Source organism: Mesorhizobium temperatum (assembly GCF_002284575.1).
Classification (GTDB): domain Bacteria; phylum Pseudomonadota; class Alphaproteobacteria; order Rhizobiales; family Rhizobiaceae; genus Mesorhizobium; species Mesorhizobium temperatum.
Genome location: NZ_NPKJ01000029.1, coordinates 1 through 56566, shown reverse-complemented (window position 1 = coordinate 56566; position 56566 = coordinate 1). Strand labels below are relative to the sequence as shown.

Below are 56566 nucleotides of genomic sequence, written 5' to 3'. Positions count from 1 at the left end.
TGGGCGCTCAAATAACAGTACCCTCTAATTTAGGCCTTTATTGGCCCGTCTCGTTCTCTCCGCCAGATGGCATGGTCCTCGGCAACCTGCCTGGGTTCGGGAACGCGATCGGGGCAGCGTTCGGCTGCTACGTCGCGGCATCGTCGAGCAGCAGATTTTTCGGCGGGTCGTCCTTGCTCGTTCCAACTGACGGGTCGAACGGCAGCATTGCACCCTTAGCAGACATTCGAACTGGGCAGCGGCGTAGCTCGCCGCAGCACCCCGCTCGTCGTCCCAACATTTTCAATGGCAGACGGCACAGGCAGGCGGCGGTGCAAAGCCACAAGCGTCGCACTTGCGACATATCACCTCTCGAAAAGCCACGGCTGCGTGCTAAGAGACTCAAAACACCAAACGGACTGAATTGAGGAAGAGGCCCCGTATGGAAGGCGAAAGCAAAAAAGCAGCCCGGTCGGACCTCGACGAAGCCGCACTCTACTTCCACAAGCACCCAAGGCCTGGAAAGCTTGAAATCCAGGCGACAAAACCGCTCGGCAACCAGCGCGACCTGGCGCTCGCCTATTCGCCCGGCGTCGCGGCGCCCTGTCTGGAAATCCGCGACAATCCGGCAACCGCCGCCGACTACACGGCGCGCGCCAATCTGGTCGGCGTCGTCTCCAATGGTTCGGCGGTGCTCGGCCTCGGCAATATCGGACCGCTGGCGTCCAAGCCGGTGATGGAAGGCAAGGCGGTGCTGTTCAAGAAATTCGCCGGCATCGACGTGTTCGACATTGAGATCGACGCGCCTGACATCGAGCGTATGGTCGAGACGATCTCGGCACTGGAGCCGACCTTCGGCGGCATTAACCTCGAGGACATCAAAGCGCCCGAATGCTTCGAGGTCGAGGAACGGCTGAAGGCCCGCATGGCCATACCGGTCTTCCATGACGACCAGCACGGCACCGCGATCATCGTCGCCGCCGCCGTGCTCAACGGGCTGGAATTTGCCGGCAAGACCATCTCCGACATCAAGATCGTCACCTCCGGCGCCGGAGCTGCGGCCCTTGCCTGCCTCAACTTGCTGGTTTTGCTTGGCGCGCGCGTCGAAAACATCTGGGTCACAGATCGTTTCGGCGTCGCCTACAAGGGCCGCGTCGACGAGATGGACCGCTGGAAGGACCCCTATGTGAAGGACACCGAGGCGCGCACGCTGGCCGATGTGCTGCCGGGCGCCGACGTGTTCCTGGGTCTTTCGGCCGCCGGCGTGCTGAAACCGGAATTGCTCCAGCATATGGCGCCAAAACCGCTGATCCTGGCGCTGGCCAACCCCAACCCCGAGATCATGCCGGAAGCGGCACGGGCGGCGCGACCCGATGCGATGATCTGCACCGGCCGCTCCGATTTTCCCAATCAAGTCAACAATGTACTTTGTTTTCCTTACATTTTTCGTGGCGCATTGGACTGCGGCGCCAGCGCCATCAACGAAGAGATGAAGATGGCCGCGGTGCGGGCGATCGCGGCCCTTGCCCGTGAGGAACCGTCGGATGTCGCCGCCCGCGCCTATTCCGGCGAAACGCCGATCTTCGGGCCCGATTTCCTGATCCCCTCGCCCTTTGATCCCAGGCTGATCCTGCGCATCGCTCCGGCGGTGGCCAAGGCCGCCTGCGACACCGGTGTCGCGACACGGCCGATCACCGACATGACGGTCTATATCGACACGCTGAACCGCTTCGTCTTCCGCTCCGGCCTGGTCATGAAGCCGGTGTTCACGATGGCCAAGACGTCGAGCGCCAAGCGCGTCATCTATGCCGACGGCGAGGACGAGCGCGTGCTGCGTGCCGCCCAGGTGGTGCTGGAGGAAGGCATCGCCGAGCCGATCCTGATCGGGCGCCCGCATGTCATCGAAGTCAGGCTGAAACGCTACGGACTGCGCATCAAGCCGGGCGTCGATTTCGGCCTGATCAATCCCGAGGACGACCCCCGTTATCGCCACTATGTCGACCTTTTGATCGAACTCGCCGGCCGGCGTGGCGTCACGACGGAGGCCGCGCGCACCATGGTGCGCACCGACAACACCGTGATCGCAGCACTTGCCCTTAAGCGTGGCGACGCCGACGCCATGGTCTGCGGACTGGAAGGGCGTTTCGAGCGGCATTTGCGCAATGTCACCCTGATCATCGGCCCGCGCGCCGGTATCAAGGATCACGACCTGTCGACGCTCTCCATGCTGATCTCGCAGCGCGGCATCATTTTCCTCACCGACACGCATGTCACCGTCGATCCGACAGCCGAGGAGATCGCCGAGATGACGGTGCTGGCTGCCGAAGAGATCCAGCGCTTCGGCATCGAGCCCAAGGCCGCCCTGCTGTCGCATTCGGATTTCGGCTCACGCGATTCGCCAAGCGCGCTCAAGATGCGGCAGGCGGCAGCGATCCTGGCGCGCATTGCGCCAGACCTGCAATGCGACGGCGAGATGCATGCCGACTCGGCTCTGTCGGAGCAACTGCGCCAGCGCGTCTATCCTCATTCGCGGCTGAAGGGCGAAGCCAATCTGCTGGTGTTCCCCAATCTCGATTCGGCGAACATCACGCTCACCGCGCTGCGCGCGATGATGGACGCGCTGCATGTCGGGCCGATCCTGCTCGGCACCGACAGGCCGGCGCATATATTGACCCCGTCGGTGACGTCGCGCGGCGTCGTCAACATGACGGCGCTCGCGGTGGTCGAAGCGGCCCATAAGGCGCAGGCGGTCGTAAATCTGGGCTAAAACGGCCTTTCGCGGTAAGCTAACAAATAACCGCAAAGCGGTAGCTTTCGCGACGGGCGGTTAAACGGAGTTCACGGCGAATGACGGGAGGGTGGAAGCTGACGCGTGCCGCGGCGCTGCTCGGTGCCCTGGCGTTATCAGGCTTTGCCGTCACTCAGCCGCAGGCCGCCTCCGGTGTTTGCCGCCAGCTGGAAGCCGATCTCGCCGCCGCTTGGCGCGGTGGCGGCGGCAAGCCGGCCCTGCTCCGGAAATACGACGACGCGATCGTGCGGCAGCGCGAGCAGATTTCAAAGGCAAGCCGCCAGTCCGACAGCGCCGGCTGCGGCTTTTTGCTGCTCGGCCGCAATCGCAACGCTTGCGCCGCACTCGAGGCCACGCTCGACCGCATGATCGCCAATCTCGATGCCCTGCAGATCAAGCGCGCGCAGCTCGCCGACGGCGGCTCGCGCCGCGATCGCGCGCGCATATTGGCTTCGCTCGACGCCAATGGCTGTCGCGACAGCATCGTGCCTTCGAAACGTGCGCCTGTCCTGGAAGCGAACCGTGAGAACGGCAATGGAAATCTGCTCGATCGGCTTTTGGGCGACGCCAGAAATCAGCCCGATGCGCTGGACGAGCCGAGCGACCCCGACGAAGAACGCGGTATCCGCGCCATGATCAATCAGCCCGACGGCATGGACCTACCGCGCCTTGGCGGCGAATTCCGCACGATGTGCGTGCGCACCTGCGACGGCTATTTCTTCCCGATGTCGAATGCCGCCTCGCTGGGCGATTTCGAGCGCGATCAGAAGAACTGTGATTCGAGTTGCCCCGGCACCGAGATGCAGGTGTTTTATACGCGCGGCATAGGCGACGATTCGGCTGACATGACGTCTTCGGTAACCGGCATGCCCTACAGCGAACTGCCGACCGCCTATCTCTACAAGCAGCCCGAAACGTCTCGCCCGCTGGCCTGCGGTTGCAACGCTGCACAGAATTTCGAGATCATTGCCGGCAATCCGCCAAGCCCCGAACAGACCGAGGCCGACGTAGAGAGCACGCCTCTCAATCCGGTGCCTGTCGCCAAACCCGATCCAGGCGCCGACCCCGGGACTTTGGCTAATGTCGAAGGCGGGCTCGACCGCGAAGCCATCAAGCGCCTCGCCGTCAAGCCCTCGCCGACGACCTTGCCGCCTCCGGAACAGCGCAAGGTCAGGGTCGTCGGGCCAACGTTCCTTCCCGACCCAGCAGCGGCAACAGATCTGCAAGCTCCGGCCCCGAAGGCTGCCCCGTAAGCGCCAGCCTGAGCGGCATGAACAGCGCCTTGCCCTTGCGACCGGTCGCTTCCCTGATCCTGCCCGTCCACTCCTTCCACACCGACCCGTTCCAGGGGTCTTCCGGCAAAAGGTCGAACGCCTGGCGAAGGAAATCGCGGTCGACGTCGGAAAAGTCCGGCTGCTCCTGCGGGCCGTCGCGAAGTGTGCGCCACCAGATTGCGGCGTCGGCCAGCCTGTCGAGATTGCCGCGCACCGCCAGCCAGAAGGGCTCGGCCTGTTCGCCGGAGATGCCGAGCACGATCAGCCGGTCGCGCGCCTCGGAAAACGGCATATGGTGCAGCAGCGTGCGGTTGAGCACGAAGAGCTCGTCCGGGTCGAACTTGGCGGCGGATTTCGACGTCGCGGCCGGATCGAAGCGCCGGGCAAGCTCGGCCATGTCGGGCACCGCCACGACGTTTTCCGAGGTGCCGACAAGCACGGCCAGCGAGGCGACGGCCATCGGTTCGATGCCGGTCTCGCGCAAGCTCTCGATGGAGAGCGCGCCGCTCCGCTTCGAAAGGCCCTCGCCCGATGCGGTGGTCAACAGATTGTGGTGGCCGAACACCGGCGGCTCGGCACCCAATGCCTGGAACAGGGCGATCTGCACACCGGTATTGGTGACGTGGTCGTCGCCACGGATGACGTGGCTGACGCCCATCTCGATGTCGTCGATCACCGAAGGCAGAGTGTAGAGATAGGTCCCGTCCTCGCGTATTAGAACCGGGTCGGAAAGCGAGGCAAGGTCGACGGTTTCCTCGCCGCGCACCAGATCGTTCCAGTGGATTTCCGTGCGCTCCGGCTGCAACGGGTCGCTGGTGAAATTGGGCAGCAGAAAGCGCCAGTGCGGCCGGCGGCCATCGGACTGGTATTCGGCGACCTGCTCAGGCGTCAGCGTTAACGCTTCGCGGCCGTAGACCGGCGGCAGGCCGCGCGTGCGGCGCACCTTGCGCCGGAGATCGAGCTCTTCGGGTGTTTCGTAACAAGCATAGAGAAGGCGCGCCGCCTTCAATTTCTCCATCGCCGCATCGTAGATCTCGAAGCGCCGTGACTGGTACTCCGTGGCGTCGGGAAAGATGCCCAGCCAATGCAGGTCGTAGAGGATGGCGTCGGAGAATTCCTGCGTCGAGCGCGCGACGTCGGTGTCGTCGAAACGCTGGATGAAGCGGCCCTTGTTGTTCATGGCGAACAGCCAGTTGAACAGCGCAGTGCGCGCATTGCCGATATGAATGCGGCCGGTGGGTGAAGGGGCGAAACGGACGGTAACTGTCATGAACGGGGCGTACCGGATGGTTTTGCTGTTGACAAGACACGCCCCCGCGCTTGGCCGCAGACATAGAACATGACGAAGGCGATGAAAAGGCGGCAGCGCCGCGCGTCCTAGCGCATCGGCCCGAAAATCGGAACCGATTTTCAGAAAGCACGATGCGCAGATTCAAAGTGTTAGAGCGTACGTTGTGCGTCCAAGTGGCCACACGTCGCTCTAATTGACGCGCGGCGCTGTAAGTCGTCAGATCGCCAGCCCCTTGGTCAATTCGAGCGCCTGGCGCTCGAACAGCCGGCGGTAGATACCGCCTTGCAGCCGGATCAGTTGGTCATGCGAACCCTCCTCGACGATGCGGCCGCGATCGAACACCAGAAGCCTGTCCAGCGCCCGTACCGTCGAAAGCCGGTGCGCGATGACCAGCGTCGTGCGGCCGACCATCAACCGCTCCATCGCCTGCTGGATCAGCACCTCCGATTCTGAATCGAGGCTCGACGTCGCCTCGTCCAGAATGAGGATCCGCGCATCGGCGAGGAAGGCCCGCGCGATCGCCGCCCGCTGGCGCTCGCCGCCTGATAATTTCACGCCGCGCTCGCCGACCAGCGTGCCATAGCCTTTCGGCAGATCGACGATGAAGTCGTGCGCGCTTGCCAGCCGTGCCGCGTGCTCGATTTCGGCCTGCGTGGCGCTCGGCCGGGCGTAGGCGATGTTTTCGGCCAGCGACCGGTGGAACAGGATCGGCTCCTGCTGGACGATGGCGATCTGCCCGCGCAGCGACGCCTGCGCCACCCCGGAAATATCCTGACCGTCGACCAGGATCGTTCCCGCGTTCACGTCGTAAAGGCGTTGGATCAGCTTGACGAAGGTCGTCTTGCCCGAGCCCGAATGGCCGACCAGCCCGACGCGTTCGCCTGGAGCGATGTCCACCGAAAAGTCGCGATAGAGCGGCAGGCGGTGGCTGCCATAATGGAAGGTGACGTCGTCGAAGCTGATGCGGCCGTTGGTGATGCGGATCGGCCTGGCGCCGGGCACATCCTCGATGCCGAGCGGCTCGGACTGCAAGTCGACTAATTCCTCCATGTCGTTGATCGAGCGCTGCAAATTGCGGATATGCGTGCCGATGTCGCGCAAATAGCCCTGCAGCACGAAGAACGAGGTCAGCACGAAGGTGACATCGCCGGCGCTCGCCTGCCCCCAGGACCACAAAAGCAGGGAAAATCCGATCACCGCTGTTCTCAGAAGCAGCAGCATCGACCCTTGCGTGGTGCCGTTGATGGTGCCGCGCACCCAGGTGCGGCGCGTGCGGGCGCGCCATCTGGCGACGACCTTGGCAAGGCGCGTTTCCTCGCGTTCCTCGGCGCCAAAACCCTTGACCACGGCGTTGCAGCTCACCGCATCGGCCAGCGAGCCGCCCAGGCGCGTGTCCCATGCGTTGGCAAGCCTTGCGGCAGGCGCGACATAGCCAAGCGACAGCAGCGCCGTCACCGCGATGAACAGCACCGAACCTGCGGCGACGACAGCACCCATCAGCGGCCAGAACCAGCCGAGCAGCAGCGTCGAACCGACGAGCATGACGACGGACGGCAGCAGCGCTATCAGGATCGTGTCGTTGAGCAGGTCGAGCGCCCACATGCCGCGGGTTATCTTGCGCACGGTCGATCCGGCGAAGCTGTTGGCGTGCCAGTCGGTGGAGAAGCGCTGGACGCGATGGAACGCGTCGGCGGCAATATCCGCCATCATCTTCAGGGTCAGTTCGACGATAGCCATGAAGGCGAGGTTGCGCAGCACGACGCCGGTGAGCGCCAGCGCCACCAGCATCGAAAACGCCGCCATCGCCGCATTCCATGCGACATCGTCGGCTGCAGCACTGCTGGCAACGGCGTCGACCAGCCGGCCGGAATAGAGAGGCGTCAGCACGTCGGCCAAGGTCGACAGCAGGAACGTGCCCATGATGAGCGAAAGCCGCCACGGCTGGCGCCGCCAATGGCTGAGCGTGAAGCCAAGGACGCTGCGAAAGGCGCCGGCGCGCAAATCTATCTGAAAACGAGCCATGATGTCATTCGGGCGCAAGCGAGCCCGGTCCCGGTAAGGTCGAAAATTGAAAAAACCGCGTTGGGCGAATTAGCGCCCGGGAATGCGGAGGTTCGGCATATTTGGCGGCTCGCCCGAATACGGGCAGCGACCGGCATCGACGAACGCCTGTTGTCAGATGGGCTTGGCCGTGAAGGTGAAACCTTCCGGCGCGCCCTCTGAGACCTAGGCTTCGCGGCCTCGCATAACGATGTCAAATCCTGCCATTCGGTCCTCCCATTAGAGCGATGTGCGTCCATTTGGACGCACAAGTACGCTCTAACACCTTGAATCTGCGCATCGTGCTTTCCGAAAATCGTTGCCGATTTTCGGGCCGATGCGTAGGGATCACGGAGATGCTCTTATAGAGGCGCCTCAACGCCTCGCCAAGCCAGCAGGCTACCGAAAGCGCATCTGGTCCAACCAGTGAGACGTTTTTGCAACAATCGGGGGTTGTACGATTCCTCGTTCAGGCTGCCGGAACCCGGTCGAGCCGCATGTAGCGACCATCGCTAGACGGCCTGAAGCCGAGTTTCTCGTAAACCGCGTGGGCATCGTTGGTCGACAGGCTCCAGTGGGTGACTGTCTTGCAATCCGGATGATCGATAAGCGCCTGGACAAGCCGCGTGCCGATGCCTCGCCCGCGGTGCCCAGGCCAGATGATGACGTCGGCCAGATAGGCAAACACCGTGCGGTCGGTGATCGCCCGGCCGAAGCCGATCTGCTTGCCGTCGAGATAGGCGCCGACGCAAAGCGAGTTGGCAAAGGCGCGGCGGTGGAGTTCGTCGCTGCGCCCGCTGCCCCAGTAGCTTGCCATCAACAGGTCGGAGGTCGCCCGGAAGTCGATCCGTGACACGTCGAAGCTGATTTCACAGTCAGGCATGGCTATCCCACTGATCGTCCGGCCGCAGCCATTTCACAGGAGCGAGAAACGGCGCCTATCCGCCATCCCTGAACCGGTTGGTGATGGGATAACGGCGGTCGCGGCCGAAATTCTTTTTGGTGATCTTCACGCCGGGCGCTGCCTGCCGGCGCTTGTATTCGGCGATGTAGAGCAGGTGCTCGACGCGCGTCACCGTCGCCCGATCATGGCCGCGGGCAACGATGTCGTCGACACCCATCTCGTTCTCGACCAGACACTCCAAAATGTCGTCCAGCACCGGATAGGGCGGCAGCGAATCCTGATCCGTCTGGTTCTCGCGCAGTTCCGCCGACGGCGCCTTGTCGATGATGTTGTTCGGGATCACTTCGCCGGAGGGGCCCAGTGCGCCCGGCGGCACGTGCGTATTGCGCCAGCGCGACAGCGCATAGACCTGCATCTTATAGAGGTCCTTGATCGGGTTGAAGCCGCCATTCATGTCGCCGTAGAGCGTGGCGTAGCCAACCGACATCTCGCTCTTGTTGCCGGTGGTGACCACCATCGAGCCGAACTTGTTGGAGATCGCCATCAAAATGGTGCCGCGCGCGCGGCTCTGCAGATTTTCTTCGGTGATGCCTTCCTTGGTGCCCTCGAAAAGCTGCGTCAGGGTATGCAGGAATCCCTCGACCGGCTCGAAGATCGGCACGATGTCGTAACGGCAGCCGAGCGCACGGGCGCAATCCTCGGCGTCTTTGAGCGAGTCCTTCGAGGTGTAGCGATAAGGCATCATCACGGCGCGCAGCCGTTCCTCGCCGAGCGCATCGACGGCAAGTGCTGCACAGATCGCCGAATCGATGCCGCCGGAAAGGCCGAGCACAACGTTCTTGAAGCCGTTCTTGTTGACGTAGTCGCGCAGGCCCAGCATGCAGGCGCGGTAATCGGCCTCCTCCTTTTCCGGTATTGTCGACATCGGCCCTTCGGAGCAGACCCAGCCGTCGGAATTATTTCCATTTTGCGCGCCTGCGGCGGCGCGGTTTCGCTTCCAGGTGGTGACGTTGACCGTCTCCTCGAACTGGCTCATCTGGAAGGCCAGCGTCTTGTCAGAACCTATGGCAAACGACGCGCCGTCGAAGATCAGCTCGTCCTGGCCGCCAAGCTGGTTGGCATAGATGATCGGCAATCCGCATTCGATGACCTGGCGAATGACGATCTGGTGGCGAACGTCGACCTTGCCGCGATAATAGGGCGAGCCGTTCGGCACCAGCAGGATTTCGGCGCCGCTTTCGGCCAGCGTCTCGCATATGCCGACATCGCCCCAAATGTCTTCGCAGATCGGAATCCCCAGGCGCACGCCGCGGAAATTGACCGGTCCCTGCATTTCAGGGCCGGCCTGGAAGACGCGCTTCTCGTCGAATTCGCCATAGTTCGGCAAATCGAGCTTGTAGCGCTCGGCAACGATCTTGCCGCCATCGGCAAAGATGATCGAATTGTGCGTTCCGCTCTTGCGCTTCAGCGGCGTGCCGATGATGACGCCAGGCCCGCCATCGGCGGTATCCCCGGCGAAATCCTGCGCCGCCTGCTCGCAGGCCTTCAGAAACGCCGGCTTCAGCACCAGGTCTTCGGGCGGATAACCAGCAAGGAAAAGCTCCGTGAACAGCACGAGGTCGGCGCCCTGGCGGGCGGCATCCGCCCTCGCCTCGCGGGCCTTGGCAAGATTGCCGGCGACGTCGCCAACCGTCGGATTGAGCTGGGCGACGGCGATGCGCAATATGTCGGAAGCGGTGTTGTCGGTCATGCCTGCTGACTTAGCGCGCCGGAATCCGCCGGGCAATGGCGTTCATTTGGACCACCCCAGACCGAATGACATGTCATTCGTGTCAGACCGATCGGACCGATCGACATGTCGATTGTGCCTTATTCGCCCATATATTCGCGCAATGCTTCCGGCGAGTGGTTCTCGCCGATCGACATCGCCAAAATGCGCGAAATATGCCGGCGCGGCAGGCCGGTTTGTGCCGCCCAGGCATTGATCTGGTTCTGGATCTTGTCGAGATCCCTCTTTGAGGTCGGGCTTTCGGCGATGTCGAGGCCGGCGTCGCGCAGCGCCGCCGCCATGTCGGCCGAGACGATGAAGGCGTCCCACTCCAGCCACCGCAGGAAATACTGGCCGGTGTTGCCACCGAGCCGGCTGCCATGCTTGCCGAGATAGGCCATCAGTCCGACCTGGTCGTCTTCAGGCCAATCGGCGAGGAACTTGCCGAAGCCGCCATGCTCCTTCGACACCCTCTCGACAAACACGGCGTTGTCGCGGACGGATTTGATCTTCTGCGGATTGCGCACGATGCGCTTGTCGGCCGTCAGCTCGTGCCAAAAATCGTCTGGCTGGAACAGCAGCCGCTTCGGCTCGAAGCCGAGGAACGCTTCTTCGAAACCAGGCCATTTCTGCTCGATGACCCGCCAGACGAAACCAGCGGCGAAAACACGCTCGGCCATGGTCGAGAGGATGCGGTCGTCGGTAATGTCAGCCACCGCGGCATTGTCGGGCATGGGCCCCAGCAGCGACGCCAGCACCGCTTCCCCGCCCTTGCGTTTGGCCGCGCGGGCGCGGATTTTCTGAAAATCCATCATTGTTTCCTCACCTGTCGCGTCAATCTACCACTTCCCGTGCGAACCGGCAGCCTTTAGGTCTATCACTGACGACGGAGGCGGCATGAACAAGACTATCGAAGAGTTGGCAAAGCGCTGGCTGAAGCGAAGGCCAGATGGGCTAGGGCAGGTTGAGAGCCAGGTGCTGCAAAGCACGCTCGAACGCACCACGATCTCGAAGGACACCAACAAGGCCGTCGCTTTTCATCAGACGTTTGGCGACCGCCTCGCCGACACCATCGCCCGGATCGGCGGTTCCTGGTCCTTCATCCTGGCCTTCATCGCCTTCCTGATCCTGTGGACGTCAGGCAATGTCTGGCTTCTTTCGCGCGACGCCTTCGATCCCTATCCCTTCATCTTCCTCAACCTCATCCTGTCCATGATCGCTGCTCTGCAGGCGCCGGTGATCATGATGGCGCAGAACCGCCAAGCCGAGCGCGACCGCATCGACGCCGCCCACGACTACGAGGTCAATCTCAAGGCCGAGATCGAGATCATGGCACTACATGAGAAGCTGGACGAATTGCGCCACAGCCAGATCGTTGGCATGCGCGGCGAGATTGCGCAGCTGGCCGAACAGGTGAAGCGGATCGACGAGATTCTGTCAAAGCAGCGGACGCCTTCATGACGGATGCCATCCACCATCTCATCGAACAATATGGGCTGATTGCCGTCTTTCTGGGCTGTGTCGCCGAGGGCGAAAGTGCGGCCCTCCTCGGCGGGTTTTTCGCGCATCAGCATGTCTTCATCCTGTGGCAGGCCTTTCTCGCAGCGGCCATCGGCGCCTTTGTCGGCGATACCTTTTTCTTTATCCTCGGACGAAGCTTCGAAGACCATCCGTTCGTGGTCAAACTGAAGGGCCGGCCGGGTTTCAGCCACGCCTATCGTCTTGTCTCCACCCATCCCGACATTTTCGTGCTGTCAAACCGCTTCATTTATGGCCTGCGCCTTGTCGGCGGCATCGCGGCCGGACTGTCAGGCATTGCCGTGACGCGCTTTGTCATTCTCAACGTCATTTCATCCATGGTCTGGGCCGGATTGTTCACCACCATCGGCTATGTGTTCGGGCTGGGCGCGGAGCGCATCGTCGGCCAGGCGTTGGTCCGTCACGAGCGATTGCTGATCGCCCTGGCGATTGGGTTGGCAGCGGCGGTCCTCGCCTGGTTCATCGCTCACACCATTGCCAAAAAGGAGCGTAGCAAGGAAACGTAGGTCGACCAAACCTGACCTCACCTTGCTCCGGGATGTGTTGAGATTCACGTCAGGCCGAGTCGGAGTCGAAGACGGGCGCGAAGCGACCAAACAGGTGGGTTCCGAGAACCGGAGCGCAGCGTACTTTTGGGTACGTGAGCACCGGCCTACGCCGGCCGTAGCCTTAACTGCCGCGACCGCTCATGAGTGCTTCGGCCGGCGAAGGCCGGAAGCACAGGAAGCCGCCATTTGCAGGCCGGCATCACCTGAATATCAACACATCCTAATCGATGCCGAGCGCCCGATCGCCGCGATCAAGGATCAGCGGGATGATGAGGTCTTCCTCATCGGCAAGGTGCCGGGCCAGCATGGCGATCAGCCGGCTGTTCTCGTCGGCATAGGCATCGGCGGCAAAGCGCTGCTTGTCCTCGCTCTCCTGAAGCGTCCGGATGAAGGCATTCGCCGTCTCGGCATTGCGCTCCAGCCCCTCATGGATCGTGTGATGATCGGCATCGAGAATCTCGAAGCCGCGCTTCAGCCGGGTCTCGGCCTTGGCGAAGACCGGAAAATAATGATTGTCCTCGACATTGTGGTGGCCGTCGAGATGACCGAGAAAATGGTTGAGGCGCGGTGCGAACCAGCGCGCGAACTCCGGCGCCGTCAGCCTGCCCTCGCGATAGTCGCCGATGCCGTTGGTCAGCACGCCGCCGAGTTCGCGGAACATGTCGTGCCGCTGCAGCCACATGTTGGCGATGCCATGGATGTTGGTGTGGCCCTGCCAGACCTCGCGCGGGTATTTTTCGGCCAGCCAGCGTAAATCGTCCGGCAGGCCTGCGCGTTCGAGCAGCAGGGAATCGGCGGTCATGTCGGTCTCCTCAGACCATGATCCCGGAAAGTGGATACCGGTTATCGGAACAGATCATGGTCGGGATCAGGTTGTGGTAACCGGGCATGTAGGGATTTGATGGCTAGATCGGTAGCCCCAAGATTCGCTCGATGATGGCGATGCCCCAGACGCCGGCAACGATCACCACCGAAATCAGCACCGCCAGCGAACCGCAGTCCTTGGCGAGCTGGATATCGACGTTGAACTCCCGGCTGAACGCATCGCATGCGGCCTCGATGCCGGTGTTCAGCACTTCGACCATGATCAGCAGCAGAACCGCGCCGATCAGCAGGGCATAGCCGCGCCACGACACCGAAACAAACCAGCCGAGCGGCAAGGCAAGCACGAGCAGCATCAACTCCTGCTGGAAGGCTTTCTCGCTGGAAGCCAATTTGCGAAATGCCCGCACTGAATTGAAGAAAGCATCGATCAGCCGCTGCATGCCAAACCTTTCCGAACCACCGGCAGGGGATAGCGCAATGGCCGGATCAAGGGAATAAGGCGACCTCTGCAAAATCATTCGTCGGCGACCTTGATCGACGGCGTCGACTTCTCGAACTGCGGCAGCCCATCGTCGATCGTGTAGTAGTCGCCCTTGTCGCCGACGAAGATGTGGCATTGGCCCTGAAGTCCGGTGGGCTTGTCGAACAGTCCGGCCAAAACCGAGACATATTCATCATCCTGCGGCTTCCAGAACAGCAGCGAGCCGCATGTCTTACAGAAACCGCGCCTGGCAAACGAAGATGCTTCGTACCAGGTGATGCTTTCCGCGCCCACTATTGTGATGTCTGCGTTGGGAACATTGGTTGCAGCGTAGAAGTGACCACTTTGCTTCCGGCACTGCGAGCAGTGACAATAGATCACGCCGCGCAACGGCCCCCGCGTCCTGAACCGCACAGCCCCGCACAGGCATGATCCGGTATGAGCGTCGTCCATCTTGCCTCCCAACTCAGTCGCCACCCTAAAATCGCCGTTCATGGCATCGGCGTGCTTGCCAGGATTCCAGTTTTGCAGCGGCTATGTCCCAGCAAATGCGACATTCGGCGGGCATGTCACGCAGTACAAAGCGGCGGGCCGCGCGAGCAGCCTCTCGACGGCCCGCCAAATTGTTTAAAGCCAGCATCTTTCCATATGAATTTTCATGGCATATATTTTCACCAGAAAGGAGAGACGCTTACAATGCAGCCCCATCTCGCCGCCAACACGGCCGAAAATGCAGTCCTGACCAAGGCCACGTTGCGCGCCGCCGATCTGCTGGACATTACCGCCAGGATGCTGGCCTCCATTATCGGGGTATCGGAAGCCACGGTTTCGCGCATGCGCAGGCAAGAATTCCTGCTGGAGCGTGGGACCAAGCCATTCGAGCTTGCCGTGCTGTTCGTCCGGCTGTTCCGCTCGCTCGACGCCATTGTCGGCGGCGACGAGACCGTCGCCCGGGCATGGCTGAAGAATGCCAACACGGCCTTCGACGGCACCCCGCTCGAAAAAATCGTGACGATAGCAGGACTTGTCGATGTCATCGCCTATCTGGACTCCCGACGCGCTCTCGTCTGAAGCCGCCAAACTCGATAGCAAGTATTGGCTCGACGGCAAATACTGGCGCATGGTTGAGGCGCAGCACCGCGTCTCGACATTGAAGATCGTCGATACGCTCGACGAGCAGGCCCTCCTCGAAGACCTGATCGAGGAAACCAAGCCGCAAATCCCCTTGGAATGCCGGCATCTGCACTATCTCTTGGCAACGCCCTTCCGCTACGGCTCGGTCTACCCGCACGGTTCGCGCTTCCGCCGCGCCGGCAGGACCAAGGGCGTCTACTATGCGGCGGAGACCATGATGACCGCCGTCTCCGAGATGGCTTTTTACCGCCTGCTGTTCTTCGCGGAATCGCCGGATACGCCCTGGCCGCACGACGCCGCTGAATACACCGCCTTCGCCGCCGCGATACGCAGCACAAAGGTGATCGACCTGACGCGGCCGCCGCTCGACCGCGACGCGGCGGCGTGGACGCACCCGACCGACTATGCGGCCTGCCAAAATATCGCCGATGTCGCGCGCGAGGCCGGGATGGAGGCGATCCGCTATCGCTCCGTGCGCGACCCGAAAGGCGCCAATGTGGCGCTGCTGGCATGTAGCGCCTTTGCCAGGCCGAAACCGCTGGAACCCCACGCCTGGCGCATCCGGCTGGGCGCCTTCGGCGTACAGGGGATCTGTGAGTTCCCGGAAAAGCGGATCGAGTTTTCCAGGACGGCCTTTGCCGCCGATCCCCGACTAAACGAACTGCGCTGGGAGCGCGGCCGCTGAGCAGATCCTGGTGATGAAAATCCGACGCTTGGTACCGACGCTAAACTACCGCTTGGGGTGGGATGCGCCTATGGTCAAATGGAAAGATGCGCCATGAGCCGACCTTGGATACCGTGATCCTCGACGACTTGTCTCACCTCGATAGCGGACGAGATCATTGTTGATGGCCGCGAGCCCGGATTACGACCGCGAAGCGGTCAGAAATCCAAATCCATATCGTGATGATGATGCTCGTGACCGGGAAGCTCCGGCGGCGGCGGGCCAGGCACTTCGGCCACCATGGCCTCCGTCATGATGAGGAGGCCCGCCACCGAGGCTGCGCCCTGGAGCGCCGTTTGCACCACCTTGGCCGGGTCGATGATGCCCTTTGACACCAGATCCCCGTACACGCCCGATTGGGCATCGTAGCCATAGGCGTTGTCGTCGTTTTCGAGGATCCCGGCGATGACGACCGAGCCTTCCAGGCCGGCATTGATCGCGATCTGCCGAGCCGGCCAGGTGATCGCCTTCCTGACGATCGCGATGCCGACCTGCTGGTCCTCGTTGCCGCCCTTGAGCTTCTTGAGCGCCCTGCCGGCGCGCAGCAAGGCGACCCCGCCGCCCGGGAGAATGCCCTCTGCAACCGCGGCTCTTGTCGCGTTCATCGCGTCATCGATGCGATCCTTCTTCTCCCTGACCTCGACTTCGGTGGCACCGCCGACCCGGATCACGGCGACGCCACCGGCGAGCCTGGCCAGCCGTTCCTGGAGCTTCTCGCGGTCGTAATCGGAGGTGGTTTCCGCAAGCTCGAGCTTGATCTCGGCGATGCGGGCCTCGATGCCTGCCCGCTTGCCGGCGCCGCCGACGATCGTGGTGTTTGCCTTGTCGATCATCACCTTCTTGGTGCGCCCGAGCATATCGAGGGAAGCATGCTCGAGCTTGATGCCCAAATCCTCCGAGATCACCGTTCCGCCAGTCATCAGCGCGAGATCCTGCAGCATCGCCTTGCGGCGGTTTCCGTAGGTCGGCGCCTTCACGGCTGCAACCTTGAGAGCGCCGCGCAACTTGTTGACCACCAGCGCCGCAATCACCTCACCCTCGACATCCTCGGCGATGATGAGCAGCGGCTTGGCGGCCTGCACCACCTTCTCCAGCAGCGGCAGTATTTCGTTCAGGCTGGACAGTTTCTTCTCGCTGATGAGGACATAGGCATCCTGCATCTCGACCCGCATCTTTGCGCGATTGGTAATGAAATGGGGCGAGATATAGCCGCGGTCGAACTGCATGCCCTCGACGAATTCGAGTTCGGTTTCGAGCGACGTCCCGTCCTCGACAGTGATCACGCCGTCATTGCCGACCCTCTTCATGGCGTCGGCGAGGCAGCGGCCGATCTCCCTGTCGCCGTTGGCCGAGATGGTGCCGACTTGCGCAATCTCGACGTTCGAGGTGACCTTCGTCGCGTTGTTTTTGAGTTCCGCGACGACGGCTTCGACCGCGAGATCGATGCCGCGCTTCAGGTCCATGGGATTCATGCCGGCGGCTACCGCCTTGGCGCCCTCCCGGGCGATCGCATGCGCGAGCACGACGGCGGTGGTCGTGCCGTCGCCGGCCTGATAGGAGGTTTTTGTTGCTATCTCGCGCACCATCTGGGCGCCCATGTTCTCGAACTTGTTGTCGAGTTCGATTTCCCTGGCGACGGTCACGCCGTCCTTCGTGACCCGCGGCGCGCCGTGCTCCCTGCCGATCGCGACGTTGCGTCCCCGCGGGCCAAGCGTGACGCTCACCGCATTCGCCAGGGTGTCAATGCCGCGCAGCATTCTGTCGCGAGCCTCGAACGAAAACATGATCTCCTTGGCAGCCATTTCCTTGATCCTTAAGACCTAATCTTCGGGGAACGGCGACGCCTCATTCGGCCGCTCAGGCGAGATTGTCCCGTGGCAGCCCGAGCCGATTCCAGACGTCGAACAAAGCTGCCGCGAGCCGATCGATCATGATGTCCTCATGACAGGGTGTCGGCGTGATGCGCAGCCGCTCAGTTCCCTTCGCCACGGTCGGATAATTGATCGGCTGGATATAGATGTCGTGCTCGCTCAGCAGCAGGTCGCTCGCCGCTTTGCAATGCGCCGGATCGCCGACTGCCACCGGAACGATATGGGTGTCGCTCAGGATGACCGGCAGCCCAGCGGCACCCAGCGCCGCCTTGACCCGCCGGACGCGGTTCTGCTGGCACTTGCGCTCCCACTGCGAGGTTTTCAGATGCCGGATCGCCGCTGTGGCCGCGGCGCAGATCGCCGGCGGCAACGCGGTGGTGAAGATGAAACCCGGAGCATAGGAACGAACCGCATCGATCAGCACAGCACTTCCCGTGATATAGCCGCCGAGGCAGCCGAAGGCCTTGGCGAGCGTGCCTTCGATCACATCGATCCGGTTCATGGCGCCGTCGCGCGCGGCGATGCCGGCGCCGCGAGGGCCGTACATGCCCACAGCATGGACCTCATCGAGATAGGTCATTGCGCCATAACGATCGGCGATTTCGCAAATGCGATTGATTGGCGCGACGTCGCCGCCCATCGAATAGAGACTTTCAAAGACGATGAGTTTTGGCCGATCCGGACCCGCCGCCTTCAACAATTCCTCGAGATGATCGACGTCGTTGTGGCGGAAGATCCTCTTATCCGTATCGGACTGGCGGATGCCCTCGATCATCGAATTATGGTTGAGCGCATCGGACAGGATCAGACAACCGGGGATCAGCTTGGCGATGGTCGAGATGCCAGTCTGGTTCGAAACATAGCCGGACGTGAAGACCAGTGCCGCCTCCTTGCCGTGGAGATCGGCAAGCTCGCCCTCGAGCTCTACGAGTGGATGGCTGGTGCCGGAGATATTGCGCGTCCCGCCGGCCCCCGTTCCCAGGCGGGTAGCAGTCTCCACCATGGCGGCGACCACCTTCGGGTGTTGTCCCATCCCGAGATAGTCGTTGGAGCACCAGATCACGACGTCCTTCGGTCCATGCGGGGAATGCCACACGGCATTGGGAAAGCGTCCGGCGATGCGCTCAAGGTCTGCGAACACACGGTAGCGCCGTTCCTCTTGCAGACGCGCGATCGCATCTGCAAAGAAACCGTCATAACTCATATTGCCTGGCTCCAACATACGGCCTTGCCCATCGGCCATATCGCCCGCATCTCCGGTCATCGGAGGTCCAAATCGCCGCGGCGCAATGACGTTCTTTACGCCGCCAGGTTTGCCGGTGTGCAACGCTGTGGGTTCCGCCATCGCCCGATTCCCCTGCTTGCATACGAATTGCGTCGAAGCGCGATGCCCGCCGATCCCGCTCGCATCGTTCCTCACGACCCGCGTTCAGGAAGGTCGAAATTGAGCTGCAACATTCGCGCTATGTTTATCAGAATCGTCTCGCAGACCTTATCTTGATTAGGATCCAGATATTTGACGGTCCAGTTTGCCCCGTTCTCCTTGGTTTCGAGCCGCTGAATCACAAAATCGGTGACGTGCTCGCATCCCGGCTCCTTATGAAGATCCGCGAGGATCAATGCCTTGAGCTCCGAAGCTTCCTTTGTATGTCTTTGCATGGCCGCTCTCCTTCCGGATGACAACTTTCTATGGATCGATCAATGCATGATCGTGATCCCCGTCATCCCAGGGCTCGTATCATCGCATCAGTTCACCCAACGTAGCGGCAATGCCGCTGCTTGGTGTGTCAGAGTCTAGCCCCTCCACGAATTGCCCCTGTGGGTTCATGATGTAGATGTGGGTGCCGTGATCCATTAGGTAGTCGTCACCGCCCGCCTCGCCCTGGCGCGCAACACCATAGGCGCCATATGCCTCCGAAACCGCAGCGATCTGTCGCGGGCTGCCGGTCAGTCCCACGATGCGCGGATCGAACGCCGCGGTAAAGCTTCCCATCACCTCAGGCGTGTCGCGTTCGGGATCGACGGTGATGAAGAGCGGTTGCAGTTTTGCAGCGTCGGGGCCGAGTTCATCAATCGCCGAGGCGATTGATGATAGCGTCGTCGGACAGATGTCGGGACAAGAAGTATAGCCGAAGAAAACCAGCAGCCATTTGCCGCGATAAGTCTCATCGGTGACCGTCGTTCCGTCCGGCGCCGTAAGCGTGAATGAGCCGCCGACCGTCACGGGCGTGTCAGTCCGTGCGACCGGTGGGCAGATCGACAGGGCCGCTGCGAATATGATGCAGAAGCGGGATATGAGGGACCGTAGGCCCGGAGCGAGGAGTTCATGCCGTCGGCTCATCAAGTACCTCCGGTACCTCGAGAAAGACGCTCCAAAACCCCGCGACGTCTGCAACTAGCAAACTCGCCTAAACTGCCGAACCTTATCATATTTTTTTGCTGAATGGCTAGACATGGTGCTGGTTTGGCCCTACTTTCAGGAGTTGCCCCTCATCCCAATGAAGGAGGTGGCGTCCATGACCATTCGCGAATTGATGAGCGGGCTGGCGGCGATCGCTTTCGTTGCGACGATGTCCGCGCCTGCGCAAGCCTACGAAGTGGGTCCGGTCACGGGAGGCGGAACGATCGAGGGTACGATCGTCTACCGCGGCGACGTGCCGACAACAAAGATCATTCCCACCAAGGATATCGAGGTGTGCGGCGACCCCCGCGAGGAGCCGCTGATCGAAGTCGGCAGCGATCAGGCCGTGCTGAACGCGGCGGTGCAGCTGGTCGACGTGGCACAGGGAAAGGCCTGGCCGGAGCCCGGAAAGCCGCCTGAGCTTAACAACCTCAAATGTCGCTTTGAGCCCGCGGTTCAGATGATACCGGCCGGTTCGCTGGAGGTGGTCAACAGCGACCCAATGCTCCACAACACCCACGGGTATTATGGCAAGCGCACCGCCTTCAACCTGGCGCTGCCCAATAAGGGCCAGCGGATACCCGTCGAACTGAAGCGGGCCGGCACTGTCCGCATCGACTGCGACGCGCATGGCTGGATGGAAGGCTGGGTCTATGTGGTGGACAACCCCTACTATGCGGTCACCGGCACCGATGGCAAGTTCAGCATAACCGATGTTCCGCCTGGGGACTACAAGCTCGTGGCGATCCACCCCTTCACCGGGCCTATCGAGCAGCCCGTAACGGTAGAGGAGAATAAGGCCACCAGTCTGACGATTGAACTGAAAAAATAAGAAAATGGGCGACCCACTGATTCAACAGGGTCGCGCTCCTGCGAGAAGACCGACGCTTTAAGAAACGGTCTGCACTGAGGAGGAACCCTGATGTCTGAAGAGCTTGACCGCATTCGGCGCGAAATGCATGCGGTGCTGCAGCCGCCTGGAGTACGGCCCGACGACTCGCTCCAAATCACCCGCCGCACCTTCATTCACAGATCGCTGCTGTTCGGCGCTGCTTCCGTCGGCCAGACCTTCGCGTGGTGGCCGCTGCTCAACACCATCGACGTCGCTCACGCCGCCGAAGCGCCCTTCAAGTTTGCCTGGATTTCGGACACCCATCTCTACGAGAGATCCCTCAACACGCGCTTCGTCGACAAGGTGGTGCGCGCCGTGCAAGAGGTCCAGGCTATGGATCCGCCGGCCGACTTCCTGATCTTCGGCGGCGACCTGGCCCAGCTCGGAAAGATCGAGGAACTTGAGCTTGGCGTTGAGCTCCTCAAGGATCTGAAGATCAAGAAGTACTACATCCCGGGCGAGCATGACTGGTATCTGGATATGGGCAAGAAGTGGGGCGAGTTGTTCGGCCAACCCAACTGGACCTTCGATCACAAAGGCGTGCGCTTCATCGGGCTCGATACGGTCAGCCGGGGACCGGACTACTGGACAGCGAAGAAGATGACGCCAGAGGAGCGCATGGGCCACATGGCTACCCTCGACGGCACGGTTGCCGGCGCGTGGGCCGGCGTCGGCCGCGAGCAACTCGACTGGATGCAGAAGACACTCGCCGACTGGGATAAGTCCAAGCCGATCGTCATCTTCAGTCATAATCCGCTGTACGAGTACTACCCGCCCTGGAATTTCTGGGTGCGCGACTGGCGCGAAGTGAATGACGTGCTGAAGCCTTATACCAAGGTCACCAACATCCACGGTCACGTGCACCAGGTGCTCTACAACGAGATCGGCAGCATGCGCTCGATCGGCATGCTGGCGACCTCCTGGCCGTGGCCCTATGCCCCGGAAGGCGTGCCCAAGCTGACCAAGCCGATGATCCGGGCCGACCCCGGCGATCACTACGATGGGGTCGGTTGGGAAACCGTGAACGTCAACGCCGACGACAAGGTCGATGTCGAGTACATCATGTGGGGCCGCAAGGAGGTGTTCGTCCAGTCGCCGGAGGACCACGACAAGAGCATTGGGGAGGTCATACGGCCACGCATCGCCGACAATCAGTACCCGTGGGAAAATCCATAAAGGGTGGTGGCTATGATAAACACACCGACATTCCTGTGCATTCTGAGGCGATCCACCGTCGCAGGAGCAGTCGTCGCAGCTGCCGTCGTCCTCGGGCCGGCCAGTGCCAACAAGGATCCGGTGACGCCAAAGCAGCTGAAACTCTATCAAGAGGCGTTCATGGAGGAGGTCAGGAAGGGAGACCTCCTGTTCCACGGTGATGCGGCGATGGCGGAGCAGTTGGGCGTCAAGCTGTCGACCACCGGGTGGGCCTGCGCCATGTGCCATCCGATGGCCTCCGATACCCACCCGCAGGCGTTCCCGAAGTTCCAGGCGTCGATGGCCAAGTTCGCGACACTGCGCGACATGATCAACTGGTGCATCGAGAAACCGAACCAGGGCGAGAAGATCGATCCCGAATCGGAGGCGATGAAGGCGCTCGAGGCGTATATCACCTGGTCGAACACCGGCTCGGTGTTGGTGCCAGGCAAGTACTAGTCTCGTCGATAGCCGGGGCATCGGCTTCACGGGAGCGCGTCCGCCATCGGGGTGACATTCGATGGGTGGGATTGAAGCAGTCGCGGCCCGGGAACCGCGCGGGGAGGTCTATGCGTTGGCGTTGGCAGAGACTGGGATGGAGCTGCGCGGCAAGTTCGCGAATGTGGACCTGGATGCGCTGGTCGACAACCGGGTCGTGCGGACCTGGCTTTATTTCGGCATGTTCTGGCTGATGGTGACGCCATCCGTCGGCGTCCTGATCTCGAGCACCTTCAACTACCCCGACTATCTCGGATCGGGGAACCTCGAGCTCACCTTCGGCCGGCTGCGCCCGGTCCACGTCAACGGTGTCATCTTCGGCGCTTTCTCGACGCTTTTCATCGGCCTTTGCTACTATCTCGTGCCGCGTCTGTCGGGGGTGCGGGTGATATGGTCGGAGTGGTCGGTTCTTCTCGCATGGGTCTGGAACGTCGCAACGCTTGCCGGTTTGGTCGGCTTGCTGATCGGCGACAGTGACGGTTTGGAAGCCGGAGAGCTTCCGCTCTACGCGAAGGTCGCATTCTTCATCGTGGTGGCTGTTGCTACCGCGCAGTTCCTGATCACGATCAGTCGAAGGCTCGAGCCGGCGATCTATGTCGCGCTATGGTACTTGATCGCCACTTTCGTGTGGACGACGATGAACTTCGTGCTTGGAAGCTTCATCCTGCCATACACGATCTCGGGCATCAACAGCGCCGCCTTCCATGGCCTCTATCTCCACTACATCGTCGGGCTGTGGATAACGCCCGCGGGCTACGTGATCATCTACTATTTCCTGCCGATCAGCGCGCGAAATCCGCTTTATGCCCATAAGCTCTCGCTGGTAGGCTTCTGGTCCCTGGCACTGTTCTACCCGTTCGTCGGCATCCACCATTACCTCTACAGCCCGATCGCGGACTGGGCCGAGACCTTGGCCGTCGTCACGTCGATGCTGCTGATCATTCCGGTGTGGACGGTGCTGGTGAACTTCTTCGGCACCATGATGGGCAAGTGGCATGAGTTCGGCAGAAACTTGCCGGCGAAGTTCCTGATCATGGGCTCGCTCATGTATCTCGTCGGCTGCTTCCAGGGCTCGACCGAGGCGCTGCGGCAGCTGCAGCAGCCGACCCATTTCACCGATTTCGTCATCTCGCATTCGCATCTCACCGTGTTCGGCACCTTCGTCGTCTGGGCGATGGGGGGCCTCATCTATACTTGGCCGCGGCTGTTCGGGCGCGAACTCTGGTCCTTCAAGCTCGGCAACTGGTCGTTCTGGCTGATTACCGTCGGCATCACGACCATGGGCCTGGTCCTCACAGCGGGCGGGCTGCAGCAGGGCTATCAATGGATGAATGGGGTCGAATGGCTCGACTCGCTCGTCTGGGTGAAGCCCTACTGGCTGGCACGGACCCTGGCAGGCATCAGCATGGATATCGGTATGTCGCTGCTGGTGGTGAATCTGATGCTGACCGCGCTGACCAGCCCGGCGGCTGAGGCGCGACGCGTCCGCGGGCCGGTGGAGGCGCCTATCCCGGCCCCGGCGGGAGGGCCCGCGCAGTGAACGTTCGCTTCTTCGCGCTGTTCGCCGGCGTCTTCTGCATCACCCTTGCGGTGATCACGCAGGGCGTGCTGCCCTTCGTGGAACCGTCCTCGCGAACTACGCGCGTGACTTCGGTGGTGCGCACGGATTTCGGCCAGCTGAAATGGACGGTTTCAGAGGCGACGGACTACACCGAGCAGCAGCGTCGCGGCCGCAACATTTACCTGCGCGAAGGCTGCTGGTACTGCCATTCGCAATTCGTGCGGCCGGTGACCGGCGAGATCCGCCGCTGGGGACCGGTCAGCGAGGCGGGCGAATACGCCTATGACGTGCCGCACCTGTTAGGCACACGCCGGATCGGGCCGGACCTGACGCGCGTCGGCCTGAAATACAGCGACGAATGGCACCTGGCGCACTTCTACAATCCGCGGATGCTGGTGCCGGACTCGATAATGGCGCCGTATCGAGGCCTCTTCCACGAGCCCGATGCAGCCGTCCGTATCGTTGACGACGGCGCTGGTAATCGGACCCTGGAAAGGACAGAGGTCACCAAAGGCCTGTTCGACTTCGACAGCCAGCAAGCGATCCGGCTGACGCCGAATGCGTACGGGTTGCTGTTCGTGCCGCTGAAGGCGCGCGAAAGAAAGCCGATCATCCTGACGCCGAACGACGAATACACAGGAGAAACCGTCAGCATCGCGGCGGAGACGGAATCGGTGGCGGCGCTCGTTTCCTACCTCCAGAAGCTCGGCACGAACCGGGGTAAATGGCGCGATCTTTTCGAGCCGCAAAGCCTGGAGGTCATGGATGCGACGATGCCGCGCTCCGAGGAATGGATTGCTTATGGCAAGGAAGTCTATGAGCGCCGCTGCATCGGTTGCCACGGTGCCAAAGGCGACGGCAACGGGCCGGCCGCCACCTTTATGTTTAACCAGCGGCCCAGGGACTTCACGTCCGCAGTCTTCAAGTTCAGGTTGACAAAGGAGCCCCTGCCCACGGACGGCGACATGCTGCGCACCATTACTCGCGGCATCCGCGGCACGGCAATGCCCCCTTGGTACGAACTGCCGCTCAACGATCGGCTGGCGGTGATCCAGTACATCAAGTATGAGCTAGCGGTTGACCGTTCCGATCCCGCCAGTCCTTACGCTTTCTTCGTCGAGGAACCGCCTGGCCCACCGTTGTATATCGGGCGCCCGCCGACCCCGTCCCAGACGGTGCTGGACCGAGGTAAGGAGGTTTGGCAGGTGGCGAAGTGCTGGGAGTGCCACGGCCAAGGCGGCAAGGGCGACGGCGAGAAGGCAGCTGGCCTCAAGGATGATCTCGGGTTCGCCGCCGTGCCGGCCGACCTCACCAGCGGCCAGTTCAAGTCTGGCCCGGCCGTCGAAGACATCTTCCGGACGATAACTACCGGCCTCAGCGGCACGCCGATGCCGTCCTATCGGGATTCCTTTCCGGACGAGGACCGGTGGGCGCTTTCCTATTTCGTGGTGGCGCTTTCCGCCTTTAAAGACCCGCTCTCGCTGCAGCCGCTGTCGATCAAGCAGGAGGCCCGCGCGGCGCTGAACGATCTGGAACTGGTCGCTGACAAGCCTGAGCGAGCCTATGTGCCCGATCCGTCGGTGCCGGCGTCCGGCCCGCCAGCGCCGCCTGGCGAGAAACAAGCACCCGCAGGAGGTTAGCGCATGCTCGGTTTTGAAGTCACCGGACCGTATGCGGGCGCCATGATGATGAGCCTGGCGGCCCTGTTCTTGTTCATCTGGGGCGTCCTATCCGGCGCGTTGAGCGGCACCGACAAAGCCGCCAACGGGTTTTTTGAAAGGGAGATGGAGAATGAGCGATCTGCAGAGCAGCGATCCGGAGAGCCCGACGCACCCTGAACTGGATGTGCGTCAAAGCTCGCACCCTGAACTGGAGGACTATGCCGGCGGCCTGATACAGGCGCGTGTGGGATTCATTCCGCTATGGCTTCTCGTCGTCTACGTGCTGCTGTTCGGTTGGGGGCTGTATTACATGTATGTTTATTGGGGCGGGCTCGGCCCCGGCCGTCTGTTCTAAGAGACTTGTCGCAAGGGCTGGTAAGGCAGGAGTGATGGAGATGTTGGTAGCCAAAATTCTCCTTGGGGTCGCCGCATTGAACCTCCTTTTCCTGACCTTCGAGGTGGCGATAAACGTGCTTCGTCTTTATTTCGGCTGACATAGGAGCAGCGGATGCTACAGGACACCATTTTCAAGCTCGCTGACGCTGGCTTGCCACAGATGCTCGGCTTCCTCATCTATGGCGGCTGCACCGTCGGCTTTATCATCTTTCTTGTCTATCTTGTGCGGCAATAGCGACGCGGACGCGGCGCTGCGAAAACGCCAATGATCTACTACCTCGTGATCTTCGCCGCTGGATTTGCAGGCAGCTTTCATTGCATCGGCATGTGCGGCGGCTTTGCCTGCGCGCTGGGCCGCGATCAGCGAGGCGGAGGCGCAACCGTCCTTCGCCACCTGCTCTATAATACCGGCCGATTGACAACCTATTGCTTTCTGGGCGGGCTCGCGGGTGCGATCGGTCAGGTCATCTGCACCACGCAAGGTCTAACTGCGGCGCCGCTCTTGAACGGCTCCCTCGACACCGCCCAACGAATTCTCGCGATCGTCGCTGGCCTGCTCATGATTGCCATGGCGTTGCAGTTCTTCGGCTTGCTGCAGGTCTTCCATCGCCTTGCGATCGGATTTGGCGGCAGCACATTTGCATTGTCCCTGCGCGGTCTGTTGACGGCCCGGAGCAGCGCCGCACCGCTCGCCTTTGGCGTTTTCAACGGCTTCCTGCCATGTCCCCTGGTCTATGCCTTCGCCGCCCAGGCGGCGAGCACCGCCGGAGCGCTTCCCGGGTTTCTCGTCATGGCATGGTTCGGACTGGGAACCTTCCCCGCGATGTTGATGATGGGCGGCGTTGGCCGGATACTCGGGCCAGCCTGGCGGCGGCACGGCGTGCGGCTTGCTGGTGGCTTTATTCTTTTGCTCGGTCTCATCACGCTCGGCCGTGGTCTCCTGCCTTCCGACGCGCATATCGGCCTTGCCTGGCTGGGCGGACATCCCGCATGACTGCGCATGGCGATATCCTCTGTAGCCATTGTTCGCTGCCCGTCGGCCTGCGCCCGATGGAGCGCAGGCTCAACGGTGAGGCTTGCGCGTTCTGCTGCTACGGCTGTTGCATCGCCTTTCAGGTGAAGAGCGGCAGACACGAAGAGTGGGAAGCCGCCTGGCTTCTGATCCAGCTCGGCGTGGGAGGCTTTCTCTCCATGAATATCATGATGTTCAGCCTCCTCCTCTATTCGGACGCGTTCACCGGCGTCGATGCGGGCGTGCTGCCGTGGATTCACCTTTTGCTCTGGATCTTCGCGACGCCGGCGGTGGTGATTCTCGGCGGACCCTATCTGCGCGAAATGTGGCTCAATGGCATTCAGGGACGAGTGACGTCGTCGGCACTCATCGTGCTTGGCGTCGCTGCCGCTTACCTCTATTCGGCATTTGCCGTGTTCGAGGGCAGCACGCATGTCTATTTCGACACCGCCGTGATGGTGCTGATGCTGTTCACCGTTGGCCGCTATCTCGAGGCTGTTGGCCGCGCCAGGGCGGCGCGCGACCTCGAACCTCTTCTGGCCGCAGAAAGCGAGAGCGCGACCGTGATCGATGGCGCGGCAGAGATCTGCCGTCCGGTGCGGGAGGTGTCGGCCGGCATGCTGGTGCGGGTCCGGCCAGGCGAGCGCATTCCGGTCGACGGCGTGGTTGTCGAGGGGGAATCGAACACCGATGAAGCCGTGATTACCGGAGAAAGCCGGCAAGTGACCAAGGGCGCCGGCTCCAAGGTGATTGCCGGCAGTATCAATATCGACGGCCCGCTCCTGATCCAAAGCAGCGGTGACGGAACTGCAACCCGCTGGGCACAGATTTGCCGGTCGGTGCGCGAAGCGCTGGGCCGTCGCAGTCCAACCCAGCGCCTTGCCGATCGCGTCGTTGGCGTGTCCGTGCCGCTCGTCCTCGCCCTCGGCGGGCTGACGATCGTTTACTGGGCGCAGTCATTGCCGTTCGATCGGGCGTTGCTGATTGGCCTCTCGGTACTGGTGGTTGCCTGTCCTTGTGCCGTCGGCCTCGCTGCTCCGATGGCGACATCACTCGGCATCGGCCGGCTGGCGCGGCACGGCTGCCTCGTCCGCGACCCCGGCGTGCTCGAGACCCTCGCGCGTGTCCGGTTGCTCGCCTTCGACAAGACCGGCACTCTGACGGCGGGCAAAGCGCGTCTCGTCGGCGTCGACTGCGAGGAGGTCGGCATCGACGAAGTACTGGCGCGCGCCGCCGGTCTGGAGCGCCTTTCCGAGCATGGTCTGGCGCGGGCCATCGCGGCAGCCGCCGCTCAGCGGGGCATCACGCCGCTCGTCACCCGCGATGTCCGGACGGTTCCCGGCCGTGGCATCCGCGGCAGCGCCGAAGGCCGGCCCGTGGCGGCAGGGAACGGCAGATTGATGAATGATCTGGGCTGGCCGCTTCCCCCGTCGCTGGCCGAGCGTGCGCGGTCGCTGGAGGCGAGCGGTCATTCGGTGGTCTATGTCGGTTGGGGCGAGCAGGTTCACGCCGTGCTGTCGCTCGATGATTCACCGCTTCCCGAGGCGCGGGCCGCGATCGCGGCCCTGCGTGAGCGCGGGCTCGACGCCACGCTGTTGACCGGCGACTTGGCGCAAGCGGCGGAGCGGATCGCGGCCCTGGTCGGGATCAAGGACGTCCAAGCGGGCCTTTCGCCGGAGGCCAAACGGCTGGCCCTGGATCGGCTCCGCCATGACCACGGTTCGGTGGCGATGGTCGGCGATGGACTGAATGACGGGCCGGTCCTGGCCGCTGCAGATGTCGGTATCGCCGTCGGCTCCGCCACCGATCTCGCCCGCGAGACTGCGGCGCTCGTGCTGCCTGGGGACGGGTTGTGGATGCTGCCCTGGATCGTCGACGTGGCCTGCGCGGTCCGCAGGACCATCTTGACCAACCTTATGTGGGCGTTCGGCTACAACCTCGTCGCGCTGACGTTCGCAGCATTCGGACTTCTGCAGCCAATCCTTGCGGCGGCGGTCATGGCCGGTTCGAGCATCCTCGTGGTGGTGAATTCGCTGCGGCTGGAGCGGCTGCCTGATCCTGTTCCAGCGCTGATCCCGGAGCAACGATCCGGCACCAAGGCGGAGCGTACCCACAATGGCGCCGGCATTTCCGCAATGGCCGACCCAGCCGTCGAGCGGAGTTGAGTTTCGTTTCAGCCAAACACGTCGTGCGTGAAGGCGTCATACCAGCCTTCCGCCGCGCGCGCAGCCTGCCGGCGGACCTCGGAGCTTTCCTCGACCTTGCTGACGAAGCTGATGACGCTCTTGAGCTTCCCGTCGACAGGCTTGAAGCTGATGGCGTTGCTGAACGCATCGTCGGGGGCGAGATAGGTGTAGCAGGTGTTGAACAAATGCGCCGGGAAACGCGCTGATCCGGCGAGATCGGCCGCGATGGCGAAGGCGCAGGCCTTGGCCTGGCTGTTGGCGCAGAAGGCGGATTTCGGCATATCTCCGCCGATGATCGCGTCACCGACCAGGTGGATGCCGGGCTGCAGTGCCGATTCGAAGGTGACCGGATCGACCGGACACCAGCCCGACTGGTCGGTGAGCCCGGCCTGCTGCGCCAGGCGCCCGGCCATTTGCGCCGGGACGACATTGGTGACCGCGGCCTTGAATGTTGCGCCCGCAGTGATCACCGATCGGGTCTTCGGATCGACAGCCGTGACCCCGCCGGTAAACTGGGCGGGCAGCCATTCGATCATTCCCGGATAGTGGCGGTTCCAGGCGTCTTGGAACACGTCCTGTGCGTTGAACTTGTCCTTGGCATCGAGGATCAGAATTTTGGCCTTGGGTTTGCTGTGCTGGCAATAGGATGCGACGAGCGAAGCGCGCTCATAGGGGGCGGGTGGACAGCGAAACGGATCCGGCGGAACGACGATGAGGAACAGGCCGCCGTCCTCCATGCTTTCCAGCTGCCGGCGCAGCAGCTTGCTTTGCGGTCCTGCATTCCAGGCGTGCGGCATGATCTCCATCGCCGCATCGTCATAGCCCTCAAGCGCCCGGTCCCTGAATGTGATGCCCGGCGCAACAACGAGACGGTCATAGCTGAGCTTCGAGCCGTTGTTCAGCGCAACGGTTTTCGCCGCCGGGTGAATCGCCGCGGCGGACTCATGAATGACGGTGATGCCGTATTGCCTTGCCAGCGCTTCATAACCATGGCCGAGCGATTCGAACGGGCGTAGCCCGGCGAGATAGAGATTGCTGAAAAAGCAGGTCGTGTAGCTCTGCCGCGGTTCGACCAGGGTCACGTCGACGGCCGTGGCGCTGGAGGCGAGATATTTGGCGACCGTTGCGCCGCCGATGCCGCCGCCGACCACGACGACACGCGCCTTGGCCTGGCCCCGCGCCTTCGGCTGGTTGAGCGCCGTTAGCAACGCTGCTCCCGTCAGGCGGCCGAACTCGCGACGCGTCCAGGATTTCATCGCGGGTTACTTCCCTGCTTCGCGACATAACGCGCGACGCTCGCGATCTCCTCGTCGCTGAGCGACAGCGCGATAGCGTGCATGATGTGATTTGAACTCTCGCTCGCCCGGTAGGCAAGAAGGGCGTTGGTGAGCCTCTCCTCACCAAGCCCGATGATGCTGGGAATGCCTGTGCCGCCGCCATCGAGACGATGGCAGGACGCACAGGTCGCGGCGAGTTGAGCGCCTTGATCGGCCTCCGCCGTCGCGCCGGATTGGCTGACGAGCAGCACGAGGCCCGTGGCAATCGCAGATCTCGCAACGGGGCGCATGCTGAATACCCGTCTGTTTCGGAGTTTTCCGGTCACGCTCCCACTCAACTTGTCACGCCATAATTCGCGCTGCTCGATTGCGCCGCCACCTCAACCGACCGTGAACTGGTGCGACAACGTATAGACGGCACCGCCATCTTCTTCCCAAACGAAATCGAGCCGGCCGCTCTCCGTCGCGCGCAAGGAAAATTCGAAGAACGGATTGGCCGAAATCGCCTCGTGGACATCGACACTGAACACCACGGTTTCGTTGTAGCGGCAGACAAACTTGTTGATGATCTTGCGCGGGATCACGTTGCCTTGATCATCATGGCGTAGCCCTGTTTCCATCTCATGGCTGATGATGGTCTTGACCTGAAAAATCTCTCCCTTCGCCGCGGCGCTCGGCACGATCACGCGGGGTGTCGGGGTGGTCACTGTCTCTCTCCGATCTCAGGCACAGCCATCCGTGGCGACACGGACCCACGTCGTGGTCATCAGCAAGACGCCGTCATTCATTTCAGCGACAGCGACGACGTGTTGCGGTTTGGCAAGCCGGATGCGTGTCGACACGCGAGGTAGACTGCGTTGCGGGACGAAATGGAAACTGGCGACTTCGATAAGCGGGTTCCGCGGCGCGAACACGCGCATCTGCCTCACATGGTCGGCCTCGGTCATGGGGCTGTCGATGTAAAGACTCATGGGCACGGTGTAGCCGGTCGGGAAGTCCGCCGGCATAATCAGATGAAGGCGATCTGACATCGTGGCCTTCCGTCCGGTGAGCTGCTTGACGAGATCCAGCGCTTCATCGTTCGCACGCGCGCTCCGCGGCGAGAAGAGCGCGACCCCGGAAAACCCCACACTCCCGGCGATCAACACATCGCGGCGCGTCAAGCTCATCGTCCCGGTCTCCAAACCCTGCCACTCTAAGAACACATCGGCGGCGGCAGGCGGCGCACTCGGACACATCAGTGCGGCAGCTTCTGCGAAATTTAGCACCGACAACCGCTGGGAGCAATCTCGCGGAAGTGTCCATGGCCGCCTTTAAACCAATGCATTCTGTTTTACCCGCCGTTGGGAGCACGCCGGCGGATTCTGCGACTACCCAACTTCGGTCGCCGGCCTGATCGCCGGAGGCGTTATTGCGGCACCGCTGTCGGGATAGATGGTCAAGGCATTGCGGGAAAGGACGCTCTTGCGGGTTGTCGGATCTCTGATCACACTCTTGGCCGGCTATCAGATGCTCGAATTAACTGGAGCGCTCGAACCGCGCCAGCGCAATGTCTGATTTACAAGCATGCGCGACATTCATGATAAGGCTGAAAAAGGACGGGTTAGGGTCATCTGTGCGAATTCGTCCTTGGCTGACGAACTTCCGCTCTCGCCAAAAACAACGTCGGTCGCGGCTCAACCGGTGCGTGCGTAGCGCAGCAGCGTCACGCCTTGGGTAAGGCTTTCCGTGCCAAGTGGCTTCAACGTCAGCGACAGGCCGGACTGGAAGTACGGCTTGCCACCGCCAAGCACGACCGGGTGCATGTAGAGCCGGTACTCGTCGATCAGACCGGATCGTGCGAGATGCGCGGCAAGATCGGCGCCGGCGATGGTGATCTGGCCATCCGCTTCCGACTTGAGAGATCTTACTACGTTCTCGACATCGCCGTTCGCCAGACGGGCATTAGGTCCGACTTCCCGAAGCGTCGTCGAAAACACGATCTTCGGGGTCCCGCGCCAGGCGCGGGCAAAATCCCGCTCGATTTCGGCACCGGTCTCTCGGTCCGGACTGTCCCAGAAGCGCATCACGTCGTACATCCGGCGTCCACAGAGCGCGATCGAGGTCTGTCTCATCATGTCGTTGAAATGCCGGTGCAACTCCCCTTCGGGTACCGGCAAGGCGATGTCTCCGTCCGGCCCGGCGATATAGCCGTCCAGGGACATCAGCATGGCGTAGACGATCCTGGCCATTGGTGCCTCCGTTCTGTCCCCGCGCACAAAGGTGCATAACTGATTGCATTTTGCAATCAGTTTATCGCAAGGTGCGTGGAATGCAATACGGAACTTCCCCAGGGCGCCCTCTTATGGCGTTTGAGGACCCCACTTGCTTACGAAATCTGGAGGAGCTTCAAGTTTGAGGCATCGTCGTCCTCAACTCAGGCCTCATTGCCATTGACAAAGATTGCCAAGCTCTCATTTATCGGGCGAAGCCCAGAGGCAGAGGAAGCGACATGGCAACGATGAACGTAAGCCTTCCAAGCGATATGGTCGAATTCGTGGAGCATGAAGTCTCCCAAGGCGGGTACGGTTCCTCGAGTGAAGTAGTCAGAGAAGCGCTGCGCTTGCTGCGACACGAAAAGGCCCAGCAGGCGGAGAAACTTGCCATCCTTCGGCGCGAAATCAGTATAGGGGTGGAAGCCGCCAACGCAGGACGCTTCTCGAAGAAAAGCGTCAGTGACATTCTCGATGAGGTGATGCTCGAATCGCCCAAGAGATGAGACACGAGCTTACCCAACCGGCGGAACGCGATATCAGGGACATCTTGCGAAATTCGATGCAGATGTTCGGCCCGCAGCAAGTCCGGTCCTACGCCCGGATCATCGAACGTGGTCTCGAGCTAGTCTCGGAAGATCCGGATCGACCAGGTTCCATCGAGCGCGACGAACTCGCTGCGGGTGTTCGACTGCTGCATCTGGAGATCGCTGCGAGAAGGCGCGGAGGTGCTGCACATTGCCTCTATTATATGAAGGGCCGCCTTTCGGACGAAACGATCGGCGTCATTGTCGTTCGAGTGCTTCATGAGCGCATGGAACCACGGCATAGAGTGATCAGAGCTCTCAAGAATGTGGCAAGAGCCAAGGCAGGCAGCCCGGAGATACCCGACGGTGATGAGCCGTCCAGTGGTCCGGGTTCCTCATTCGAAAGCAGTTGACGTTTCCATCGCCTAAAGCGGTCAGGCCAGGCGCACCAGTTGCCAACAAGCGAGGGTGTCTCCGACGCTTCTTGATTGTGACTGAAATCAGCCGTTAACGGCCTGCTTGTGCTGAACCGGGTGGCTCTTCTTGAGCAGGTCCGACACCAGGAACGCCAGTTCGATCGCCTGGTCGGCGTTGAGGCGCGGATCGCAATGGGTGTGGTAGCGATCCTGCAGCTCCTCGGCGGTGATGGCGCGAGCGCCACCGGTGCATTCGGTGACGTTCTTGCCGGTCATCTCGATATGGATGCCGCCCGGATGCGTGCCTTCGGCGCGATGCACCTCGAAGAAGGTCTGCACTTCCTTCAGGATTCGATCGAACGGCCGTGTCTTGTAACCGGCGGCCTCGATGGTGTTGCCATGCATCGGATCCGACGACCACACCACGCTGCGGCCTTCCTTCTGCACCGCGCGCACCAACTTCGGCAGATGCTCGGCGACCTTGTCGGAGCCGAAGCGCGCGATCAGCGTCAGCCGGCCGGGCTCATTGTCCGGATTGAGCAGGTCGATGAGCTGCAGCAAGCCGTCCGGCGTCAGCGACGGGCCGCATTTCAGGCCCAGCGGGTTCTTGATGCCACGGCAGTATTCGACATGGGCATGGTCGGGTTGGCGGGTGCGGTCGCCGATCCAGATCATATGGCCGGAGGTTGCGTACCAGTCGCCTGACATCGAATCGATGCGGGTCAGCGCCTCCTCGTAGCCGAGCAGCAGCGCCTCGTGGCTGGTGTAGAAGTCGGTCTCGCGCAGCGCGTAGTTGGTCTCCGAGGTGATGCCGACAGCCTTCATGAAGTCCATCGTCTCGGTGATGCGGTTGGCGAGCGACTCGTATTTCTCGCCCTGCGGGCTGTCCGACACGAAGCCCAGCATCCATTGATGCACGTTCTCCAGGCTGGCGTAGCCGCCCTGGGCGAAAGCGCGCAAAAGATTGAGCGTCGCCGCCGACTGGCGGTAGGCCATCTCCTGGCGTGCGGGATCGGGAATGCGCGACTTGGCGTCGAATTCGATGCCGTTGATGATGTCGCCGCGATAGCTGGGCAGCGTCACACCGCCCTTGGTCTCGTTATCGGACGAGCGCGGCTTGGCGAACTGGCCGGCGACACGGCCGACCTTCACCACCGGCTGCGCGCCGGCGAAGGTCAGCACCACAGACATCTGCAGGAAGACGCGGAAGAAGTCGCGGATGTTGTCCGCGCCATGCTCGGCAAAACTCTCGGCGCAATCGCCGCCCTGGAGAAGGAATGCCTCACCGGCAGCGACAGTCGCAAGCTGCTTCTTCAGCTTGCGTGCCTCACCTGCAAAAACCAGCGGCGGAAAGGTGGCAAGCTGGGCTTCCGTGTTCTTCAGCGCGGCAAGATCCGGATAGGCAGGAACCTGCTGGATCGGCTTTGCTCTCCACGAATTCGGCGACCATTTCGTCATCGTTGCACCCAACGTTCTTTCCAGCGGGTGCTATCGCCCGCCATTTCGCCCCCAATATGGGGATCGCGGCTCCATACACGAAGCCGATTTCCTATTCTAGACCGGATATGGACGTGTGGCGAATGGCCGTGATGCGCCGGAACTGCCGGCGTAGTTGTTGGCCAAAGCAGCAGCAACGCCCTGCTACGCAGCCTTGTCCACCAGCCGAGCCAATTGCGTCATGACGACGGCGGCCCCGGCCAGCCGCTTTTCAGGGGTCGGCCAGTCGCGGCTGAACACGACGCTGTGGTCCGGCCGTATCTTGGCCAGCGAGCCCTGTTCACCGATGAACGTGACCAGCCCGACGGGGTTCGAAAACTCCCGCTTGCGAAAATGGATGACGACGCCCTTTGGCCCGGCATCGAGCTTTTCGACATTGGCCTTGCGGCAGAGCGCCTTGATGAAGACGATCTTCAGCAGATGCTTCACTTCCTCCGGCAGCGGTCCGAACCGGTCGATCAGTTCGGCGCCGAAAGCGTCGATCTCCTCGGTGTTTTCGAGATCGCCGAGGCGACGATACAACGCCAGCCGCAGCTGCAGGTCCGGAACATAGCTTTCCGGGATCATCACCGCCGTGCCGACGGCGATCTGCGGCGACCAGCCGCCATCCTGCACCTCGCCGGAATCCTTCACCTCGGCGACGGCCTCTTCCAGCATCTGCTGGTAGAGCTCGAAGCCGACCTCCTTGATGTGGCCGGACTGCTCTTCGCCGAGAAGGTTGCCGGCGCCTCTGATATCGAGATCGTGGCTGGCAAGCTGGAACCCGGCGCCTAGGGTGTCGAGCGACTGCAGCACCTTCAGCCTCCGCTCGGCGGTGTCGGTCAGCTTGCGGTTGGCCGGCAGCGTGAACAGCGCGTAGGCGCGCACCTTCGAGCGGCCGACGCGGCCGCGCAGCTGGTAGAGCTGCGACAGGCCGAACATATCGGCGCGATGCACGATCAGCGTGTTGGCGGTCGGGATATCGAGGCCGGATTCGACGATGGTGGTCGACAGCAGCACGTCGTACTGGCCGTCGTAGAAGGCATTCATGATGTCGTCGAGCTCGCCGGGCGGCATCTGGCCATGAGCGACAGCCACTTTCAGCTCGGGCACGGATTCACGCAGGAAATCATGGATTTCCGCCAGATCGCTGATGCGCGGCACGACATAGAAGGAATGACCGCCGCGGTAGCGTTCCCGGAGCAGGGTTTCGCGGATGACCAGCGGGTCGAAGGGCGAGATGAAGGTGCGCACCGCCAGGCGGTCGATCGGCGGCGTGGCGATCAGCGATAGTTCGCGAACGCCGGTCAACGCCAGCTGCAGCGTGCGCGGGATCGGCGTTGCCGACAGCGTCAGCACATGGACGTCGCTCTTCAGGTCCTTCAGCCGCTCCTTGTGCTTGACGCCAAAGTGCTGTTCCTCGTCGATGATCAACAGGCCGAGATTCTTGAATGAGATCGACGAGCCGAGCAGCGCGTGAGTGCCGACGACGATGTCGACCGTGCCTTCGGCGATGCCTTTCTTGGTCTCGGCCAGTTCCTTGGCGCCGACCAGCCGCGAGGCCTGGGCGACACGGATCGGCAGGCCGGAGAAGCGCTGCGAGAAGGTCTTGAAATGCTGGCGCGACAACAGCGTCGTCGGCACCACCACCGCGACCTGAAAGCCTTCCATCGCCGCGATGAAGGCGGCGCGAAGCGCAACTTCCGTCTTGCCGAAGCCGACATCGCCGCAGATCAGCCGGTCCATCGGCTTTCCGGCGCCCAAATCGCCCATGACCGAATCGATCGCCGTCTGCTGGTCGTCGGTCTCCTCATAGGGAAACCGCGCGGCGAATTCGCCATAGAGACCGTCCGCCGGCACCAGCGAAGGAGCGGCGCGCATATGCCGCTCGGCGGCGATGCGGATCAACTGCCCTGCCATGTCGAGCAGCCGCCGCTTCAGCCGCGCCTTGCGCGACTGCCAGGCGCCGCCGCCAAGCTTGTCCAATGTCGCTTCGGCCGAATCCGAGCCATAGCGCGACAGAAGTTCGATGTTCTCCACCGGCAGGAACAGCCGGTCGTCGCCGGCATAGTGGATTTCGAGACAGTCATGCGGCGCCCCGACCGCCTCGATGGTGCGCAGCCCGATGAAGCGGCCAATGCCATGGTCGGTATGGACGACGATGTCGCCGGAGGACAATGCCGAGGCCTCGGCGATGAAGTCGGAAGGACGCTTCTTGCGCTTCGAGCGACGGATCAGCCGGTCACCCAGAATGTCCTGCTCGGCGATGACGACCAGTTTCTCGGTCTCGAAGCCGGATTCGAGCGGCAGCACGGCAAGTGCCGCCTGCCCCGGTTCGAGCTTTTCCGCCTCGGCCAGCGTGGCGACCGGCTTGAGATTGCCGAGATGATGCTCGGCCAGGATCTGGCCCAGCCGGTCTAGCGAACCTTCGGTCCAGCCGGCGACGACGACGCGGCGGCGAGCGGCCCGCTCATCGGCAATGTGTTTTACGACGACGTCGAAGACGTTGACGTTGGGATCGGCGCGTTCCTCGACGAAGCTGCGGCCATGCCGAGAGCCGGCATGGAAGATTTTCTTGGCGCCGGCGTCGGGTGCATCGAACGGCGTGAAGTCGATTGCCTCGCGCGGGCCAAGCGAGGCGATCAGGTTTTCCGGCGACAAATAAAGCAGGTCAGGCGGCACCGGCTTGTAGGGCACGGCGTCCTTCAGCGCACTCTCAGCCTGCTTCCTGCGCGCCTCGTAATGGTCGAGGATCAGCGCATGGCGCTCTGTCAGCGCTTCGTGCGCCAGATGGTCGAACACGACAGGCGTGTCCGGCAGATAGTCGAACACCGTCTCCAGCCGCTCGTAGAAGAACGGCAGCCAGTGCTCCATGCCGGCGAAACGCCGTCCCTCGCTGACCGCCGCATAGAGCCCATCGTCGCGCGAGGGTGCGCCAAAGGCTTCGATATAGCTGCGGCGGAAGCGGCTGATGGTCTCCGGCGTCAGCGCCACTTCGCTCATCGCCTGCAGCGCCATCGACTTGCGCTGGCCGGTGGTGCGCTGCGTGGCGGCGTCGAAGACGCGGATCGATTCCAGCGTATCGCCGAAGAAATCGAGCCGCAGCGCTTCCGTCCAGCCCGGTGCGAACAGGTCAAGAATGCCGCCGCGCACGGCAAACTCGCCAACACCGCGCACGGTCGGCACCCTTTCGAAGCCTGATATCTCCAGCCGCGACACCAGTGCATTCATGTCGATCTGGTTGCCGGGTTCGGCGTGAAACATCTGCGCCTCGACGAGGCTTGCCGGCGGGATGCGCTGCAGTAGCGCATTGGCTGTGGTGAGGATGACGGCGCGGTGTGGTTTTTTCGCCAGCCCGATCATCGCTGTGAGTGCATCGAGCCGCCTTGCGGCAGCATCCGCCCCGGGCGAAACGCGGTCGTAGGGCAGACAGTCCCAAGCCGGCAGTTCCAGCACCGGCAGGCCAGGCGCGGCGAATGAAAGCGCCTCGACGATCGAAGGCAGGCGCTGGCCGTCGCGCGCCACGAACAGTACCGGCTTGTCAGGCGCGATCTCGTGTGCCGCCTGCACCAGCGCAAAGGCTTCGTAACCGTCGGCGACACCGTCGACGATGAACTGGCCGGCGCGGCCTTTCGGCAGGCCGATCGAGGGAATGAGGCTCATGGATTACACGTCGTTCAGAATGTCATCGTCTGGCGCGACGCCAGGATTTTTTGCAGGACGGCACAATCGATATTTGCCGGAATCGGGCGTTCGCCGGTGATCACGGGCAGGAATTCGGTGTCGGGAACATCGAGGAGCCTCTCATATTGGTCGAGTTCGTCGCCGGTCAAGGCGCCGATCTCGGCGTCTGCGAAACTGCCGAGAATGAGGTCCATTTCGCGCAGGCCGCGATGCCAGGATCGAAACAGAAGCTTGCGGCGGCGGGCATCGAGCCCCTCGCTTGATCGTCTCGTTCCCGTCATTGACCAGCATCCTTGCCTGAAGCGGCGCATATAGCGTGGATAGAGGGCGGTGTCAGCCTTGCGCTGCGGCTGTCTCGACATAAGCTGACATCATGCGCCCTTCCCTCCTTGATCCGCTGTTTGTCCCGATCACCTCGCTTGCCGGCGTCGGGCCGAAGGTCGGCGTACTGATCGAGAAAATCGTGCCGGCCGATCTCGGCGACCGCGCGGCGCGTGCCGGCGATCTTCTGTTCGTGCTGCCCCACACGGTGATCGACCGCCGCAACCGGCCGGGTATCGCCGGTTCGGCCGAAGGCGCGATCGTCACCCTCGAAGTGCGTATCGACCGCCACCAGCCGCCGCCGCGCGGCAACAGATCGGTGCCGTACCGGGTTTACGCCCATGACGACACCGGCGAGATCGCGCTGACCTTTTTCCATGCGCACGCCGCCTATCTTGAAAAGGCGATGCCCGAGGGCGAGCATGTCGTAGTCTCCGGGCGCATGGAATGGTTCAACGGCCGCCCGACTATGGTTCATCCCGACCACATCGCGTTGGCCAGTGAGGCGGAAAACCTGCCGCTGGTCGAGCCGGTCTATCCGCTCACCGCCGGGCTCTCGGGAAAAGTGCTGCGCCGGGCAATCGGCCAGGCGCTCGCTCGCTTGCCGGTGCTGCCGGAATGGCAGGACGGCGAGTTTCTGCGCAGCCGGACCTTTCCTGCCTTCGGCGAAGCGCTCGCCCGCATCCACAATCCCGCCGACCCGATCGACGTGTCCATCGACGGCGCAGCCTGGCGGCGTCTCGCCTATGACGAGTTTCTGGCAGGCCAGGTGTCGCTGGCGCTGGTGCGCGCAAAAGTCCGCCGCTTGTCCGGCCGGCCGCTGGTCGGTGACGGCCGCATCGTCGAAAAGCTGCGCGCCGCCCTTCCCTATTCGCTGACCAATTCGCAGGAAATGGCGCTTGCCGAAATCAATGCCGATCTCGGTGACCCCGAACGCATGCTGCGCCTGCTGCAGGGTGATGTCGGCTCCGGCAAGACGGTTGTCGCGCTGCTCGCCATGGCGCGCGCCGTCGAGGCCGGCGGCCAGGCGGCCTTGATGGCGCCGACCGAAATCCTGGCGCGCCAGCACCTTGCGACGATTGCACCTTTGGCCGGACAAGCCGGCCTGCGCGTCGCCATCCTCACCGGCCGCGAAAAGGGCCGCGAGCGCACCGAGACGCTGGCCGGTCTGGCCGATGGCGAGGTCGACATCGTCGTCGGCACCCACGCCCTGTTCCAGGAAACGGTGACGTTCCACGACCTTGTCCTCGCCGTCATCGACGAGCAGCACCGTTTTGGCGTCCACCAGCGGCTTGCCATCACCGCCAAGGGCGACGCGCCCGACATGCTGGTGATGACGGCGACCCCGATCCCGCGCACGCTGGTGCTGACCGCTTTCGGCGACATGGATGTGTCGAAGCTGACCGAAAAACCGGCCGGTCGTCAGCCGATACGTACCGTCACCCTGCCGCTCGAGCGGCTCGACGAACTGGTCGGCCGCATGCGCGACGCCGTCGCCGACGGCCAGAAGATCTACTGGATCTGTCCGCTGGTCGAAGAATCCGAAGAGATCAAGCTGATGTCGGCGGAGGACCGTTTTGCCTCGCTGTATCAGCTGTTCGGCGACCGGATCGGCCTGGTGCACGGCCGCATGAAGGGCGCCGACAAGGATGAGGCGATGCGCGCCTTCAAGGCCGGCGAGACACGCATCCTGATCGCCACCACGGTCATCGAGGTCGGCGTCGATGTGCCGGATGCGACGATCATGGTCATCGAGCACGCCGAGCGCTTCGGCCTCGCCCAGCTGCACCAGTTGCGCGGCCGGGTCGGTCGCGGCGAAAAACCATCCTCCTGCGTGCTGCTCTACAAGGATCCGCTCGGCGAAACCGCAACGCGCCGGCTGTCGGTGATGCGCGAGACCGAGGACGGGTTCCGCATCGCCGAGGAGGATCTGAAACTGCGTGGCGAAGGCGAGTTGCTCGGCACCCGCCAGTCCGGCACACCGGGCTTCCAGGTGGCGCGCATCGAGGCCCATGCCGACCTGCTCGAAGCCGCCCGCGACGACGCACGGCTGATCCTGTCGCGCGATCCGGAACTGCAATCCGAACGCGGCGCCGCCCTTCGCATGCTGCTTTATTTGTTCGGCCGCGACGAGGCGGTGCGGCTCTTGCGCGCCGGCTGAGGCCCGGCATCCACCGGCGGATTGCCGATCTGACCGCCGATCGGCTTGCCGTTCAACGTCACCACTTTCGTCTTGACCGCCGGCGCCACCAAGCCTGCCGAAACGATCAGCTTGGCGCCGTCCTCGACCGTCATGTCGAGCAGCACGATGTCGGATTTCGGCACATACATGAGAAAGCCGGTGGTCGGGTTGGGCGCGCACGGCATGAAAACCGCGATCAGCGGATCACCTTCCTGGTCGAGCTTCTGGTTGATCTCGGTTTCCTTGTCGCTGGCGACGAAGACCAGCGACCAGACGCCCTTGCGCGGATATTCGACCAGCCCGACCTGGCGAAACATGTCGCCTTTGTTCGACAGCACGGTCTCGAAGATCTGCTTCAGCGAGCCGTAGATGCCGCGCACCAGCGGCATGCGGCCGAGCAGCCGCTCGCCGAACAAGACGATGGCGCGGCCGACGATATTGGCGGTCAGGAAACCGATCAGCGTGATCAGGATCAAGGCGACAATCAGGCCGAATCCCGGAACCGGCGCCGGCAGATAGCTATCGGGGTTGTAGCGCGCCGGAATATAGGGTTTCACCCAGGAATCGACCCAGCCGATGAACGACCAGGCGATGTAGGCGGTGATCGCCAGCGGCGCGCAGACGACAAAGCCTGTCAGGAAATAATTCCGCAGCCGGGTCATGCCTGAGGTCTTGGAAGCATCGGACATGGTTCACCGCAGCGCTGATTGCGGCGCAACATTAATGAACCGCAATCCGCTTTGGAACCGCGAATTTTTAAAACATCAACTATGCCGCGACTTCCAGCGGTTCGATCTTCTCTAGCTCCGGCGCGAGTTTCCGTGCCTCGGTTTCGAGCTCATAGGCCTGCTGAAAATTCATCCAGAATTCGGGCGTGGTGTTGAAGAACCTGGCGAGGCGAAGAGCGGTATCGGGAGTCAAGCCGATCTCTTCCTTGGCAATGCGTTCGATACGAGTGCGCGGAAGATTGAGCTTCTTCGCCAGCGCACCAGCACTCATGCCAAGCGGGAGGAGATATTCCTCGCGCAGGAATTCTCCGGGGTGAATTGGACGTGCGAACTTGAGCATAGTTCAGGGACCTCAAAGGATTAGGGCAAGTGCCCGCTCAATGGTAGTCGACGATCTCCACATCCTCGGCGCCAGCATCAGTCCATTTGAAGCAGATGCGCCATTGGTCGTTGATACGGATAGAATGCTGCCCAGCTCTACTCCCTTTCAGGGCTTCAAGGTGGTTTCCGGGTGGCGATCTAAGGTCATTCAATTGGGCGGCGTTGGTGATAGCACGAAGACGACGTTCGCCACGGGCAACCAGATCGGGTGGAAAACCCTTCGGCGCCTTCCCCTCGGCAACCGCTTCCACCGCCTTGCCTTTGAACGAAACGATCAATTTCTGCCCCTCGTCACGTATCATACATTGATACACGAGGGCGCGCAAGAAATATGTATCAATAACTGATACTAACTGTCACCTGACCCTATCGGTAGCCGGTCGAAACTCGCCAGCCCTTACTCCACAGTCACCGATTTCGCCAGGTTGCGCGGCTGGTCGACGTCGGTGCCCATGAACACCGCGGTGAAATAGGCCAGCATCTGGATCGGCAGCGCGTAGATGATCGGCGAGATGATTTCAGGCACGTCCGGCAGCACGATCGTCTCCATCGTCTTCACCGTGGCGTGCGCGGCACCCTTGCTGTCGGTGATCAGGATGATCTTGCCGCCGCGCGCCGCCACTTCCTGCATGTTCGACACGGTCTTTTCAAAGATGCGGTCATGCGGGGCAATAACGATGACCGGCATGTTCTCGTCGATCAGCGCGATCGGCCCGTGCTTCAGTTCGCCGGCGGCATAGCCCTCGGCATGGATATAGGAGATTTCCTTGAGCTTCAGCGCGCCTTCCATGGCCAGCGGGAAATTGGTGTCGCGGCCGAGATAGAGCACGTTCTTGTAGTGCGAGAGGTCGCGCGCAACCTTTTCGATCTGGCCGTCGAGCTTCAAGACCTGGTTGGCGTAGCGGGGCGCTTCCGACAGTTGGCGGACCAGCGTCGTTTCCTGCTCCCGCGAAATCATTCCGCGCGCCACGCCGGCCCGCACGGCAAGCGAGGCCAGCACCGACAATTGACAGGTGAAGGCCTTGGTCGAGGCGACGCCGATCTCCGGCCCGGCCAGCGTCGGCAGGATAACGTCGGATTCGCGCGCCATCGTCGATTCGCGGACATTGACGACCGCGCCGATCTTCATCCCGGCCTTGCGGCAATAGCGCAGCGAGGCCAGCGTGTCGGCGGTCTCGCCCGATTGCGAGATGAAGAAGGCGGCGTCTGCCTTCGACAGCGGCATCTCGCGGTAGCGGAATTCCGAGGCGACATCGATATCGACCGGCAGCCGCGCATAGCGCTCGAACCAGTATTTGCTGATCAGGCCGGCCAGATAGGCGGTGCCGCAGGCCGAAATCGCCAACCGATTGATCTCAGCGAAATTGAACGGCAGGTCGAGCGGCTTCGAGACGCCGCCAACAAAATCCACATAATGCGCCAGCGTGTGCGAGATCACCTCGGGCTGTTCATGGATTTCCTTCTCCATGAAATGGCGCCGGTTGCCCTTGTCGACCATGAAGCTGGTGCTGAGCGACTGCTGGCGCTTGCGGTCGACCTTGTTGCCATCCATGTCGAAGATGGCGACGTCGTTGCGGCGCACCACCGCCCAGTCGCCATCCTCCAGATAAGTGATCGAATTGGTGAAGGGGGCAAGCGCGATGGCGTCGGAGCCAAGGAACATCTCGCCATCGCCATGGCCGACGGCCAGCGGCGGGCCGTTGCGCGCGCCGACGATGAGGTCCTCGTCGCCCTTGAACATGATGGCCAGCGCAAAGGCGCCTTCCAGCCGCTTCAGCGCCTGGTGCGCGGCCTCGACCGGCTTCAGGCCCCTGGCCAATTCGCGCGCCACCAGATGTGCAACGACTTCGGTGTCGGTCTGCGATGAAAATGCGTAGCCGTCGCGCATCAGCTCGTCGCGCAATTCGGCGAAATTCTCGATGATGCCGTTATGGACGATGGCGACGCCGTCGGAAAAATGCGGATGCGCATTGGTCTCGTTGGGCACGCCATGCGTTGCCCAGCGCGTGTGGCCGATGCCAACCATGCCGTCGAGCGGTTCGTCCTTCAGCCGGCGTTCGAGATTGATCAGCTTGCCCTCGGCGCGGCGACGCGCAAGCTTGCCGTGCTCGACGGTGGCGACGCCGGCCGAATCATAGCCGCGATATTCGAGCCTTTTCAGCGCATCCACGATGAGCGGCGCGACCGGCGAGTGACTGACAATTCCGACGATACCGCACATAGACGTTTGCCCCCGATTCCGGCATGAAACCCAGCGCCATTTAGGATTGGCCGGGCTGCCGCGAAAATCACATTGCGTTTCGTTCCGTATCAGCCGGAACGATCTTGCACAGATGCACCATGACAGAGCGCTCTTGCAATCCGATTACCGCAATCGCTCAGTTTCTCCGAGCATGCATCCTACCTCGCCTCGGTGGTTCCTGAAATCCATCAAAGATATGATGCGGTCATGAACAAACGAATCGACACAGTGACGCTTTGGCGTCCGGTTGGGCCTAAAGAGCTGAAACTGATCGAGAAGTCGGGCATGCGGTCGTTCCCGCCGCGCCTTCCCGAGCAACCCATTTTCTACCCCGTTCTGTCCGAAGCCTATGCCGTGCAGATTGCGCGTGACTGGAACGTACCAGCCAGCGGCTCGGGCTTCGTTACCCGGTTTGACGTTTTGAAGAGCTTTCTCGACCGGTACCAGGTCGAACATGCCGGTAGCAAGGCACATCTGGAATACTGGATCCCTGCCGAAGACCTTCCCGAATTCAACAAGGCAATTGTCGGCATGATCGAGGTGACGGCTGCTTTCGGGAGAGATGCGAACCTTGCCGGCTAACGCCGAATGATCATCCACCGGCCTTCTTCGCCGCCGCAGCCGAAGCAAAACGCTCGCGCAATTCCTTGCCCTTGCCGGCCAGCGTCCTCTGGCGGGCGCGGCCGAAGGCCAGCGCATCGTCGGGCACGCTTTCGGTGATCACGCTGCCCGAAGCGATGTAGCCGCCCTTGCCGATTGTAACAGGCGCCACCAGCGAGGAATTCGAGCCGACGAAGGCGCCCTCGCCGATGTCGGTGAAGAATTTCGAATAGCCGTCATAGTTGCAGGTGATGGTTCCAGCGCCGATGTTGGCGCCGGCGCCGACGCGGGCATCGCCGATATAGGTCAGGTGATTGACCTTGGCGCCCTCCTCGATCGTCGCCTGCTTGACCTCGCAGAAATTGCCGACCTTGGCTTTTTGCCTGAGGTCGGACCCCGGCCGCAGCCGCGCGTACGGGCCGACATCGCAGTTCGAGGCGATGGTGGCGCCTTCAATATGGCTGAAGGCATGGATCTTGGCGCCAGTGGCGATTTTCACGCCGGGCCCGAACCAGACATTGGGTTCGACGATCGTATCGGCGCCGATCTCGGTATCGTGCGAAAAGAACACGGTTTCCGGCGCGATCAATGTAACGCCGGAGAGCATGGCCTCGCGCCGCCGGCGCGTCTGCCAGATGCCTTCCGCCGCAGCGAGTTCGGCACGGTTGTTGATGCCGAGCACATTCTCGAAGCCGGCTTCTGCAGCAACGACGTCAAAACCCTGCCCGCCGGCGATCTCGACGATGTCGGTGAGATAATATTCGGCCTTGGCGTTGTTGTTGCCGACTTGATCGAGCAGCGTCAGCGCGTGCTTACCGGCAACCGCCATCAGACCGCCGTTGCAGAAGGTGATTTTCTTCTCCTCGTCGGTGCAGTCCTTTTCCTCGCGGATGGCAATGAGCTTGCCGCCCTTTTCGATCAGCCGGCCATAGCCGGAAGGATTGGATGTGCGGAAGCCGACCACAACGACGGCAGCGCCTTCAGCCAGCTTCAGGCGCGCAGCGGTCAGCACCGCCGGATCGATCAGCGGCGTATCGCCGAACATCACCAGGATGTCGTCGTAACCCTTTGATATCGCGTCGCGAGCAGCCAGAACAGCATGCGCCGTGCCGAGCCGCTTGTCCTGGACGAAGGTCTCCGCCTTCGGCGCGAACTTCTGCGTGGCCTTGCGCATCTCGTCCGCGCCATGGCCGATCACCAGTGCCAGATCACCGCTGCCTGCGGCTTCCGCAGCCCTGACGACATGGGCGACCATCGGCAGGCCGGCGATCGGGTGCAGCACTTTTGGCACCGCGCTTTTCATGCGCGTGCCTTCGCCGGCGGCGAGGATGACGGACAGGCAGGTTCTCTGGCTCATGGAATGGCAACCATATGAAAAGCGTTGGGAATCAAGGCATGTCTAGCATTGGCGCCATGCTGCACCAATGCGGTTAAATACCGGTGAGATCGGTAGAGCAACTAACTTTTGATCAGTAGTCTAAAGCTCGATCCGATGCGCTGACATGGCTCGCATCCGTGCAGCCCTATCCCAACTGCCCCAGCACCGGAAAGTTCTCCAGCAGCCAGTAGGACGCGGCCTGCACGCCGCCGGTCAGGAAAAAGACGCCGGCGACGACCAGCAGCGCGCCCATCGCCTTTTCGACACGGCCGAGATGGACGCGGAACTTCGAGAGAAAGCGCATGAAGGCGCCGGAAAACAGCGCCGCGATCAGGAACGGTATGCCGAGGCCGAGCGAATAGGCGGCAAGCAGCAGCGCGCCCTCGCCCACCGTCTCGCGGCCGCCGGCCAGCGTCAGGATCGGTCCCAGCACCGGTCCGATGCAAGGCGTCCAGCCGAAGGCGAAGGCCAGCCCCATGACATAGGCGGCAACGATACTGGCCGGCTTGCCCTGCGACTGGAAGCGCGCCTCACGCGACAGCAGCGGGATGCGCAATATGCCGAGGAAATTCAGCCCCATCAGGATGATGAGCACACCGGCGGCCATCGCCAGCGGCTCCTGCCAGACGCGCAGCAGCCGGCCGATGGTCGAGGCGCCGGCGCCCAACGCCACGAAGACGGTCGAGAAGCCGAGAACAAAGGCGATCGAGGCATAGAGCAGCGCGCTGCGTGCGTCTGCCTTGGCCGCGACGCCGGCATTGCCGCGGAAATCATCGACCGATACGCCCGCCATGTAGCAGAGATAGGGCGGCACCAGCGGCAGCACGCAAGGCGACAGGAACGAGATCGCCCCCGCCCCGACCGCGCTGACATAGCCGATATCCAATGCCATTCCCGAACTCCAACTGTATCGGCGCCGATATAGCGGCGCACGGACTTGTCCGCCAATCACCATTGCGTGGCAAGTTGCCGCCTCGCATCGAGGAAGAAACGACCCGCCGTGCGCGTTGATGCAACGAGGCCGCGGCTTTCCGCGCGCTTCTCGATCATATCAGGGAGAGCGGCATGAAATCGATCACAGTTGGGCTGGCAGTGCTTTTGCTCGGCACCGCCGCCTCATATGCCGCCGAAGCATGGAAGGAAGCCGATGTCGGCGGCACCAAGATCTACACCGATGCCAAAGGGATGACCCTTTACACCTACGACAAGGACGAGATGGGCAAGTCGAACTGCTACGACAAATGCGCCGCCAATTGGCCGCCGCTGAAGGCTGAGGCCGACGCCAAGCCCGAGGGCGAATGGACAATAGTCGACCGCACCGACGGCACCAAAATGTGGGCCTATGAAGGCAAGCCGCTCTACACATTCATCAAGGACAAGAAGGCCGGCGATGTGACCGGCGACGGCGTCGGCGGCGTCTGGCACATCGCCAAGGCCGACTAAGCCCCGAACCTCAATCCCCGCCCTTGACCGGCGGGAAATCCCTGGCTGCCGCGTATCCCTGCAGGCCTCCGGCGGCCAGCTTCTTGTGCTGTCCCGCTGGACACACGAGCCCCACTCGCCACGCCAGTCTCGCCCGCCAGCGTCGTCTCATCATGCCGGGCGTCCCTCAGCTGGGGCTGGCGCGTGATCGATGTTTCTCTTATATCCGAGAGGATTTTGTCCCGTATTCCCGGATTCATTGCCGGCTTGCCCAACGATAAGGCAGCCGCTCCCCTTATCCGGGGTTGCGGATATCACATGACGCACCCTTGGGTTGCGCGCTCAATGCAGGACTGCATTTTGGGCGCTTCCCCTTGACCGGATGCAAAAGCGCGGCCATGTGAGCGACAATTATACGAGATTTCGTCGCGCGCAGCGGAATTCTTCTGCCGCACCACAGCTGATATGAGACCTCATGGACGTCGTCGTCGTCGAATCGCCGGCCAAAGCGAAGACAATCAACAAGTACCTCGGAAAGAACTACAAGGTCCTGGCCTCGTTCGGTCACGTCCGCGATCTGCCGGCCAAGGATGGCTCGGTGCGTCCGGACGAGGATTTTGCCATGTCCTGGGCTGTCGACACCGCCTCGAGCAAACGTCTTGCCGACATTGCCAAGGCGGTCAAGGACGCCGACGGCCTGATTCTCGCCACCGATCCGGATCGCGAGGGCGAAGCCATTTCCTGGCATGTCCTGGAAGTGCTGAAGCAGAAGCGAGCGCTGAAGGACAAGCCGGTCAGCCGCGTCGTCTTCAACGCCATCACCAAATCGTCGGTGCTGGAAGCGATGGCCAATCCGCGTCAGATCGATGCGCCGTTGGTCGATGCCTATCTCGCCCGCCGCGCGCTCGACTATCTCGTCGGCTTCACCCTGTCGCCCGTTCTGTGGCGCAAGCTGCCCGGCGCCCGCTCCGCCGGCCGCGTCCAGTCGGTGGCACTGCGTCTCGTCTGCGACCGCGAACTAGAGATCGAGCGCTTCATCCGCGAGGAATACTGGCAGGTCGCCGCCATTCTCGGCACGCCGCGCAAGGAAAATTTCGAAGCGCGGCTGACCGCCTTCGACCGCAAGAAGCTGCAAAAGCTCGACATTTCCAACAAGGCGCAGGCCGACGACATCAAGGCGATGCTGGAAGGCGCGACCTTCAAGGCGCTGTCGGTCGAAGCCAAGCCGACCAAGCGCAATCCGGGTCCGCCCTTCACCACCTCGACGCTGCAGCAGGCCGCCTCGTCGCGCCTCGGTTTTTCGGCAAACCGAACCATGCAGGTGGCGCAGCGGCTCTATGAAGGCATGGATATCGGCGGCGAGACCACCGGCCTGATCACCTATATGCGAACCGACGGCGTGCAGATGGCGCCCGAGGCGATCACTGCCGCGCGCGATGCGATCGCCAAGGAGTTCGGCCCAAAATACCTGCCCGAAAAGCCGCGCAACTACACCACCAAGGCCAAGAACGCCCAGGAAGCGCACGAAGCGATCCGCCCGACCGATTTCATGCGCACGCCCGCTTCGGTCAGGCAATATCTCGATGCCGACCAGGCACGGCTCTACGAGATAATTTGGAAACGCGCCATCGCCAGCCAGATGCAGCCGGCCGAGATCGAGCGCACCACGGCCGAGATCGAGGCGGTCAACGGCGCCCGCACGGCGGAGCTCCGCGCTGTCGGTTCGGTCGTTCGTTTCGACGGCTTCATTGCCGCCTACACCGACCAGAAGGAGGAGGATTCGGAAGACGAGGAAGACCGCCGTCTGCCCGAGATCCGCGCCGGCGAACAGCTCGACCGCGAGGCGATCAACGCCACCCAGCACACCACCGAACCGCCGCCGCGCTATTCGGAAGCCTCGCTGATCAAGAAGCTGGAAGAGCTCGGCATCGGCCGGCCGTCGACCTACACGGCGATCCTGAAGACGCTGGAGGACCGCGACTACGTCAGCATGGACAAGCGCAAGCTGTTGCCGCAGGCCAAGGGCCGGCTGTTGTCGGCCTTCCTCGAAAGCTTCTTCGAGCGCTATGTCGAATATGATTTTACCGCCTCGCTCGAGGAAAAACTCGATGAAATCTCCGACGGCAAGCTCGCCTGGAAGGATGTGCTGCGCGATTTCTGGAAGGATTTCTCGGGCGCCGTCGCCGACATCAAGGAATTGCGTGTCACCGACGTGCTCGACGCGCTCAACGAGGAACTGGCGCCGCTGGTGTTTCCCGCGCGGGAAGACGGCTCAAATCCGCGCATCTGCCCGAAATGCGGCACCGGCAACCTGTCGCTGAAGCTCGGCAAGTTCGGCGCCTTCGTCGGCTGCTCTAACTATCCCGAATGCTCCTTCACCCGCCAGCTCGGCGACGCCGCCAACCCCAATGGCGAAAACGGCAATGGCGAGGACGGCACCAAGGTGCTGGGCAAAGACCCCTACACGGCGGAGGAAATCACGCTGCGCAGCGGCCGTTTCGGCCCCTATATCCAGCGCGGCGACGGCAAGGAAGCCAAGCGCTCCAGCCTGCCCAAGGGCTGGACGGTCGATTCGATCGACCACGAAAAGGCCCTCGCCCTGCTGTCGCTGCCGCGCGACGTCGGCAAGCATCCGGAATCCGGCAAGATGATCTCGGCCGGGCTGGGGCGCTACGGCCCGTTCGTGCTGCACGACGGCACCTACGCCAATCTCGACAGCATAGAGGACGTGTTCTCGATCGGTCTCAACCGCGCCGTGTCGGTCATCGCCGAGAAGCAGTTGAAGGGCCCAGGCGGCCGCAATGGCGGCACGCCCGCCGCCTTGAAGGAGCTTGGCGAGCATCCGGCGGGCGGCGGCAAGATCGTCGTGCGTGACGGCAAATACGGGCCTTATGTTAATTTCGGCAAGGTCAATGCGACGCTGCCGAAGGGCAAGGACCCGCAGTCGGTGACAATCGAGGACGCGGTGGCGCTGATTGCCGAGAAGGAAGCCAAGGGTAGCAACGGCGGCAGAAAGCCCTTCCGCAAAGCGGCCGCACCTGCCAAAAAGCCTGCGGCGGCCAAAAAACCGGCGGCCCAAAAACCGGCGGCCAAGAAAGTGGCCAACAAAAAGGGATAAGGCATCGTGGCGCGCAGGGTATCCGGAAGAAGTCATGGCGATCTGCGCACCGCCGACACCAGGGCCAAGGTTAGGGACAACTACCGCCCGTCTCGCGACGAAATCCTGCGCTACATCGCCGAAAACCCGGATCGCTCCGGCAAACGCGACATCGCCAAGGCGTTTGCGCTGCGCGGCGAGGACCGTATCTGGCTGAAGGACATTCTGCGCGACCTGCAGGACGAAGGCCTGCTGACCAAGGAGCGCAAGCGGCTCGCCCGTGTCGGCGCCCTGGCCCATGTCGCCGTGCTCGACATCTTTGGCCGCGACGCCGACGGCGTGCTGCTGGCGCACCCAACCGAAGCCGTGGGCAACGGCGAGCCGCCTGTCATAGCGATCCGCGTGTCGCGCGGCGGCGGCGGCCCGACACCGGGCGTCGGCGACCGTGTGCTGGCCAAGACCTTTCCAACCGAAGATGTGACAGGCCCTGCCTACACCGGGCGGGTGATGAAGATCTTCGAGAAGCGCACCGAGGCCGTTCTCGGCGTCTTCCGCGTGCTGCAGGACGGCACCTTCCGCATCGAGCCTGTCGAAAGACGCCAGCCGGAGTTGATCGTCGACAAGGAATTCCAGAACGGCGCCAAGGATGGCGATCTGGTCGAGGTCGAGCCGGCGCGAGCCTCCCGCTATGGACTGCCCAGAGCCAAGGTGCTGGCGGTGCTCGGTTCGCTAACCAGCGAAAAAGCGGTCTCGATGATCGCCATCCACGCACATGACATTCCGCATATTTTTCCGGCAGACGTCATCGCCGAGGCGGAGGCGGTCAAACCGGCGACGCTGGCCGGCCGCGAGGACTGGCGCGAGCTGCAGCTGGTCACCATCGATCCGGCCGACGCCAAGGACCATGACGATGCGGTGTTCGCCATATCGGATTCGGACGAAAAGAACCCCGGCGGCGTGGTGGTTACCGTGGCGATTGCCGATGTCGCCGCTTATGTGCGCTATGGCACCGCGCTCGACCGCGAGGCGCTGAAGCGTGGCAACTCGGTCTATTTTCCGGATCGCGTCGTGCCGATGCTGCCGGAGCGCATCTCCAACGACCTTTGTTCGCTGCGCGAAGGCCAGGACCGCCCGGCGCTGGCCGTCCGCATGACTTTTTCGGGCGATGGCCGCAAGCTCAGGCATTCGTTCCACCGCATCATGATGAAGTCGGCGGCGAAACTCGCCTATACGCAGGCGCAGGCCGCGATCGACGGCGCGCCGGACGACAAGACCGGCCCGATCCTCGACACGGTGCTGAAGCCGCTCTGGGATGCCTACGCCGTCGTGAAGCGCGGCCGTGAGACACGCCAGCCGCTCGAGCTTGAACTGCCTGAACGTAAAATCCTGCTCAAGGAGGACGGCACCGTCGACCGCGTCGTCGTGCCGGAGCGGCTCGACGCGCACAAGCTGATCGAAGAATTCATGATCCAGGCGAATGTCGCGGCCGCCGAGACGCTGGAGGCGAAACGGCAGGCACTGGTCTACCGCATCCATGACGCGCCTTCGCTCGCCAAGCAGGAATCGCTGCGCGAATTCCTGCAGACGCTCGGCCTGTCGCTGGCACGCGGGGCGCAGATGCGGCCGAACCAGTTCAACGGGATTCTGGATCGCGTCCGCGGCGCCGACCATGAGGGACTGGTCAACGAGGTGGTGCTGCGCACGCAGATGCAGGCCGAATATTCGCCCAGCAACATCGGCCATTTCGGCCTCAATCTGAAGCGCTATGCGCATTTCACCTCGCCGATCCGCAGATATGCCGACCTGATCGTGCATCGCGGGCTGATTGCCGCGCTCGGCTTCGGTGCGGGCGGACTGACGCAGGATGAGGCGGAGCGGCTGGAAGAAGTTTCTGCGCTGATCTCAGCCACCGAGCGCCGCGCCATGGCTGCCGAGCGCGACACGGTCGACCGGCTGATCGCCGCCTATCTCGCCGAGCGTGTCGACGATCGTTTCGATGCGCGCATTTCGGGCGTCACCAAATCGGGACTATTTGTCCAATTGCCGCAGTATGGCGCAGATGGTTTCATCCCGGTGTCAAGTCTGGAGGGCGATTACTACATATACGACGAAACTGCCCGATCGCTTTTCGGAGAACGCACCGGCAAGGGCTACCAGCTTGCCGACCGCGTCGAGGTTCGCTTGATCGAGGTGGCGCCTATGGCCGGTGCGATGCGTTTCGAGATGCTGACCGACCCGAAGCCGCTGCCCGGCTCCAAACGGTCGTTTCACAAGGCCAAAGGCCGCGCCCGTGCGTCGCAATCGCGTCCAGGCTCGCGCGGCAGGAGACGGTAATGCCAAGCGATTTGAAAATGAACCAACGGGTTTTCGGCGGCGGACATCACTCGGGCCGGATCGCCCGCCCGCTGTGGACGGCGATCAAGCGTGGCGCGCTTGGCCGCTGCCCGCATTGCGGCGAGGGAAAGCTGTTTCGCGCCTTCGTCAAGACCGTCGATAAATGCGATCATTGCGGCGAGGAGCTTCACCACCACCGCGCCGACGATCTGCCGGCCTATCTGGTGGTGGTCATCGTCGGTCACATCGTGCTCGGCGCCTTCATGGGCGTCGAAGCGACCTCCACCCTGTCCACCTGGCAGCACATCGCCATCTGGGTGCCGCTGACCATCCTCCTGGCGGTCGTCTTGCTGCAGCCGGTCAAGGGCGCCGTCATCGGCCTGCAATGGGCGTTCTATATGCATGGCTTCGGCGGGGAAGAAGATCTGATCGAGTCGCACCCCGAGGCTTGAAACGAGGCTGGCGCAAATCGGCATGGCTGGACGCCACTTTCGCATCGGAGAAGATTCCGCTAGGTCGTGCGCATGGACGTTATGACCAAGGCGGAAGTCGACAAGGTTGAGCGGATCGCGCTCGACGCCAAGCCTATACGCCCGCGCGACGCCGCGACGCTGATCCTGCTCGACCGCAAAGGCGACGAGTTCCTGGTGCTGATGGGCCGGCGCCACGCCCGTCACGCCTTCATGCCGGGGAAATTCGTCTTTCCCGGCGGCCGCACCGATCCGGCCGACAGCCGAATCCCCGTCGCCACCGCGCTGCACCCTGAGGAAGAAGCGAGGCTGACCGCCGGCGTCGGCCGCACCAGCCGGACGCGCGCCCGCGCCATTGCCCTGTCGGCGATCCGCGAGACCTATGAGGAGGCCGGCCTGCTGATCGGCCGGAAAGGCGCCTTCGCGACGACCAAACGCGATTGGCGGGGTTTTGCCGAGCACGGCGTAAGGCCCTCGCTGGAAGCGCTGCGCTTTATCGCGCGCGCCATCACGCCGCCAAACCGGGTGCGGCGCTTCGATACGCGCTTCTTCAGCGCCTGGCGCGAAGATGTCGCCGTGGAGCTGCCGGACGGCGGTCCGACCAACGAGTTGGAAGAACTGGTCTGGCTGCCGCTCGCCAAGGCCAGGCAGGCAGATATTCCCGACATCACCGGGGCTATCCTCGAAGAGCTGGAAAAGCGGCTCGTCGATGATCCGCTGCTGCGCCCCGGTGGTTCCGTGCCGTTCTACCGGCTTGTCGGCAATCGCTTCGTTCGCGAAATTCTGTAGAGCATAGAGCATTCACATCCCATGACAGTCGATACCCAGCAAGAGGTCGAAGAACGCGTACATTGGCTGCCAATGATCGCGGCGATCTCGTCGATCAGCGTCGTCGGCATCGCCATCGGCCTCGGCATGCCGCTGCTCAGCGTCATCCTCGAAACGCGCGGGCATTCGGCGTCGATGATCGGCTTCAACACCGCTGTCGCCGGCCTCGCCTCGATCGTCGGCGCACCGCTCGCCACCCCGCTCGCCATGCGGTTCGGCGTCGCCCGGACGATGCTCGCCATGATCGCCACGGGAGTGCTGGCCTTTGTCGGCTTCCACTTCGCGCCGGACTTCTGGATGTGGTTTCCGCTGCGCGTCCTGCTGCACATCGCGCTGACGGTGCTGTTTATCCTGTCGGAATTCTGGATCAGCACATCGGCGCCGCCGCACCGGCGCGGCCTTGTCCTCGGCATCTACGCCACCGTGCTGTCGCTCGGCTTTGCCGCCGGTCCGTGGCTGTTCGCCCATCTCGGCAGCACCGGCTTCCTGCCCTTCGGCGTCATCATGGCGCTGGTGACGCTGGCCGCCATTCCAGTTCTGGCGGCACGCAACGAGAGCCCGACGATCGTCTCCAATGGCGAGACCAGCAACTTCCTGCGCTACATCTGGTTGGTGCCGACGGCGACCGCCGCAGTGCTGGTGTTCGGTGCGGTCGAGACCGGCGGCTTTGCGCTGTTCCCGGTTTATGGCAATCGCATCGGCTACTCCGAGGCCAACGCCGCCCTCCTGCTCACCATGATCGGCCTCGGCAACGTGCTGTTGCAGATCCCGCTCGGCATGATCAGCGACCGTGTCAGCGACCGCCGCTATCTGCTTCTGGCTTGTGCAACCATCGGCCTTGCCGGCACCATGTTCATGCCGCACTTCGCGCAGAATTGGCACCTGATGGCGGCGCTTCTGTTCGTCTGGGGCGGCGTGGTCGCGGCCATGTACACGATCGGGCTGGCCCATCTCGGCTCGCAGCTTTCCGGCCACGACCTGGCCTCGGCCAACGCCGCCTTCGTGCTCTGCTACGGTGTCGGCATGGTGCTCGGCCCGCAGGCGATCGGCATCGGCATGGACCTTTTCGGACCCTCGGGCTTCGGCTGGGCGCTCGGCATGTTCTTCGCCTTCTATATCGCGCTGGTCGGCGCCAGGCTCGTCCGAAAAATCCTGTAGAAAGACCGATCGATGCCTCATGTGGCCCGAGGCTGCTGACATAACCGTGTCAGCAGCACTTGGATAGATTGTCAGCAACACGCCACGAATTTGAGGATGCCATCATGATCGACTCCGGGTTCGAAACAAAATCGGTGCGGATGGAATTGCTGCTGCTTGTGACCTTTCAAGCACCGGTCGGCGATGTCGACCGCATCATGCAAGCGGTGGTCGCGATCGCGCCGCTGACCATGGGCAAATACGACAGCAATGCCTACCAGTCGGCGCACGGCATCGAGCGCTACCGGCCGCTCGAAGGCGCTGCCGCCGGCGTCGAGACGGAATTGCGCCGACGGCCGGGTACGGTGGAAGTGTCGTTCGAGCTGCCCGACGACCAGGCGCTGGCGGCCCGCATTGTCGAAGCGATCTTCCAGGCCCACAGCTATCAGGAGCCGGTGATCCGCATCCAGCCGATCCTCGCCAGCCGCTCCAAGGGATTGGACGACCGCTCCAATCCGAACCGCTGGTGGAACACAACGGGAGACTGGAAGAAGGCCGCTCCAGTTAAAGAAGATGCATAGAATCGGAAAGCGGCCTTCCCTTCTCCCCTTCGTGTGGGAGAAGGTGGCCGAGCGAAGCTCGGTCGGATGAGGCGTGTTCCAGCTTGACACTGCCGGCACTCGGTCCAGCACCCCTCAACCGTCTCGGCGCTACGCGCCGATCCACCTTCTCCCACACGGGGAGAAGGAAGAGGCAGCCTCACGGGGTGTCGGTAGCTTTTCAAGTTGTCCGGTTTTGGTAGCACATCATTTGTCCGCTTCCGTTTTGCGTCGAAGCGGTTCACGCG

The 56566-nt window shown here is 62.5% G+C and carries 53 protein-coding genes and 1 pseudogene; 28 read left to right on the top strand and 26 right to left on the bottom strand.

All coding sequences use genetic code 11. The annotated features are described in order from the left end of the window. The first annotated feature begins 421 nt into the window (after positions 1 to 421). Both CIT26_RS08720 and CIT26_RS08715 read left to right on the top strand, forming a co-directional pair. Complete coding sequence (locus CIT26_RS08720) at positions 422 to 2746, top strand: NADP-dependent malic enzyme (protein WP_095492201.1); 2325 nt, start codon at positions 422 to 424, stop codon at positions 2744 to 2746. A gap of 80 nt (positions 2747 to 2826) precedes the next feature. After that, positions 2827 to 4020 carry a DUF2865 domain-containing protein gene (locus tag CIT26_RS08715; protein ID WP_095492200.1) on the top strand — a complete coding sequence of 398 codons (1194 nt, stop codon included), beginning with the start codon at positions 2827 to 2829 and terminating at the stop codon, positions 4018 to 4020. On the opposite strand, the gene gltX is transcribed toward CIT26_RS08715, so the two are convergent. From gltX to CIT26_RS08690, 5 genes are all read right to left on the bottom strand, one after another. Next, the gene (gene gltX / locus CIT26_RS08710; protein WP_095492199.1) at positions 3938 to 5311 is read right to left on the bottom strand and encodes a glutamate--tRNA ligase; all 1374 of its coding nucleotides are present in this window, start codon (positions 5309 to 5311) and stop codon (positions 3938 to 3940) included. The two genes, CIT26_RS08715 and gltX, sit on opposite strands and share 83 nt — an antisense overlap. 237 nt (positions 5312 to 5548) lie before the next feature. Next, complete coding sequence (locus tag CIT26_RS08705; protein ID WP_095492198.1) at positions 5549 to 7354, bottom strand: ABC transporter ATP-binding protein; 1806 nt, start codon at positions 7352 to 7354, stop codon at positions 5549 to 5551. Between the two features lie 487 nt (positions 7355 to 7841). Then, positions 7842 to 8255 (bottom strand): GNAT family N-acetyltransferase, encoded by a 414-nt coding sequence (locus CIT26_RS08700; RefSeq protein ID WP_095492197.1) that lies wholly within the window; start codon positions 8253 to 8255, stop codon positions 7842 to 7844. Between the two features lie 55 nt (positions 8256 to 8310). Next, a complete protein-coding gene (locus CIT26_RS08695; protein ID WP_095492196.1) occupies positions 8311 to 10026 on the bottom strand; it encodes an NAD+ synthase in 1716 nt (571 codons plus the stop codon). Between the two features lie 119 nt (positions 10027 to 10145). Next, positions 10146 to 10859: a DNA-3-methyladenine glycosylase I gene (locus CIT26_RS08690; protein ID WP_095492195.1), complete on the bottom strand. Its 714-nt coding sequence runs from the start codon at positions 10857 to 10859 to the stop codon at positions 10146 to 10148. Between the two features lie 82 nt (positions 10860 to 10941). Between CIT26_RS08690 and CIT26_RS08685 the strand changes: the two genes are divergently transcribed. Beyond that, a complete protein-coding gene (locus CIT26_RS08685) occupies positions 10942 to 11505 on the top strand; it encodes a DUF1003 domain-containing protein (RefSeq protein ID WP_095492194.1) in 564 nt (187 codons plus the stop codon). Then, positions 11502 to 12089, top strand: a complete 588-nt coding sequence (locus CIT26_RS08680; protein ID WP_095492193.1) for a DedA family protein — start codon at positions 11502 to 11504, stop codon at positions 12087 to 12089. The genes CIT26_RS08685 and CIT26_RS08680 overlap by 4 nt, the downstream gene beginning before the upstream one ends. Positions 12090 to 12351: 262 nt before the next feature. Here the strand turns inward: CIT26_RS08680 and CIT26_RS08675 are convergent, their stop codons facing one another. The 3 genes from CIT26_RS08675 to CIT26_RS08665 form a co-directional block, all read right to left on the bottom strand. After that, positions 12352 to 12933 carry a hemerythrin domain-containing protein gene (locus CIT26_RS08675; RefSeq protein ID WP_095492192.1) on the bottom strand — a complete coding sequence of 194 codons (582 nt, stop codon included), beginning with the start codon at positions 12931 to 12933 and terminating at the stop codon, positions 12352 to 12354. 103 nt (positions 12934 to 13036) lie between these two features. Next, complete coding sequence (locus CIT26_RS08670) at positions 13037 to 13396, bottom strand: diacylglycerol kinase (RefSeq protein WP_029352991.1); 360 nt, start codon at positions 13394 to 13396, stop codon at positions 13037 to 13039. 74 nt (positions 13397 to 13470) lie between these two features. Further along, on the bottom strand, positions 13471 to 13890 hold the full coding sequence (locus CIT26_RS08665) for a GFA family protein (RefSeq protein WP_095492209.1): 420 nt from the start codon (positions 13888 to 13890) through the stop codon (positions 13471 to 13473). A gap of 243 nt (positions 13891 to 14133) precedes the next feature. On the opposite strand from CIT26_RS08665, the gene CIT26_RS08660 reads away from it, so the two are divergent. Continuing rightward, positions 14134 to 14508, top strand: coding sequence for an MbcA/ParS/Xre antitoxin family protein (locus CIT26_RS08660; RefSeq protein ID WP_095492191.1), 375 nt, complete (start codon positions 14134 to 14136; stop codon positions 14506 to 14508). Further along, positions 14468 to 15256: an RES family NAD+ phosphorylase gene (locus tag CIT26_RS08655; RefSeq protein ID WP_095492190.1), complete on the top strand. Its 789-nt coding sequence runs from the start codon at positions 14468 to 14470 to the stop codon at positions 15254 to 15256. The genes CIT26_RS08660 and CIT26_RS08655 overlap by 41 nt, the downstream gene beginning before the upstream one ends. Positions 15257 to 15453: 197 nt before the next feature. Here the strand turns inward: CIT26_RS08655 and groL are convergent, their stop codons facing one another. The 4 genes from groL to CIT26_RS08635 all read right to left on the bottom strand — a co-directional run bounded on the left by groL (position 15454) and on the right by CIT26_RS08635 (position 19390). Next, the gene (gene groL / locus CIT26_RS08650) at positions 15454 to 17097 is read right to left on the bottom strand and encodes a chaperonin GroEL (RefSeq protein WP_095492189.1); all 1644 of its coding nucleotides are present in this window, start codon (positions 17095 to 17097) and stop codon (positions 15454 to 15456) included. Between the two features lie 55 nt (positions 17098 to 17152). Further along, entirely contained in the window at positions 17153 to 18370 is a 1218-nt protein-coding gene (gene hemA, locus CIT26_RS08645) for a 5-aminolevulinate synthase (protein ID WP_095492208.1), read from the bottom strand. A gap of 212 nt (positions 18371 to 18582) precedes the next feature. Then, complete coding sequence (locus CIT26_RS08640) at positions 18583 to 18825, bottom strand: hypothetical protein (RefSeq protein WP_027154144.1); 243 nt, start codon at positions 18823 to 18825, stop codon at positions 18583 to 18585. Positions 18826 to 18904: 79 nt separating this feature from the next. Next, the gene (locus CIT26_RS08635) at positions 18905 to 19390 is read right to left on the bottom strand and encodes an SCO family protein (protein ID WP_245319269.1); all 486 of its coding nucleotides are present in this window, start codon (positions 19388 to 19390) and stop codon (positions 18905 to 18907) included. A 310-nt stretch (positions 19391 to 19700) separates the two neighbouring features. Between CIT26_RS08635 and CIT26_RS08630 the strand changes: the two genes are divergently transcribed. The 10 genes from CIT26_RS08630 to CIT26_RS08590 all read left to right on the top strand — a co-directional run bounded on the left by CIT26_RS08630 (position 19701) and on the right by CIT26_RS08590 (position 28946). Then, the gene (locus CIT26_RS08630; protein ID WP_425350331.1) at positions 19701 to 20399 is read left to right on the top strand and encodes a carboxypeptidase regulatory-like domain-containing protein; all 699 of its coding nucleotides are present in this window, start codon (positions 19701 to 19703) and stop codon (positions 20397 to 20399) included. A gap of 90 nt (positions 20400 to 20489) precedes the next feature. Further along, a complete protein-coding gene (locus CIT26_RS08625; RefSeq protein WP_095492187.1) occupies positions 20490 to 21635 on the top strand; it encodes a metallophosphoesterase family protein in 1146 nt (381 codons plus the stop codon). Positions 21636 to 21647: 12 nt separating this feature from the next. Then, a complete protein-coding gene (locus CIT26_RS08620) occupies positions 21648 to 22112 on the top strand; it encodes a c-type cytochrome (RefSeq protein WP_095492186.1) in 465 nt (154 codons plus the stop codon). Positions 22113 to 22248: 136 nt separating this feature from the next. Then, a complete protein-coding gene (locus tag CIT26_RS08615; RefSeq protein WP_095492185.1) occupies positions 22249 to 23691 on the top strand; it encodes a cbb3-type cytochrome c oxidase subunit I in 1443 nt (480 codons plus the stop codon). Next, positions 23688 to 25352, top strand: coding sequence for a cbb3-type cytochrome c oxidase subunit II (locus CIT26_RS08610; RefSeq protein ID WP_095492184.1), 1665 nt, complete (start codon positions 23688 to 23690; stop codon positions 25350 to 25352). Before CIT26_RS08615 ends, CIT26_RS08610 begins: the two co-directional genes overlap by 4 nt. 3 nt (positions 25353 to 25355) lie before the next feature. Next, positions 25356 to 25550: a hypothetical protein gene (locus CIT26_RS08605; RefSeq protein WP_084833660.1), complete on the top strand. Its 195-nt coding sequence runs from the start codon at positions 25356 to 25358 to the stop codon at positions 25548 to 25550. Beyond that, on the top strand, positions 25504 to 25728 hold the full coding sequence (locus tag CIT26_RS08600; protein WP_023798299.1) for a hypothetical protein: 225 nt from the start codon (positions 25504 to 25506) through the stop codon (positions 25726 to 25728). The genes CIT26_RS08605 and CIT26_RS08600 overlap by 47 nt, the downstream gene beginning before the upstream one ends. Before the next feature lie 153 nt (positions 25729 to 25881). Then, a complete protein-coding gene (locus tag CIT26_RS38235) occupies positions 25882 to 26004 on the top strand; it encodes a hypothetical protein (protein ID WP_280951102.1) in 123 nt (40 codons plus the stop codon). A gap of 30 nt (positions 26005 to 26034) precedes the next feature. Beyond that, positions 26035 to 26763, top strand: coding sequence for a sulfite exporter TauE/SafE family protein (locus CIT26_RS08595; protein ID WP_095492183.1), 729 nt, complete (start codon positions 26035 to 26037; stop codon positions 26761 to 26763). Positions 26764 to 26819: 56 nt separating this feature from the next. Next, complete coding sequence (locus tag CIT26_RS08590; RefSeq protein WP_095492206.1) at positions 26820 to 28946, top strand: heavy metal translocating P-type ATPase; 2127 nt, start codon at positions 26820 to 26822, stop codon at positions 28944 to 28946. Positions 28947 to 28954: 8 nt separating this feature from the next. On the opposite strand, the gene CIT26_RS08585 is transcribed toward CIT26_RS08590, so the two are convergent. From CIT26_RS08585 to CIT26_RS08570, 4 genes are read right to left on the bottom strand one after another with little or no spacing between them, the layout of a single operon-like run. Next, positions 28955 to 30223: an NAD(P)/FAD-dependent oxidoreductase gene (locus CIT26_RS08585; protein WP_095492182.1), complete on the bottom strand. Its 1269-nt coding sequence runs from the start codon at positions 30221 to 30223 to the stop codon at positions 28955 to 28957. After that, entirely contained in the window at positions 30220 to 30570 is a 351-nt protein-coding gene (locus tag CIT26_RS08580; protein ID WP_245319256.1) for a c-type cytochrome, read from the bottom strand. The genes CIT26_RS08585 and CIT26_RS08580 overlap by 4 nt, the downstream gene beginning before the upstream one ends. Positions 30571 to 30624: 54 nt before the next feature. Further along, complete coding sequence (gene soxZ / locus CIT26_RS08575; RefSeq protein ID WP_206072738.1) at positions 30625 to 30951, bottom strand: thiosulfate oxidation carrier complex protein SoxZ; 327 nt, start codon at positions 30949 to 30951, stop codon at positions 30625 to 30627. 15 nt (positions 30952 to 30966) lie between these two features. Then, entirely contained in the window at positions 30967 to 31413 is a 447-nt protein-coding gene (locus CIT26_RS08570; protein WP_095492180.1) for a thiosulfate oxidation carrier protein SoxY, read from the bottom strand. 166 nt (positions 31414 to 31579) lie between these two features. On the opposite strand from CIT26_RS08570, the pseudogene CIT26_RS37410 reads away from it, so the two are divergent. Further along, positions 31580 to 31801: pseudogene (locus tag CIT26_RS37410) on the top strand (sulfite exporter TauE/SafE family protein); the annotation flags it as partial. Between the two features lie 119 nt (positions 31802 to 31920). Here the strand turns inward: CIT26_RS37410 and CIT26_RS08560 are convergent. Beyond that, entirely contained in the window at positions 31921 to 32475 is a 555-nt protein-coding gene (locus tag CIT26_RS08560; protein WP_095492179.1) for a dihydrofolate reductase family protein, read from the bottom strand. A gap of 260 nt (positions 32476 to 32735) precedes the next feature. Here CIT26_RS08560 and CIT26_RS08555 point away from each other — a divergent pair, with 260 nt between their 5' ends. Together CIT26_RS08555 and CIT26_RS08550 are read left to right on the top strand one after the other, a co-directional pair. Further along, positions 32736 to 33002, top strand: a complete 267-nt coding sequence (locus CIT26_RS08555) for a type II toxin-antitoxin system ParD family antitoxin (protein ID WP_095492178.1) — start codon at positions 32736 to 32738, stop codon at positions 33000 to 33002. Beyond that, positions 32999 to 33436: a type II toxin-antitoxin system RelE/ParE family toxin gene (locus CIT26_RS08550; RefSeq protein WP_095492177.1), complete on the top strand. Its 438-nt coding sequence runs from the start codon at positions 32999 to 33001 to the stop codon at positions 33434 to 33436. Before CIT26_RS08555 ends, CIT26_RS08550 begins: the two co-directional genes overlap by 4 nt. Before the next feature lie 87 nt (positions 33437 to 33523). On the opposite strand, the gene CIT26_RS08545 is transcribed toward CIT26_RS08550, so the two are convergent. From CIT26_RS08545 to CIT26_RS08535, 3 genes are all read right to left on the bottom strand, one after another. Further along, positions 33524 to 34897, bottom strand: coding sequence for a class II 3-deoxy-7-phosphoheptulonate synthase (locus tag CIT26_RS08545; protein WP_095492176.1), 1374 nt, complete (start codon positions 34895 to 34897; stop codon positions 33524 to 33526). Between the two features lie 183 nt (positions 34898 to 35080). Beyond that, the gene (mfd, locus tag CIT26_RS08540) at positions 35081 to 38578 is read right to left on the bottom strand and encodes a transcription-repair coupling factor (protein ID WP_095492175.1); all 3498 of its coding nucleotides are present in this window, start codon (positions 38576 to 38578) and stop codon (positions 35081 to 35083) included. A gap of 14 nt (positions 38579 to 38592) precedes the next feature. Continuing rightward, on the bottom strand, positions 38593 to 38880 hold the full coding sequence (locus tag CIT26_RS08535; protein WP_095492204.1) for an FAD assembly factor SdhE: 288 nt from the start codon (positions 38878 to 38880) through the stop codon (positions 38593 to 38595). A gap of 92 nt (positions 38881 to 38972) precedes the next feature. Between CIT26_RS08535 and recG the strand changes: the two genes are divergently transcribed. Then, positions 38973 to 41081, top strand: coding sequence for an ATP-dependent DNA helicase RecG (gene recG, locus CIT26_RS08530; RefSeq protein WP_095492174.1), 2109 nt, complete (start codon positions 38973 to 38975; stop codon positions 41079 to 41081). Here recG and CIT26_RS08525 read toward each other — a convergent pair. The 4 genes from CIT26_RS08525 to glmS all read right to left on the bottom strand — a co-directional run bounded on the left by CIT26_RS08525 (position 41033) and on the right by glmS (position 44432). Then, positions 41033 to 41791 (bottom strand): DUF502 domain-containing protein, encoded by a 759-nt coding sequence (locus tag CIT26_RS08525; RefSeq protein ID WP_095492173.1) that lies wholly within the window; start codon positions 41789 to 41791, stop codon positions 41033 to 41035. The genes recG and CIT26_RS08525 overlap by 49 nt on opposite strands. A 79-nt stretch (positions 41792 to 41870) precedes the next feature. Then, entirely contained in the window at positions 41871 to 42170 is a 300-nt protein-coding gene (locus CIT26_RS08520; RefSeq protein ID WP_077383967.1) for a HigA family addiction module antitoxin, read from the bottom strand. A 37-nt stretch (positions 42171 to 42207) separates the two neighbouring features. Further along, the gene (locus tag CIT26_RS08515) at positions 42208 to 42489 is read right to left on the bottom strand and encodes a type II toxin-antitoxin system RelE/ParE family toxin (protein WP_095492203.1); all 282 of its coding nucleotides are present in this window, start codon (positions 42487 to 42489) and stop codon (positions 42208 to 42210) included. Positions 42490 to 42608: 119 nt separating this feature from the next. Continuing rightward, the gene (gene glmS, locus CIT26_RS08510; RefSeq protein ID WP_095492172.1) at positions 42609 to 44432 is read right to left on the bottom strand and encodes a glutamine--fructose-6-phosphate transaminase (isomerizing); all 1824 of its coding nucleotides are present in this window, start codon (positions 44430 to 44432) and stop codon (positions 42609 to 42611) included. A 228-nt stretch (positions 44433 to 44660) separates the two neighbouring features. Between glmS and CIT26_RS08505 the strand changes: the two genes are divergently transcribed. Continuing rightward, positions 44661 to 45035: an ADP-ribosylation/crystallin J1 gene (locus CIT26_RS08505; protein ID WP_095492171.1), complete on the top strand. Its 375-nt coding sequence runs from the start codon at positions 44661 to 44663 to the stop codon at positions 45033 to 45035. A gap of 10 nt (positions 45036 to 45045) precedes the next feature. On the opposite strand, the gene glmU is transcribed toward CIT26_RS08505, so the two are convergent. After that, positions 45046 to 46410 carry a bifunctional UDP-N-acetylglucosamine diphosphorylase/glucosamine-1-phosphate N-acetyltransferase GlmU gene (glmU, locus tag CIT26_RS08500; RefSeq protein WP_095492170.1) on the bottom strand — a complete coding sequence of 455 codons (1365 nt, stop codon included), beginning with the start codon at positions 46408 to 46410 and terminating at the stop codon, positions 45046 to 45048. Between the two features lie 166 nt (positions 46411 to 46576). After that, positions 46577 to 47323: a cytochrome c biogenesis CcdA family protein gene (locus CIT26_RS08495; RefSeq protein ID WP_095492169.1), complete on the bottom strand. Its 747-nt coding sequence runs from the start codon at positions 47321 to 47323 to the stop codon at positions 46577 to 46579. 173 nt (positions 47324 to 47496) lie between these two features. Between CIT26_RS08495 and CIT26_RS08490 the strand changes: the two genes are divergently transcribed. The 7 genes from CIT26_RS08490 (at position 47497) to CIT26_RS08460 (ending at position 56300) form a co-directional block, all read left to right on the top strand. Next, positions 47497 to 47874, top strand: a complete 378-nt coding sequence (locus tag CIT26_RS08490) for a COG4315 family predicted lipoprotein (protein WP_095492168.1) — start codon at positions 47497 to 47499, stop codon at positions 47872 to 47874. 454 nt (positions 47875 to 48328) lie between these two features. Next, positions 48329 to 50971 carry a type I DNA topoisomerase gene (gene topA, locus CIT26_RS08485; protein ID WP_095492167.1) on the top strand — a complete coding sequence of 881 codons (2643 nt, stop codon included), beginning with the start codon at positions 48329 to 48331 and terminating at the stop codon, positions 50969 to 50971. A 6-nt stretch (positions 50972 to 50977) separates the two neighbouring features. After that, positions 50978 to 53284 carry a ribonuclease R gene (gene rnr, locus CIT26_RS08480; protein ID WP_095492166.1) on the top strand — a complete coding sequence of 769 codons (2307 nt, stop codon included), beginning with the start codon at positions 50978 to 50980 and terminating at the stop codon, positions 53282 to 53284. A 17-nt stretch (positions 53285 to 53301) separates the two neighbouring features. Further along, positions 53302 to 53736 (top strand): DUF983 domain-containing protein, encoded by a 435-nt coding sequence (locus tag CIT26_RS08475; RefSeq protein WP_425350330.1) that lies wholly within the window; start codon positions 53302 to 53304, stop codon positions 53734 to 53736. 72 nt (positions 53737 to 53808) lie between these two features. Then, positions 53809 to 54543: an NUDIX hydrolase gene (locus CIT26_RS08470; protein ID WP_095492164.1), complete on the top strand. Its 735-nt coding sequence runs from the start codon at positions 53809 to 53811 to the stop codon at positions 54541 to 54543. Between the two features lie 21 nt (positions 54544 to 54564). Further along, a complete protein-coding gene (locus CIT26_RS08465; protein ID WP_095492163.1) occupies positions 54565 to 55740 on the top strand; it encodes an MFS transporter in 1176 nt (391 codons plus the stop codon). A gap of 104 nt (positions 55741 to 55844) precedes the next feature. Beyond that, positions 55845 to 56300 carry a YqfO family protein gene (locus CIT26_RS08460; RefSeq protein ID WP_095492162.1) on the top strand — a complete coding sequence of 152 codons (456 nt, stop codon included), beginning with the start codon at positions 55845 to 55847 and terminating at the stop codon, positions 56298 to 56300. The last annotated feature ends 266 nt before the right edge of the window (positions 56301 to 56566 follow it).

Coding starts and splice junctions, on each gene's coding strand:
- CIT26_RS08720 (WP_095492201.1), top strand. CDS start 422: ATGGAAGGCGAAAGCAAAAAAGCAGCCCGGTCGGACCTCGACGAAGCC.
- CIT26_RS08715 (WP_095492200.1), top strand. CDS start 2,827: ATGACGGGAGGGTGGAAGCTGACGCGTGCCGCGGCGCTGCTCGGTGCC.
- gltX (WP_095492199.1), bottom strand. CDS start 5,311: ATGACAGTTACCGTCCGTTTCGCCCCTTCACCCACCGGCCGCATTCAT.
- CIT26_RS08705 (WP_095492198.1), bottom strand. CDS start 7,354: ATGGCTCGTTTTCAGATAGATTTGCGCGCCGGCGCCTTTCGCAGCGTC.
- CIT26_RS08700 (WP_095492197.1), bottom strand. CDS start 8,255: ATGCCTGACTGTGAAATCAGCTTCGACGTGTCACGGATCGACTTCCGG.
- CIT26_RS08695 (WP_095492196.1), bottom strand. CDS start 10,026: ATGACCGACAACACCGCTTCCGACATATTGCGCATCGCCGTCGCCCAG.
- CIT26_RS08690 (WP_095492195.1), bottom strand. CDS start 10,859: ATGATGGATTTTCAGAAAATCCGCGCCCGCGCGGCCAAACGCAAGGGC.
- CIT26_RS08685 (WP_095492194.1), top strand. CDS start 10,942: ATGAACAAGACTATCGAAGAGTTGGCAAAGCGCTGGCTGAAGCGAAGG.
- CIT26_RS08680 (WP_095492193.1), top strand. CDS start 11,502: ATGACGGATGCCATCCACCATCTCATCGAACAATATGGGCTGATTGCC.
- CIT26_RS08675 (WP_095492192.1), bottom strand. CDS start 12,933: ATGACCGCCGATTCCCTGCTGCTCGAACGCGCAGGCCTGCCGGACGAT.
- CIT26_RS08670 (WP_029352991.1), bottom strand. CDS start 13,396: ATGCAGCGGCTGATCGATGCTTTCTTCAATTCAGTGCGGGCATTTCGC.
- CIT26_RS08665 (WP_095492209.1), bottom strand. CDS start 13,890: ATGGACGACGCTCATACCGGATCATGCCTGTGCGGGGCTGTGCGGTTC.
- CIT26_RS08660 (WP_095492191.1), top strand. CDS start 14,134: ATGCAGCCCCATCTCGCCGCCAACACGGCCGAAAATGCAGTCCTGACC.
- CIT26_RS08655 (WP_095492190.1), top strand. CDS start 14,468: ATGTCATCGCCTATCTGGACTCCCGACGCGCTCTCGTCTGAAGCCGCC.
- groL (WP_095492189.1), bottom strand. CDS start 17,097: ATGGCTGCCAAGGAGATCATGTTTTCGTTCGAGGCTCGCGACAGAATG.
- hemA (WP_095492208.1), bottom strand. CDS start 18,370: ATGAGTTATGACGGTTTCTTTGCAGATGCGATCGCGCGTCTGCAAGAG.
- CIT26_RS08640 (WP_027154144.1), bottom strand. CDS start 18,825: ATGCAAAGACATACAAAGGAAGCTTCGGAGCTCAAGGCATTGATCCTC.
- CIT26_RS08630 (WP_425350331.1), top strand. CDS start 19,701: ATGAGCGGGCTGGCGGCGATCGCTTTCGTTGCGACGATGTCCGCGCCT.
- CIT26_RS08625 (WP_095492187.1), top strand. CDS start 20,490: ATGTCTGAAGAGCTTGACCGCATTCGGCGCGAAATGCATGCGGTGCTG.
- CIT26_RS08620 (WP_095492186.1), top strand. CDS start 21,648: ATGATAAACACACCGACATTCCTGTGCATTCTGAGGCGATCCACCGTC.
- CIT26_RS08615 (WP_095492185.1), top strand. CDS start 22,249: ATGGAGCTGCGCGGCAAGTTCGCGAATGTGGACCTGGATGCGCTGGTC.
- CIT26_RS08605 (WP_084833660.1), top strand. CDS start 25,356: ATGCTCGGTTTTGAAGTCACCGGACCGTATGCGGGCGCCATGATGATG.
- CIT26_RS08600 (WP_023798299.1), top strand. CDS start 25,504: ATGAGCGATCTGCAGAGCAGCGATCCGGAGAGCCCGACGCACCCTGAA.
- CIT26_RS38235 (WP_280951102.1), top strand. CDS start 25,882: ATGCTACAGGACACCATTTTCAAGCTCGCTGACGCTGGCTTGCCACAG.
- CIT26_RS08595 (WP_095492183.1), top strand. CDS start 26,035: ATGATCTACTACCTCGTGATCTTCGCCGCTGGATTTGCAGGCAGCTTT.
- CIT26_RS08590 (WP_095492206.1), top strand. CDS start 26,820: ATGGAGCGCAGGCTCAACGGTGAGGCTTGCGCGTTCTGCTGCTACGGC.
- CIT26_RS08585 (WP_095492182.1), bottom strand. CDS start 30,223: ATGAAATCCTGGACGCGTCGCGAGTTCGGCCGCCTGACGGGAGCAGCG.
- CIT26_RS08570 (WP_095492180.1), bottom strand. CDS start 31,413: ATGAGCTTGACGCGCCGCGATGTGTTGATCGCCGGGAGTGTGGGGTTT.
- CIT26_RS08560 (WP_095492179.1), bottom strand. CDS start 32,475: ATGGCCAGGATCGTCTACGCCATGCTGATGTCCCTGGACGGCTATATC.
- CIT26_RS08555 (WP_095492178.1), top strand. CDS start 32,736: ATGGCAACGATGAACGTAAGCCTTCCAAGCGATATGGTCGAATTCGTG.
- CIT26_RS08550 (WP_095492177.1), top strand. CDS start 32,999: ATGAGACACGAGCTTACCCAACCGGCGGAACGCGATATCAGGGACATC.
- CIT26_RS08545 (WP_095492176.1), bottom strand. CDS start 34,897: ATGACGAAATGGTCGCCGAATTCGTGGAGAGCAAAGCCGATCCAGCAG.
- mfd (WP_095492175.1), bottom strand. CDS start 38,578: ATGAGCCTCATTCCCTCGATCGGCCTGCCGAAAGGCCGCGCCGGCCAG.
- CIT26_RS08535 (WP_095492204.1), bottom strand. CDS start 38,880: ATGACGGGAACGAGACGATCAAGCGAGGGGCTCGATGCCCGCCGCCGC.
- recG (WP_095492174.1), top strand. CDS start 38,973: ATGCGCCCTTCCCTCCTTGATCCGCTGTTTGTCCCGATCACCTCGCTT.
- CIT26_RS08525 (WP_095492173.1), bottom strand. CDS start 41,791: ATGTCCGATGCTTCCAAGACCTCAGGCATGACCCGGCTGCGGAATTAT.
- CIT26_RS08520 (WP_077383967.1), bottom strand. CDS start 42,170: ATGCTCAAGTTCGCACGTCCAATTCACCCCGGAGAATTCCTGCGCGAG.
- glmS (WP_095492172.1), bottom strand. CDS start 44,432: ATGTGCGGTATCGTCGGAATTGTCAGTCACTCGCCGGTCGCGCCGCTC.
- CIT26_RS08505 (WP_095492171.1), top strand. CDS start 44,661: ATGAACAAACGAATCGACACAGTGACGCTTTGGCGTCCGGTTGGGCCT.
- glmU (WP_095492170.1), bottom strand. CDS start 46,410: ATGAGCCAGAGAACCTGCCTGTCCGTCATCCTCGCCGCCGGCGAAGGC.
- CIT26_RS08495 (WP_095492169.1), bottom strand. CDS start 47,323: ATGGCATTGGATATCGGCTATGTCAGCGCGGTCGGGGCGGGGGCGATC.
- CIT26_RS08490 (WP_095492168.1), top strand. CDS start 47,497: ATGAAATCGATCACAGTTGGGCTGGCAGTGCTTTTGCTCGGCACCGCC.
- topA (WP_095492167.1), top strand. CDS start 48,329: ATGGACGTCGTCGTCGTCGAATCGCCGGCCAAAGCGAAGACAATCAAC.
- CIT26_RS08475 (WP_425350330.1), top strand. CDS start 53,302: ATGAACCAACGGGTTTTCGGCGGCGGACATCACTCGGGCCGGATCGCC.
- CIT26_RS08470 (WP_095492164.1), top strand. CDS start 53,809: ATGGACGTTATGACCAAGGCGGAAGTCGACAAGGTTGAGCGGATCGCG.
- CIT26_RS08465 (WP_095492163.1), top strand. CDS start 54,565: ATGACAGTCGATACCCAGCAAGAGGTCGAAGAACGCGTACATTGGCTG.
- CIT26_RS08460 (WP_095492162.1), top strand. CDS start 55,845: ATGATCGACTCCGGGTTCGAAACAAAATCGGTGCGGATGGAATTGCTG.